The following is a 57,019-nucleotide window of genomic DNA, read 5'->3' as shown; positions in this document are numbered from 1 at the left end:
GGGTCGTTGTCGCGGATTGACGCGATCAACAAACCCTTTGCATCGTAAGGAGTTGATGGAATAACGACTTTTAGACCTGGTGACTGAGCCATTAAACCTTCAAGGCTGTCCGCGTGAAGCTCAGGTGTCTTAACGCCACCACCGAATGGTGAACGGATTGTGATTGGTTGGCTGTAAGCGCCGCCTGAACGGTAACGCATACGTGCCATTTGAGCTGCGATTGAGTCGAAAACTTCGAATACGAATCCGAAGAATTGAACTTCCATGATTGGACGGAATCCAGTAAGACCTAGACCGATTGCAAGACCACCAATCCCTGATTCAGCGAGTGGCGTGTCAAAGACACGGTCTTCGCCGAGCTCGTCTTGGAGACCTTCCGTCGCACGGAATACCCCACCGTTTTTACCAACGTCTTCTCCGAAAAGAAGTACTTTCTCGTCGCGTTTCATTTCAACGCGCATCGCATCAGTAATCGCTTGGATCATTGTCATTTGAGCCATAACTTACTTCGACTCCTTTGCAGTATATTCTTCAAGCTGTTCTTTCAAGTTTGAAGGAAGTTCTTCATACATGTTGTTGATGAAGTCCGAAACTTTTTGTTTTGGTTCTTTGTCAGCTTGGCTGATTGCTTCTTTCACATCTGCCTTCGCTTGCTCGATCACTTCGTTCTCCATATCCTCGTTCCAAAGCTTCTTGTTCTCAAGGAAGAGACGGAAACGAACAAGCGGATCTTTTTCTTGATACTCAGTATCGAGTTCTTTTGTACGGTAACGTGTTGGGTCATCCCCAGCAAGCGTATGTGGTCCGTAACGGTATGTGAGTGACTCGATGAGTGTAGGTGTTCCTTCGAGTGCGTCTACACGAGCTTGTTGTGTCGCTGCAAGCACTGCAAGAATGTCCATTCCGTCTACTTGGATTCCGTTGATTCCAGCTGCAACAGCTTTTTGCGCGATCGTCTTAGCTGCCGTCTGCTTCTCAACTGGCGTCGAAATAGCGAAGCGGTTGTTTTGAACGACAAAGATTGCTGGTGATTTGAATGCACCTGCAAAGTTCAATCCTTCGTAGAAGTCACCTTGTGATGACCCGCCGTCACCGGTGTAAGTAATGGCGACATTTTTGTTGCCGTTGCGTTTGAGACCCATTGCCACACCCGCAGTTTGAACGATTTGTGCACCGATGATGATTTGCGGCATCAATACGTTGACACCTTCAGGGATGCGGTTTCCTGCCACGTGTCCACGTGAGAACAAGAATGCTTGATAGAGCGGAAGTCCGTGGAATACGAGTTGTGGAATATCACGGTATCCTGGAAGAATCCAGTCCTCTTTGTCGAGCGCATATTGCGTCCCGATCATCGTCGCTTCTTGACCTGCCACTGGCGCGTAGAATCCTAGGCGTCCTTGACGGTTAAGTGAGATGGCGCGTTGGTCCCAGATTCGAGTATAGACCATGCGGCGCATGAGCTCCTGAAGTTGCTCGTCCGTTAAGTCAGGCATTGCGTCTTGGTTGACGACCTCACCCTTCTCGTCGAGAATACGGAACGTTTGGAAATTTTCTTCCACGTTTTGAAGTACCTGAACGTTGTTCATTCGTTTCACCTCATCCTTTCAACTATGAGACAATTGTCTTTTTTGTGATCAAACACTATCTCAAATCTTACGTGTATCTGTCCAAAAAAGCAATCTGTATTAACGTGATTCAGGAAAGTTATTCTATCCTGCCGTTTCCTTGTTAGTATAAAACGGGTTGTTACAATAACGCAAAAAATATGCTCACTAAAATAAACCGCTTACATTGAAGGGATATTACGTCTTTTTTACCGCTGTATTATTTTCATTTCACCTTCTGTACCATCCACATTACTTCCTGTTTAAATATGATATAATCAAACGTATACGTTTGATAGAAAGGAAGTTGTGTATGTTAACAATGAAAGATGTGATTCGCGAGGGAGATGAACGGCTTCGCGCTCGCTCAACTGAAGTACCGATTCCGCCAAAAGAAGAAGATTTGGCATTACTCGACGAGATGGAGACGTTCCTCGTCAATAGTCAAGATCCAGAAATGAGCGAAAAATATGAGCTGCGGGGCGGTGTCGGAATCGCTGCTCCACAACTCGGCGTGAACCGTCGTTTCTTCACGATACTGCTTCAAGAAGAGGAAGAGACATTCAAACTCTCCATCTTCAACCCTAAAATCACGAGCCATTCCGTCGAACAAACATTTTTAAATGGTGGGGAAGGCTGCTTATCGGTAGACCGCGTGGTCAAAGGAAATGTACCTCGTTTTCGTCGAATCACTTTAGAAGGGTTCGACCGAGACGGGAAGCCGATTAAGCTTCGCTTACGCGGAATGCGCGCCATCGTCTGTCAGCACGAGCTCGACCATTTGGACGGAATTTTGTTTTATGACCGCATCAATACAGCGAACCCGTTAGAAACTTACGGCGAACCGATTTAACATGTTTAGCTCGAGAAAAAGGGCACTGTTGTTACTATTCCCATTTTTATTTCTTTTAATCGGGGGATGTGTGCGAATCAATTATGATGCGACTGTTCATTATGACCAGTCCGTTTCTCTCGAAACGACATACGCCTTTCGGGAACATCCGGTCATGAAGTTGCTCAATCTCAGGCTCGATTGGGATACATGGAAAGAACAGGCTGAGGATAACGGGTATGAAACGGATGATTACTCGAGTACCGACGACTATGAAGGAATGGTTTTGAGGAAGACATTTAAAAATGTGGATGAGTTGCAACAGATTAAAGAAGAGTGGAAAACGGGTCCAGCTGGAATTTTGGTTCCTCCAGACATTCGATTCGACATCGAACAGCGAGAGGGTATCTGGTTCGATTCTTACACCCTCCAGACGAACCTCGACCTTCGACTTGATCAAGTCGACTTACCAGGAGTTGAACTGACAGGGTCTCCTAAAAAGTTAGCTGAGCGGTATATCCGTCAAGCCGATATCCGTTTCAACTTGAACGTGCCGACCGGCGTGTTTGTCGAGGACGGGACCGGTCTTGATCTCCGTTCTATGAAACATGTTGAGTGGCAAGTATATGGAGGACGCCAAAACAATTTGATGCTCGTCGCCCACGTGCCAAACATCAAAGCGTGGATTGTGACAATCATCGTACTCATTGCGGCGGTAATCTTATCCTATTTTATTTGGCGTAAATATCGTCAAAATGTTGGCAATCCGAGAAAGACCTCGATTCGTTCACGACTGCTAGGACTTTTAATTGTCTCGCTATCGCTATCGCTCATCATTGTCACATTCCGACAAGAGTTAGCGAACGAGCGACAATCTGAGGCGGTTCGTCAAGCTTCACAAACGAATGAATTCATCCCTACTTTTGCAGTGCATGGTCTACTCGGTACAGATCGGACCTTCCTTCGCTTCTCTCAAGCTATGGAACAAAGTGGTCAAGCGACTGATGGCGCACTCTGCACCGTTACTGTAAAAGGAAAAGCCGATTGTGAAATTTATGATTATAGTTCGAATCGCCCTATTGTCCGAATCGAATTCGAAGATGCGGAGGCTTCTTTAAACAACCAGACGAAGTGGTTTAACGCTGCCATCGAAACGTATAAAAAAACAAGAAATCGTTCGTTTGATCGCATGTATATTATCGGTCACAGTATGGGTGGTGTTGCTGCTGCCAACTATATCCTGAATCAAGAGACTTACATCGTGGATAAGTTCGTCACGTTCGATAGTCCGTTCGGCGGCACACGACTTGCGAACTTCGGACTATCTGCAAGTAATTTCGGAATCAATACAGGTAGTCCCGCTATCCGTGACTTATCACCTAACTCGGATGGGTTGCAAGCATTCCAATCAAAACTTGAGACATGGCCACGCTCCGTACAAGTACTCTCATTTTCCGGACGAGGTGGCGAATTTAATCTTATCGAGAAATCCAGTTCTCTGCTACTAGAAGAGTATACGAATAATATTCAAACCGAAACCGTCCCGTATGACCACTTCTCGCTCCATCGAAAGAGCGATGTATTGGAAGAGACGGGGAAATTCTTGTACGAATACACGAATGAATTTAATCCCATTGAGACGAATTAACGTTAAAAACAGCTATCCCTTTGACTGAGGATAGCTGTTTTTTTCAATATGTCATCGTCCACGTGACTTTTTGAAGCCAATAGATTGCGTACTTACCGAGTGGAATGTCTGTTTGTATTTCGTCATATGCTACCGTATATGTCCCGTTCTCGTTATTCCACAAACGATTAAAATACCCGTCCACTTCATCAAAGAATGCTGTATCCCCTTCCCCCTTCACTTCGACATCTGCCTCTAAGTTATAGTCGTTCATATTTCGGGTCGTATAATTCCCAGAGCCTAACACGACCGTTTTCTCATCTCCATCGACATATAGAATTTTCGGGTGATACTGCTCTTTGCCAACGTCATACCAGCGAATCTCGATTCGTTCCGGGTTGACGGTATTTAGTTCGGCTGTCACCGGTAAGTTCGGTAATCCCGACTTTGAACGACCAAACGCATTCGTGTTTGGGTCGAGAATCAAATGAACGGTCACACCTCGTCCCGCGGCGTCCTCGATTGCCTGGATGATATTCCGATCGGCCAGGTAGAACATTCCGATCCAAACGGTATCTCCGTCGTCCGCTCCATTCATCGCGTCGAGCACCGACTCTTGAATCTTCCCTTCCGTGACATAACGAATTTCCATTGTCGCCTCAGACGGTTCGCTCTCAATGCTAGACAACGCCTCGTCATCCGGGAAGCGTCGTGCATCCCCTTTCGAGAACGTCGCAACCGCTTGCTCGCCTTCAATGATTTCTTTTAAAATCGGTCCTTTTAAATGGACACCGACGTTTGAATGATACCCACTGGCGTCATGCGGATTCGCAGATAACACGAACCCTTCATTTTCAGTGACCATGACCTTCCGGTGGTTCGCTTTGATGTTTAACAGCCTCAAATACGCACGAACGGTAATGTCCGGCGCAGATGAGGCCATCGGATTCGGTAACCAACCGTCCTGACTATTTCCGAACCATTGAATCGCCATCCGGTAAAACGAGGAGTATAAAATATTCGGGTCACGAAGTTCGTCAAGATTCGTGTAAACGACTTCTGCCCCTGCTTCCTCTAGTACGTCGAAATGGTCTGACACGTGACCGTTGTATGTTGTATTAATTTCATCTGTGATGAAGACGACTTTCAAGTCTGGATAGCGTTCCATTTGTTCAAGCAACGCGGAAGAGAGTCTTGAAGTAATACTTGGATATTGCCGATCTTCGTTCGAATAAGGATTGAATAAGAAGAAGTCCATGACGATATAATCTTTCGCCTCTCGAATGGCTCGTTCCACTTCATTAAAGATTTCTTGCTCGACAATTTCTGTATCCTCACCCTGATACGTCAGATCATGTAGAAAATCGATTTGGTCATCCGAAATCATATATGGTTCGGACTGACGTGACACCCCTTCTGGTAATGGTTTGATTTGATGATATACGAGCGTGATGAGAAAAATGATCGCAATGATTGCCGTCCCCCACTTCCACCACTTCTTTTTCCCAGTCTTATTAGCCATACTTTCCCCTCCTTAGTTGCGGTGAAAAAAAAAAACAGGCTGTAGTTTTCTACAGCCCGTTGAAATCATACTTCCATAATAATCGGTAGAACCATCGGGTGTCTCCGCGTCTTTTGTGCCAAATATGGTGTGAGCGTCTCAGACACGAGTTGCTTCATCTCCGACCACTTCATCTGCTTATTTGACAATCCTTGCTCGACCGTTTTCTTCAGCAGACGTTCACCATCACGAATCAAGCTACCTGATTCACGCATATAGACAAATCCTCGTGAGATGATATCTGGTCCTGACACGAGTTTACGTGTCTTGCCGTCGATACTGATGACGACGACAACGAGTCCATCTTCAGACAAGATGCGTCGGTCTCTTAATACGATATTTCCGATGTCGCCAATTCCATTTCCATCAATATAAACAGCGTTCGCAGAAATTTTACCGGTGACAGCAGCCGAATCGGCATCGACGGCGAGCACTTCCCCGTTATCCATGACGAAGCTGTTCTCTTTCGGGATGCCAACGGATTCAGCAAGTTCCGCATGTTTCTTCAACATCCGATACTCACCGTGAATCGGCATAAAGAATTTTGGATTGAGTAGACGAATCATCAACAACTGTTCTTGTTGCGAACCGTGTCCTGATGTATGAATGTTCGTCAACTTCCCATAGACAACGTCCGCCCCTGCTTTATACAACTGATCAATCGTCTTCCCGACGGAAATGGCGTTACCAGGAATCGGAGAAGATGAGAAGATGACCGTATCTCCAGGAATAATCGACACTTGACGGTGTGTCCCGTTTGCGATGCGACTGAGCGCGGCCATCGGTTCACCTTGTGAGCCGGTACAAAGGATCGCAATCTCATTCGGGTCGTAATGACGCATTTGATTCGTCTCAATGATCATCCCTTTCGGAACGTTGATGAAACCGAGCTCTTGCCCGATCGTCATGACTTTTTCCATCGAGCGACCAAAAATCATCAGATGGCGTCCAGTCTCGGCACACGCATCGACCACTTGTTGTAATCGATAGATGTTTGATGCAAACGTTGCAAAGATGATACGACCGTCTGCCTTACGGAACGTCTCGCTAATGGTACCTCCGACAACACTTTCACTCATCGTAAACCCTTCGACTTCCGCATTGGTAGAGTCAGATAAAAGACAGAGCACACCTTCTTTTCCGATTTCCGCCATCTTAGCGAGGTCTGCTGGTTCACCGACCGGAGTGAAGTCAAACTTGAAGTCACCCGTATGGACGATATTCCCTTGAGGTGTTTTCACGACGACACCGAGTGAGTTCGGAATCGAGTGAGTCGTACGGAAGAACGAGATGCTCGTTTTTCGGAATTTAACGATTGCATCTTCATCAATTTCATGGAGCTCCGCTTCACGTAACAATCCGTGCTCTTCTAGTTTTACTTTAATTAAACCGAGGGCGAGTTTTGTCGCATAAATCGGTAACTGAACTTGCTTTAGTAAAAATGGAATCCCACCGATATGGTCTTCGTGACCGTGCGTGATAAATACCCCTTTTACTTTGTCCTTATTTTTAATCAAGTACGAGTAATCTGGAATCACATAGTCAATTCCAAGCAAGTCATCCTCTGGGAACATGATTCCCGCATCGATGACGATGATTTCATCTTGGAATTGAACAACGTATGTGTTCTTCCCGATTTCTCCTAGTCCGCCTAATGCGAACACAGCTGTTTGGTGGTTCTTAACAAACTTCATTTAATCTCTCCTTACTTTAATTATTAATACATCTATGTGAAACATAAGTGATTCTCGAATATGCCCGTAAGATTCTTTTTTCATTATAGCTCATATCATGCCAATATTTCACTAACGATGTGATATTCGTGGTAGTTTCCCTAATTCATGTTATCCTTTTAGTGGGTTCGAAAAACATATTTTTAGATAAAGAGAAAGAATGGTGAATCAAATGGAAGACCAAAAAGTTGTTTTTTTCGACATTGACGGAACGCTCTTACATGAAGGAAGTTATATTCCACCTTCAACGATTTCAGCAATTCAAGCTTTGCAGGCAAACGGTGTCGAAACATTTATCGCTACGGGGCGAGGACCAGCCATGCTCTCGGACATCCCGGAACGCGTCGGGATTGACAGCCTTGTATGTTACAACGGTCAAATCGTTGTGCATCAAGGCGAAATCGTGTATCGTAACACGCTCTCAAAAGACGCCTTAACCCGTTTGACGACTCACGCCACATCAAATGACCATACCCTCGTCTATTTAGGACAGGACAGTGGAGGCGCCTCAAAACCGAATGATACCATTGTCAATCAATCCCTCGGAGAGCTTGCCATGCCGATTCCTCGATTTGAACCGAACTTCCACGTGGAAGAGGATGTGTACCAGACACTCCTCTACTGTACGCCAGAAGATGAACATCACTATATCGGTACCTATCAGGAGTTCGATTTCATTCGTTGGCACCCTCATGCGATGGACGTGATCAATAAAGGGGCAAGTAAGGCCGATGGCATCCGTCACTTTATCGAAACGAACGGCTACCGCGTTGAAAATACGTACGCCTTCGGAGATGCTTTGAATGACCTAGCCATGCTCCAATATGTAGGGACAGGTATCGCCATGGGCAATGCTCGTTCTGAAGCGAAGGACGTTGCGGATTTTGTGACAAAATCAATCCTCGAAGATGGTATCGAACACGGTTTGAAGACCATGAAGCTAATCTAAAAAAAGACCTCTTTTGAGTCAAACCGTCGAGTTGGATCAAACGATTCAACAATCACGGTATCGCTCAAGAGGTCTTTTTTATTTCGAACGTAACGTCCGCTCGAGTCTATCTAGATCAGTATCTTTACCAATGATGATCAAAATATCTTCTGATAAAATCATTTCATCCGCCTGCGGAGAAATGAGGACATCATCATCGCGACGAACGGCAACAATGTTCACCCCGTATTTCGCCCGTAAGTCCAAATCAATAAGAGATTTGTTCGACAACTTATCAGACGCTTTGATTTCGACAATCGAGTGTTCATTCGATAACTCAAGATAGTCGAGAATACTTTGGCTCATCAATCCATTTGCAATTCGAACGCCCATATCGCGTTCTGGGTGGACGATGTTGTCTGCCCCAATTCGACGAAGGACTTTTTCATGGTAATCGTTTGTCGCTTTCACCGTGATGATTTGTACACCGAGCTCTTTTAATATTAACGTCGTCAAAATCGAAGCTTGAATGTTTTCTCCGATTGCGACAATGACATGTTCAAAGTTACGAATCCCCAAACTTTTCAATACGTTCTCATCGGTCGTATCGGCAATAACGGCATGAGTGGCCAACCCCATAAACTCGTTGACGCGTTCTTCATCGGAATCGATGGCGAGGACGTCGTATCCGTTTGAAGACAATTCACGGACGATCGACCCACCAAACCGTCCTAATCCGATGACTGCAAATTCACCTGTCATGATGCTACATCCCTTTCCTACACATATTCTCTTCTTGATTCTTCGTTCAGTTTAACTGATTCCACTTCAAAACTCTATACAAAAAACAAAACGGGATTCCCTTCAAATAAAGGAAATCCCGTCTTTGACATTATGCTTTTCCACTCGAGCGTTTCCCTCGTACGTAGTCGTTGTCGAACAAGAACAAACGAAGCAAGAGATAGAGCGCCGGAACGAGAAGGAGCAATCCTAAGATGAATACGATGACGAGCGCCACCGCCATCGACTCGTTGACGACACTTCCATTGATATCGATGTACGGATACAAGATATACGGCAAGTGCGAATATCCGTATCCGAACCAAGCCATGAAAAATTGTCCCATAACCATCAGGAAAGCAATACCGTAGTTCCGTTTCATATAAACGAAGGAGACGGCGATGACGAAGAAGAGGAAGCTCATCGCGAACCACCACCAGTTTCCTCCTAGAATACTTTCATAGTGCCAAGCCGCCTGCGACTTCAAGCCGAAGAAGACAAGCCCTGAAGCAATAATCGTCGGTACACTCCAAAAGAGAGCCCATTTCCTGACGAGTTCGACCGCATCTCGATCACGTGCTTTGTCCGCATAGAACAAAAGGAACATGGCGCTAATATATAGGACCGAGACAATTGCTAAAATGACGACTGTCCACGAGTAGAAGTTGGTAAACAACTTCGCCGCGTCAAAGATGACTCCGTTTTCCGTTTCGGTGATAAAACCACCTTGACTGACCGTCAATACTGTCGACATCGAAGCTGGGATGAGTAACCCGGTCGCCCCGTAAAGGAATACATAAAGCGTACTTTCTTTCGACCCGTAGTTCGCAAACGCATAAAAGCTACCACGAATCGCAAGCAAGATTAAAACTACAGATGCCGGAACGAGTAGTGCCGTCCCATAATAGTAAGCCGTGTCAGGGAAGAATCCAACAATTCCGACAAAGAAGAAGACAAAAAATACGTTCGTGACTTCCCATGTCGGGGACAAATACCGCTTGACGAGTCGGTTCACTAGATGGTCGCGTTTCGTATAGCGGCTATAAAAGGCGAAGAATCCTGCACCGAAGTCAATCGATGCGACGATGAGATAGCCGTACAAGAACGTCCATAAGACGGCAATCCCTAATTCTTGAATTTGCATGTCATACCCTCCGATCACACTTCATCCGCAAACATCGCTTCACCACGATGTTCGGATTGTTTTAGTTCTTTCCCTACTGGGTTCTCTTTGAACAGGCGTGATAGAACGACTACCGTGACTGTTCCAAGTACCGCGTAGAGGATCGCGAAAGCGACAAGCATCCAACCGACATTTGCCGATGTCGTAGCTGCATCACTCGTGCGCATCAACTCGTAAAGCGCCCAAGGTTGGCGACCAAACTCAGCGAAGAACCATCCAAATTCAATCGCTGCCATCGCAAGCGGTCCGCCGGCTGCAATCGCAAAGAGCATCGGTTTACTGAACTGGTTCAATCGCTTAATATAGCGCCCCAGTACGAATAGGAAAGAGATGAGCGCGAGAAGCATCCCGATTCCGACCATCGCATCAAAAAAGTAGTGAACAAAGAGCGGCGGCTGGTCTTCTTTTGCGAATTCATCTAGACCTGTCACCTCATAGTTCGGGACACCACCAGCAAGAATAGAAAGTGCATAAGGAATCTTCAAAGCCCCTCGGACTTCATATCCGCCTTCACCGTCATCTTCTAACCAGCCACCGAGAATCAATTCTGCCTCGGAGGAGGTTTCAAAGTGCCATTCTGCTGCCGCTAATTTATCCGGTTGATATTGAGCCAAATATTTACCTGAGAAATCACCAACAAGCGCTGTCGCAATCGCAAAAATCAGTGCGACTGTCATCGTCAAACGAAGACCTTTTTTGTGGTACTCGATCGACATTTTGTCGAGTTGATTACGACGTTGACGCAACAATTGTACGGCTGCAATCGCTGCTAAGATGAACGCAGATGTTAAAATCGCAGACGTCAGCACGTGTGCCATCTTCGTCGGCATCGCCGGACTGAACATCGCCTCAAGGGGACTAACGTTCGCCAAACGACCGTCGACAATATCAAACCCTACAGGTTGGTTCATAAAACTGTTTACCGTTGTGATGAAAAATCCTGAGAACAATGCACCTACCGCTACCGGAATGCCGAGAAGCATGTGGTGCCACGGATTTTTAAAGCGATCCCACGTGTACAAATAAATCCCGAGGAAAATCGCTTCAAAGAAGAACGCGAACGTCTCCATGAACAGCGGGAGCGCAATCGTTTGACCCGCGACGCGCATCAAATTCGGCCATAATAGAGAAAGCTGTAGACCGATTGCCGTACCCGTCACAACACCGACCGCTACCGTCACGACATAGCCACGTGACCATCGTCGAGCCATGAGCGTGTATTTCGGATCTTTTTTACGAATCCCTAAAAATTCTGCCAATAAGATTAAAAGTGGAACCCCGACGCCGAGTGTGGCAAAAATCACATGAAACCCTAATGTGAGTGCCGTCAATGCCCGGCTCATCAGGACAGGATCTTGAAACATCTATTGATTACCTCCTATCTCTCTCTATCGCTTCGAAACATGTATGAAGCGACAATCACAGATGAATACCCTTCGATACTTTCATCATAATGATTTTGTATTGCGCTGTAATGTCCTAATGCTTGAGTTCGCAAAATGTTCACATTTGAGCAATCGCCACAAAATCGTCGCTTTACATTCATTCACTTTTCCCTTTTCCACCAAGCTTCACTCCTATTTGAACACACTAAAAGCGGTCACAAACGCGACCGCTCCGAGTTATTGAATCATGACTGTACGGAAGTAGTGATCAAATAAATCAATGGCAACTTCTATCGCACGTTCATCCGGATTGAGTGTCGATTGATGGAGACCCGACCCCATGTCGTTTACCCCTAACCAAACCATGAAGCCCGGGACTTGCTTCAGCATATATCCGAAATCTTCGCCCGTCATGGCTGGTACGCAAGTCTTATACGAATAGCCCACCTCTTCGACCGCTTCTTCGAATTGATAGAGATAACGCTCATCGTTGACGACCTCATGGTAGCGATTCCCGAATTCAAGATCAATTTGAACGTTATACGTCATCTCGACCCCAGCGATGACTTGACGAATCCGACTCTCGAGCACGACCATTTCTTTATCAGACAATGCTCGTACCGTCCCATCCAATTTAGCCGTATCAGCAATGATATTCTCTTTCTTCCCGGCCGCGACCTTTCCGATGCTGACGACCGCACTTCCCATCGGGTCGATGTTCCGTGACACGATTGTTTGCAGTTGCATGATGAGCGCAGCTTGAACGATGACAGCATCAATCCCAGCATGAGGAAAGGCGCCATGCCCTCCTTTACCATGAATCGTCATATGGAGCTCTCGCGCGCTTGCAAATAGCACACCGGGTCTTGAAGCTACCATCCCGACCGGATATTCAGGAGCGACATGTAAGCCGAATAACGCATCTGGACGAAAGTGATAGAACAACTCAGATTTCGCCATCGGTTCCGCTCCCCCCGGTCCTTCTTCAGCAGGTTGGAAGAAGATGACGAGATGATGATTAAACGGTACTTCGACGGCACGTTTAATCAATCCGAGCGCGATGGACATATGGACGTCATGACCGCACGCATGCATCATCCCTTCATGAATCGATGCAAATTCTAAATCTGTCTCTTCCGTAATGGGTAACCCATCCATATCAGCCCGATATCCAATCGTCTTTTCACCGACAAGTCCATCTACACGTACAAAGAGCCCCGTCCGCCAATGCGTGATCTGAACACGTGGTGAATCGAGCGAACGAATCAATTGTTCAAGAGTCGCTTGTGTTTTGAACTCTTCATACCCGACCTCTGGAATTAAATGTAGTTGTCTTCTCGCTTCGATTGCCCAATTCATGATTCAGTCTCCTTCGTTACTTCTTCAACAATATTCCAAAATGCTTGAACTTGCGCCAACTCTAACATCGATTCTGTCGAGAGCATCCAAGTGTCTCGAACAAGCGGCACCCCAGCTGATGAGGTCAATGGGATCTTATTCATCTCATTGACATCTTTGATGGTCGACTCCGGCAAAATTGCAAAGCCGATTCCATGTAACGCCATCTGTTTACACGTTTCAATCTGATCTACGACAAGCGTCGTCAATGGCGGACTTGAAAACCGTTCTTGCCACCACTCTAATATTTCCTGGTAATAAGTCGAATCACTCTTAAACTGAATGAACGAGCGTTCGTTATTTTTCAGTTGGGAGAGTTCGGTCATCTTCAAATCGACCAAGTGTAAGGAGTCGGAGAACAACTTCATACGCTCGCCCCGCCAGTCCGGATTCCCTCGTATAATCCCTATATGATAATTTTCTTCAAGCATATAACGCATCATTTCACTCGACCACCCTGTGACCAACTTCACTCGAACGGACGGATATCGTTCCACAAACGTCTTTAATACTTTCGGTAGCCAATATTGCCCCATGATAGAGGCGACGGCGATTTTCAATGTCCCGTATACTTCTCCTTGGCTTGCTGTCAGCTCGCCTCTTAGTTCCTGTTCTTCACTGTACATCTTTTTGGCAAACTCGATGATTTTCTCGCCATCTGGTGTCAATGCGAGCCCTCGGGTCGAACGAACAAAAATCTTCTTTCCCCATTGGTGCTCGATTGTCACGAGCCGCTGACTGAGAGCCGGTTGTGAGACGAACAATCGCTCTGCCGCTTTACGCATATTCAATTCTTCTGCAAGAATAATTAACACTTCTACTTCTGAAACTTGCATCACGTCACCTGTTTCTCTATCGTTTGAAAGATTGTATACTGAATAAGTATTTGTTTCAATGTATCATATCATGTTTATTCAATATTTTGAGTATTAGGAGGAATTCTGATGCAACGCCGTCATTTCGCCTTTATCGTCGCAGCTGTCGCGACACTCGGCAGCCTTTATTATTCTGAAGTTATGCTCTTTTTACCGTGTAAATTATGCTGGTTCCAGCGTGTTTTTATGTATCCGCTGGCCATCTACTATCTGACCACCATGTTGACCGTTCGTGATGTCAACCGCTTGTTTGTCGGAATCATGGCCGGAGCGGGATGGTGTATTAGCCTATACCACGTGATTTTAGAACGCATCCCTAATGGAGAGGCTTTCTGTACGAACGACTGCCTGATTCGCTGGGTCAACTACTTTGGATTCGTCACAATTCCTTTACTCAGTTTCATCGCATTCACATGCATTCTGATTATTCAGTTCGCCCCTTTCAAGAAAGCGTGAAACAAATAAAGGAGAAGCTGTCATCGCGACAGCTTCTCCTTTTTTCATTGCCACCACTCGTCGTACAAAGAGGCAGGCATATGATGCTTGTGACGTGAACGTTTGAAAATCGTCTCGATTCGTCCGGCAATCTCCGGGTCGATGGATTTCCCTTCTAAATAATCATCTAGTTGATCATACGTCATACCAAGCGCCACTTCGTCAGGAAGTCCAGGACGACCATCTTCAAGGTCTGCTGTCGGTACTTTATAAATGATACGTTCGTGGGCCTCCAATTCGTGGAGAAGTGCTTTTCCTTGACGCTTGTTCAAGCCAGTCAAAGGTGTGAGGTCACATGCACCGTCGCCATGTTTCGTATAAAATCCTGTCACATACTCTGCTGCATGGTCGGTACCGACGACGAGGGCTCCGAAAGTAGCAGCGACGTCATATTGAGCTTTCATTCGTTCTCGCGCCTTCGTGTTTCCTTTATGGAAATCACTCAATTCGAGATCAGTCGCTTGTCGGAACGCCTCAAGTGATGCATCGACAGCAGGTTTGATGTTGATGGTCAATGCTTTGTCCGGGCGTATAAACTCAAGAGCAAGTTGCGCATCACCTTCATCATGTTGTTCACCGTATGGTAATCTTATCGCGTAAAACGTATATTCTCCATCCTCTTCCGATCGCAGCTCTTCCATCGCGAGTTGACATAGTTTTCCGGCCAAACTTGAGTCTTGTCCTCCTGAAATACCTAGGACGAGTCCTTTCGCACCAGCTCGTCTCACGTAAGTTTTCAAGAAGTCAATCCGCTGTCGAATCTCCTCTTTCGGATCGATGGTCGGTTTGACATGTGTTGATTCAATGATATGTTGTTGCATGGATGACCCTCCCACTATTCTCTCATTTTGCTTTATTGTCCGATAATCCTTATACCCCGTCAACTAGCACTCTAAAAAAAAGAAAGACGGAAACAATCGTTTCCGTCAAGAAAGTTATTGAATTTTAAATGATGTGACTTCTCCACCAATCGGTGTCATTTCTAAGAACAATTGTTGATCATCCGCTGGCGCTTCGTCGAGCAACACGCCAAACGAGAATCCGCCTCCTGTGACTTCAGCCGCTCCTTGTGCATACAGGTTATGCCCATCTGATACAGACCACTCGAACTCTACCTCGTCCGTGAAACCACTAACTTGAATCATCGTGTCATTCACATCAATTTGTACATCACGGAACGCACCATCTGATTGAGGTTCTGATGCAGATGGTTCTGAAGTATCTTCTTCAGGTTTTTCTGAGGCAGATCGTTCAACTGTGAACGTCGTCTCATCCGTTACAGCAATTTCCGGAGCCCCGTCGACTTGAGCGAGCCCGACCACTTCGACTGAATATTCACCAGCCTCTAATTCATCTAACAGTAAGACCTCATCGAAGATCTTTTGTTCATCCGCTGCCCACTTTTCTTCAATAATCGATTCCGTGAACATAAATTCGCTACCATAATCAAATACGATTTTGTCACCTTGCTTGATAATCAACTGATAGCGCTGTGACGTATTGAATGTCACGTCCACGGCTTCTTCATTTGGGTTCGTCATTTTGATTGTTGCCGACAGTGTATTTGCAGATGAATCGTATGCCACTTCCGTGTCGAGCGTCAATGGAGCCGGTGGTTCAGACGAATCACTGTTCACTTGACTCGGTTTCGCCTCTTCTTTACCACACCCTGCTACGACTAATAAGATTGCCGTCACTACGGCGAGCAACCAAGTTTTCTTCATGGATCCCACTCTCCTCAACAAAATAAAAAAACGTCTATAGCACTAGTGTATACAAAGTGCAGACGTTTGTAATGATTTTCCTTATATTATTTACCTTTTTTACGAAACTTTAGTTTGTTCCATGTATTGCTGCCAGCCGGTCATGAACAATGAATCTGCGATATCGAGATCAGACCGGACTTGAGCCGTGATAGAGAACGTCTCACTGTGCATCGATTCAAACGTGACGACCATCGTTTCTCCTACTACTTCCTTATAAGCTACAAGTTCAGGCGTTTCTGCAAACAATATCATAAGTAAGGCTCCTTTGTTCATCTGTGATAAACCTAGTGTACCAATCTTAAACCGATATATATGTCCTATCGTTCGACAGTGAACCAATGACATTATACCTATTGTCGAAACGCTTACATCAAATGTTAAGCAATTGGGGAAATGTGCATATGATTTTATGAAAAAAGGAGCAATCCGCACTGCAGACGCTCCTCTTTACCTTAAATTGTAAATCAAATTGATTCAACACTTGTCGAACGAAACAAGTTATTTAGAGCGGTTAGAAATTTGTTGCCATACCGTTCCGAGTGCCGTTTCCCCGCTCGTGATCCGCTCTTTCGCAAGTCTTGCTTGTAATGAAACTTCAAATTCACGGTCTTCTTCGGCAATTGATAGGGCTTGGACAGCACGTTCATCTCCACAATCAAACAAGAATCGAGCCGCACGCCAACGGACAAGTTTGTTCTTATCTTTTAGCGCCTCAATCATCGATGGCTGTGATTGAGGTAACGCCCAGTCTGAGACTGTGTCCCCAGCTGTGCGCCTCACAATAGGAGAAGCGTCTACTAAGGCTTGTTCGATATATGTGACATATTCCTCACGTCGCTCTTCAAACATCCCGATCATGACAACAGCCTGTCGACGGATGGCCATCACTGAATCTTCTAGTGCACGACGGAAATATGGCATATTTTCATGATGGATTTCGAGTTCATCTAGGAATGCCATCCGATCTTTCCAGTTCTCCGATTGTAAATGATTCGCGTTCGTCTCAAAATCAGCCTCGCGTCCGAATGCCCGAGCTACAATGCGTTCGACACGTTCTTTTGGATACGCAGCCTCCAACTCTTCTTGAGCGACGGCACTGACTTCATCCAGTTGGCCATAACGTGGGGCTTGTTCCACCCAACGACGGTCTTGGATAACATTTTTCACCTGTGCTTGAACTTCCATCGCTGCATCAACGAATCGTTTCGACAGTCCGATTCGTTTTTCCTCGTCCCCTTTGACGAGTTTTAATTGCATCGGAACATCAAGTACAAACTGAACAGAAACGTGAACCGGTTCATAGTCCGTATCCATTTGGGCGGTCTCGACTTCCTCGACTTGTTCCCCAAAAACTCGACGAATCTCATTCATCACGTCGTGCCAATCATGTTTCGGATGACGTTCGACAGCGATAAAATCAGATACAGCATAGACTGATTTCACCCCTTGAAGTGCGACAATCTCCTGAATGATGACCGGAGCATCGGTACTCGCTTTGTCATACGTGGTGCCTCTTCCTTCAAATGGAGGTTCTACGATAATTTTCAAGTTATTTGGACTTGGTGTTGGTTCAATTGCTACTAGTTTCATTCTCATCACCTCACTCTTCATCGTGACGAAAATGACAAAAAAACGCAAGCGAGTCGCTTGCGTCAATCATTCGTCTATTTATGTTTAGAACAGCGCGATGAACTGTTGGAGCGAATACGTATCACCATCCACAGTAAACGTGTCGTCATCTGCAATCGGTTCAAGGAAGAAACGTTTTTCTCCGTCTTCTTTTACATAACCGAAAATATGATTGGATTGATAGAACAACTCTACAATCGTCATACGTCCAAACGTCATTCCATCGTTCATTACCGCCCGATCACCTAATTCGCCGCCATTGTACAGTTCGATGTAAGTTTCCATTTTGGTGTCGCTCCTCTTGTGTTTGTTTTCACAATTCCTTTCTATCAAACAACAAGAACGACTTCAAGTTATTTTTTTGCGCTACGCTTCCAAAATTCAATCCATTTATAATACTCAAATAACGTTTTTTTAATTTGTCGAATGGATTTTTCATCGTGAAGTCCTGATTCCCCGATTTTGTCTTTACAATGCGTTATAAAGATTTCATTTCCTGGTAAAACATTTGCTCGATTTGTGGCAAATACTTGTCGAAGATGAATTTGGCATCTGGCCGTTCCGAGCATACCTGGAGACGCTCCGGCAATCATGACCGGTTTATCCCGAAGTGGGGTACCCGGTTCGAGCGAGAGCCAGTCAATCGCGTTCTTCAAGACACCTGGGATACTGTGATTATATTCCGGAGTGACGATCAGTAATCCATCCGCTTCCCGAACGGCTTGTTTCAAAGTTGCCACTACTTCCGGTTCATCTGGGTCAATCAAATCATCATTAAATAATGGGAGCTCGATTGAGACGACTTCAATGTCAAAATCGTCTCGAGCAAGTCCGATGATTGAGCGGAGAAGAGCCGTATTGAATGATTGTTTCCGAAGGCTGCCAGAAATCGCAATCAATTTATACTTTTTCATGAGAAGCCTCCTGTAGCCATTGATTAATAATCGCAGCCTCTTCCTGAGGTGCTTCCATCATTCCCATATGACTGTAAGGGACAACGGCGGTCGTGTGACGACTCGCACCTAAAAACGCCCGGTCCTCATTCATGTTCGGATCTTTCTCTCCATAAATGAATAATCCCGTAAGTTCAGTTGCCTCGACAGTGTTCACTTCATCTTCACGATCCCGAATCGCTCGTTGCGCATTCACAATTCCATCGACCGACATATGGTATCCAATCTTAATCGCATTTTCGACGAGCATAGGGTCTGAATCATTCGAGAAGACACTCGGAATCATCCCATCAATAAACGGCTTTACCCCTTCTTCGATGACTTTATTGATCGCCGCATTACGTTTTTCTTTAGCCTCTTCTGAATCTGATGCAGCGGTTGAATGAATCAGTCCAAACCCTGACAACTCGCTCTCATAACGACGAACGAGATTTGTAGTCACATACCCCCCGAATGAATGCCCGAACACGAGTGGTTTGTCAAGATTACGCAGTCGTATCTCTTCAATGACCCAGTCCGCGAACTGATCCATCGTTTCCGGTCCCACTTCCGTGCCTGCATGACCCGGTAATATGAATGCATGAACTTCCGCATCTAGCAAAGGTTCTAACTGTTCAAAGTACTGTGGCGAACCACATAATCCATGTAACAAGACAATTGCTTTCATAAGATTGAATGCTCCTTTTCTTCCCATTCTGTTTTGAGTAATCGATACATCGTCAAATCCATAAAACGACCATGACTGTACGCATAATCTTTCAATAATCCTTCCTCGATAAACCCGAGTTTTTGTACAAGTCGATTTGACCCTTCATTACCTGGTGCGACCAATGCGGAAATCCGGTGGAACTTGAATTCTTCAAACCCATGCTGGATGACAGCCGTAGCCGCTTCAAACGCCACACCTTGTCTCCAATAATGATGAGAGACCTCAAATCCAATCTCAGCACGATAGTATTGGGCGGTCCAATTGTGAAATCCAATCGTTCCGACCAAATCGTTCGTAAATCGATCGCAAATCGCCCAGCGGATGGCTTTCCCTTGCTGAAATTGATCTTTAAAATAAGCGATCACATTCTTCGCTTCATAGACGGCAAGCAACGGGTCCGACCCATAATATCGCATCACTTCTTCCGTGGATAAGATGGTATAAAGCGCTCTTGCATCACGCGGTTCAAGCTCCCGAAGGATAAACCGTGGCGTAGCGAGCTCAGGAAAACTACGTTTCAATCCCCACATATGGAACCCGCCTTTCCTATTCATTTCCTCAATTATACTTATCTTTTCCCAAATGTATCGAACTCAATCCTCAGTAATCGTCTCAAGATGGCAGAAACCAAGTGTTTTTGCTACTATGAATGTAGTATGTCAAACTGAGGGGATACCATATGTCAAAACAACTCTTTTATTTGAAACTAGACCGAGACGTCCAACGATTCACGCTTCATGGTGTAACATTGGCCGATGTAACAGAGGCTTTTTCCGTAAGGAGACCGATGATCATTTGTCGAACCGATATTAAAGGGATGAGGCAATCATCACGGTCACGTTTTCGCTATATCGAAGCGCATGAGCTTTCTTCGTTCTCGTCAAAGTATTTGAATAACCAAACGACATTCACAGCAATCGACTTTCCAGATTACAACACGCTTGAAACGTTGTCTGATCATGAGATTGCAGAGATCCTGTTTTTAAGTCATATGGAACGTGGGATTAAAAAACCGTTTTTGGATTCGCTCGATAATGAGATTGCTTTTTTCAACGAAGCGAACGATCGGCACAGTAGCCTCTACATTCGAGACTGGTCGACCATCAATCGATTTGTTCAAAACATGTTGCAAAGTAAACTCGACCGAGACATTCGCAACATTAGTTTTGTCCCGATCCCACTTCCTGTAATTGATGAATTGCTCGACTTGGCACCTCAAGGGCTAATCATCGACTTCGATCATACAAAACGAAGTTTATTCAATCGACAAATTGTTATTTCTTTCTATGTGGCTGGCCGTTATGAGGACATGTCCGTCCTCGAAGAAGACTTCGACGCCAAGAAAGAGTCCATCGCACTTAAAGGACAGTTGATGTATCGCCGTCGTACTTGGCAAATCGAACGGTTATAAGGTCACACATGTAACTAACGTATCTGAACCTCTGGACAAGAGGTTCTTTTTTGTTATTTTCAGACTGATTATTTCAAGCAATTTCCCTTCATAACCGGGCTTGAACGCTATCCTTAAAAATTGATAACAAATTGTCTTAATTTTTTGTTAAATTAACACTTTTCTTTTCTGAATGAGGCGTTATACTAGGAATAACCTTCTGGAGGAATGGAAGGCAATATAGAGAAAGCGAGGTGAAAATCTATTCATCACGCGGATGGATAGATACACGAAATGGAACAACTGAAAGTACAAGGAGTCTCTTCGTTCACCAAGTTTGCGACGAATGGAAAAATGCTGAAATTAAAAGATGCTCATGCAGGGGAACAACGCATTTCACTACAGGATGCGACCGACATTCAAGTCTCTCTGCTCGACGAGGACCATTCGCGCTTCACTATATTTGGTCATGCTCACCCGCTTGTGGAGCTGACCCTTCCTCACAACTCTTGTGAAGTCCTTTATGCATGGTTACTACACAAGATGAAACGACAAAAAATCAAATTAGCTTCAAACGCTTAAACAAAACAAGGTCTTGTCTCCGTGTGGGAGAAAGACCTTGTTTCTTTATCTTAAATCAGAACTTTCCTTCGTTTCTCTTTATATTATGAAGTCGGCGTGATCGAGTTTTTCCGATAGATGGTTATTCCCCCATGCTTGGCTTCCCCTACAACTTCGAAAAGCCAACCTTTCTCAATTAACATAGTTCGAACAAATAAGAAGTCTTCTTTCGGCACTTTCACTTCCTCTACTTGTCCCTCTAACAATTGCTGAAACGTTGTCTCCCAATCAGTCATGTCCATTCTCCTTACGTGAGTCTTCTTCGCTCATCCACTCAAAAAGGCGACGGCCGGAATCGAGTCGGTTAGTCGCATCCCATAATTCGTTTGGAACGACTCGAGATACGTCAATCGTGCCATTTCCCGCAAACACGACATCTTCGCCTGTCGCCTGTTCAATATAGTGAAACGCGAACGACAAGACGGATTCTTCCGATTCATGCCCACTTTTCTGCAAGGCGAGATCGTAAGTCTCGTCACGTTGGTTGTTCACAAGTAACGTCCGCCCTCCATCGAGTAACGTCATCGGTGGGACGGCATCGACATGAAACACTTCATACGAACGATACGTCCCTTCGTTATAAGATAAAAGCGGGATAAACTGGCGTTGACTCGTCCATTTTTTCAATTGGAACAAAATTCTCATCGAAGTAAACCAAGTTGCCCCCTCAATATCTTTTTCCACTAAAATCGTAGGAATTGATGCTTCATCCGCTTCTTTTTTGTGAACAAACAGCCACTTCTCTACATCTACGACGATGATCAAACTGTCTTCCTCCTTATGAACCATTCAGAGAGTGCAATCATGGTCAGTGCAACGAACCATCCACCGAGCACATCACTAAAGTAATGAACATTTAAGATGACCCGACTTAGTGACACTGCAACCACAAGACAGACGAGTATTGCAATAGCGACCTTCGACTGTCCCTTTTGATACAGTACATACGCCATCAATCCATACAGCGCAAACGAACCGGAAGCGTGTCCGCTCGGAAAACTGTACGTCGTCGCATCAAGAGACGCATCGATGAGGGGTCGGTCAATTCCATAGATGAGTTTTAACACTTGGGTCAACAGAAGTGTCCCGATTCCCACGAGCGCTAGGCGCCATGCCTCGACACGATTCCCTCGCCATAACCAAAACAACAATCCTAAAATCGAGAGTCCAACGATCACTTGAGCACTCCCTAATTCTGTTACGTATGAAAATATACGATTCGGTAATGGTTGTAACCATTCATATACGATTGTGTTCATCGGATCGACCGCCCCTAAAACGACAAACACCGACACGATCACATAAGCGACCGTCCCGGCTATCATCACCTTCTTCGGTGTCCACGCCATCAATATAACCCTTTTCGTTCACGTATCTCTTCTTCTCCGAAATCGACCATATCGCGTAACCGGTGTGCCAAACGCCCTGAAGCGTTTGCCGCAATCGCGCCGACGAGGTCATCCATGAACGTATGCACTTGACCATCGTCCATCTTCGTATCGAGTTGCTTGATGATACCTATTTTTGCCTTGTCTAAGTATCCGAATGTGGTCACGGCAATCGAACCATATGTGTTGACGGCACCAATCGCAATCGTTTCATCCACACCAAATAATCCCTCATCAGATGCGATAATTGATAAGAGTGGTTCTGATAACTGACCTTTCTCTGCCAACATATCAAGCTCTGAGCCGACAAGAATTGCATGTTGTAATTCACGTTTGTCGAGAACCGCCTCGACAGAATCCATGCAATCTTTTAATGAAAGATGCGGTGAGTAAGGTGCTTGCATCTGATAGACAATCTCCGCAATCGATTCAATCGTGACGCCGCGCTCGAATAGACGAGCACGAGCCGCGTCTCGGACGTCTCGTGAGTGTGGTACGTGTTTCATTGTATGCGCAGGATCGGAATCCTGCTTCACATCCCTTCGTTCAGAGAGTTATAATCTCTCTATATGATATAACCATTATACTGAAAAATCGAAAAAAAGACGAACCCTGCTTTGACTTCGCTTATTAAATCGTTCATCATAAACATGTAGTGTAAACGATTAAAGGGGGAAGAGGAATGAAGATTGGGGTAGTCTTATTTCCATCAAAACAAGTGCAAGATTTTGCGAACTCTTATCGAAAACGTTATGACACGAAATATGCGTTAATTTCACCTCATGTGACAATTAAAGCACGTACAGAAGTGTCAGAAGAAGAGTTGCCGAAAGTACTAGAATATTTACAGCAAGTCGCAGATTCGACTAAACCGCTTCATCTAAAAGTCGATGGTGTCCGGTCTTTCGCACCAACAAACAATGTATTGTATTTGAAGGTACTCCCGACACGTGAACTATCCACGCTTCACCAGCGGTTACATGAAGGTCTCCTCAATCAACCGCCGAAATATGAATTTTTGCCGCATATCACCATCGGTCAAGATTTGACCGATGCGGAACTGTTCGATGTACTCGAGCGGTTGCGTATGGAACAAGTTCATTTTGAAGAGACCATCACACGGATGGCCGTCATGTACGAACTCGAAAACGAAACGTGGAACGTCTATGAGACGTTCCGTTTCCGTGGTTAAACTTATATGCTCCGGTCGACATAGCGACCGGGGTTTTTTTCTTGCTCTTCTTCTAGCCATTCTTCCCGCCGAGGCCGGATACGTTGAACACGTTTGATGCGTGTCACCGGTTCGATGCTCGCTCGACCTGATGGCTGGACTTGACGATTGACATATTGCACGACCGTGAAATCAATTTGATAAGGACCCATGATCTGACCTCCTTCATAGGTCCTTACCCGATTCTTTCATATGGTAATACAAAAATGGCGCATCACTGCGCCATTGCCCAAACTTATAAAATATGGTACCCGCTATCCACGTGAATGACTTCACCGGTAACGCCGCTCCCCATTCCCGAAAGAAGAAAGAGTCCTGTCGAAGCCACTTCATCTGCAGATACGTTTCGACGTAACGGTGCCTTCTGTTCAAGTTCAGAAAGGATACTGTTAAAATCACCGACCCCTTTAGCCGACAACGTGCGAATCGGGCCTGCTGAAATTGCATTGACACGAACCCCGTGAGGTCCATACTCGTTCGCCAAGTATTTGACACTTGAGTCAAGTGCCGCTTTTGCAACGCCCATCAAGTTGTAATTCGGGACGACACGCTCTCCACCGAGATACGTGAGCGTGATCACTGAAGCATCAGATGCGAAATATGGTTTCGCTGCTTTCACAACGGCTGTCAAACTGTAAGCTGAAATGTCTAACGCCTGCGCGAATTGACCTCGTGTCATCTCAGAGAACTCACCGCGGAGCGCTTCTTTGTCAGCAAACGCGATCGAATGAGCGATTCCTTGAATCTCCCCTGCTTCTTCGTGGATTGAGCGGAACGTCATTTCAATCGCTTCGTCGTTCGTCACATCGCACTCAAGTAAAATCGCTTCTTGCTTTAACTCACCCGCAAGTGATTCTAATCCTGATTTGAATCGTTCTGCTGCATAAGTCAATACGAGCTTCGCTCCCGCTTCATCAAGCGTTTTGGCGATGGCCCAGGCGATCGAGCGCTTGTTGGCAATCCCCATGACGACATAAGTTTTATCTGTTAACGTTGGAAAAATTGACATCATAAACTCCCCTTTTTAGTACCTGGTGATAATATCTGTTATCAGATTACAGAAAGGTTTCTCTTTTGTCAACCGGCTCGTTTCGTATTGCGATTTTTTTAAGTTGCGGTAAGATAAAATACGTATAGAAAGGGTGACTCGACTCCATTATGAACCGCATTCAATCATATTTTAAAAGTTTAGACACGACGCTGTTGACCATCGTCTTCCTGTTAATGATCATCAGCCTCGGTGCAATCTATACGGCACAGCCGATCTTGCCGACACGCCTTCAGCATATCAACTTCGCTCTCGAGCAAGGCATTCGTTACGTTATTGGCTTTTTTGCGATGTTTGCCATCATGACGATTGAATATGAACAACTACGGAAAATCCATTGGTATTTGTACGCATTCGGCCTGCTCCTTCTCGTAGGGTTAATCCCTCTCCGAGATACAACGCTCGTTCCAAATATTAATGGGGCGTATGGGTGGTATAACGTTCCAGGTTTCAGTTTCCAGCCTGCCGAGTTCATGAAATTGTTCCTACTAATTTCGATGTCGACGATTGTGTATGAACACAACAAACGATATGGCTCATCTCAACTCGATACGTGGCTCTTGGTCAAACTGATTTTAGTCGCCCTCCCTCCACTCGGACTGATCGTAACGCAACCCGATTTGGGAACAGGGCTCGTCTTAATAACGATGCTCGGCGCCGTCATTATCGTCTCGGGAATTGGCTGGAAGTGGTTGCTCGGTCTCTTCAGTGCGGCCGCTCTGACAATCGGAACATTTATGTATTTGTTCTTCTCCCATTTTGAGTTGTTGCAAGCGTTCGTACCGGGCCATGCCCTCAACCGATTTCAAGCATGGATTTATCCATACGAGTATTCAGACGATTTAGCATTCCAGTTAATTAAGTCGTTACAAGCAATCGGGTCCGGACAAATGTTCGGGACAGGATACGGACAAGGTCTCGTCTATTTGCCGGAATCACAGACAGACTTTATTTTCGCAGTGATCGCCGAACATTATGGTTTCATTGGTGCAGCGCTCGTTATCATCGTCTTTTTCCTGTTCCTCTATCGCATGATTCATATTGCATTAGAGTCAAGTAGCGCTTTTGGAAGTTACATCGTCACCGGCGTTATCGCTATGTTCACATTCCAGGTTTTCCAAAACATCGGGATGACGATCGGTGTTTTGCCAATCACGGGTCTCACACTTCCATTCGTCAGTTACGGGGGAACGGGAATCATCATGAACATGATTGCAATCGGTCTCGTGATGAACGTGGCATCCAAATCAAAAACATATATGTTTGATGACGATTGACAAAAGCCCTCAAGGAATTGAACTTGAGGGCTTTGTTCACGTTCGGATAAAATCTTCTGGGATCGGCGCCTCGATAAAGATTTCTTCTCCTGTTAACGGATGAATAAATCGTGCAGACGCGCTGTGAAGGGCATGACGGTCCATTCGATTGACTCCACCATACATAGAGTCCCCAAGGAGAGGATGTCCAATATGGCGCAAATGAACGCGAATCTGGTGGGTTCGTCCTGTCTCAAGACGTATGGTCAATAAAAAGTCACTTCCGAATTTCTGGCAAGCGAGAACATGTGTGACGGCACGTTGCCCATCTTCTGTCACGACCCGTTCCATGATTGAGCCCTCAGCACGCCCAATCGGCGCATCAATTGTTTGGGGCAACACTTCTTCTTCGACGAGTGCCATGTACGAGCGCATCAATTTATTCGCCTTTTGAAGTTCGCTGAATCGATGATGAACAAAACCAAACTTCGCAAATAAAACCACCCCGCTCGTATCGCGGTCGAGTCGGTTGACGACATGAATCGCAGAAGGAAGACCGATTTGCTTATAATATCCGAGTACTGCGTTCGCGAGCGTATCGGTCGGGTGTAATCTTGATGGAATCGTCGCGATTCCTGCAGGTTTGTCAACCGCTAACAAAGCGTCATCTTCGTATAAAATACGAAGGAATCGGTTTGAAGCGACCATTTCTGTTGAAGGAGATTCTTCTGGGAACGTGACCTCCACTTCATCACCCTGTTCGAGATTATGACGCACGGTTCGAGCTACTCCGTTTACTTCAATCTTCCCTTCATACTTCACGAGCGTGAGCATTTTTCGGGAAATGCCCATATCTTGCATTAAAAAATCGCGAAGTGGGCTTTCTTTTTCCACAACGCGACGAATTGTAAATCCTTGCATCCGTTACTTTCCTTCCTCAATGAACGATTCGCGCACCCGGCGCCAAAACGGGAAAGGCCGAAATCGAGCGAACGTCACTTTTTCTTTTGCAACCGCACATCGAATCGAGACGACGTCAGACCAAGACAAAGCTTCTTGATGGTCAAACGCCAATTCGAATTCGGTTTTTGTATGCGGCTTGATTTTCACTTGATGATGTTTCGGTAAAAGAAGCGGCGCCCCGATTGTTCGATAAACCAAGTTGTTAATCGAGGCCATTTCCGTCACTTGAATTGCTTCGATTGACGGATGAACGATTGCCCCGCCGAGCGCTTTATTATAAGCAGTCGAACCGGATGGGGTCGAGATACACAGTCCATCTCCACGAAACGTCTCAAAATAATCATCTCGTATCGATAAATCACAAACGAGAGTTCGCTTGTAATTTTTAATCGTACAATCATTCATCGCTAATTGACGATCGGTCTTTCCGTTCTCGTAGTCGATCAGAACTTCTAATAGTGGGTACGAGACCGGCTCGAACGACTCACTCGTAATCATTTCCGTCAGTTCGTCCAATTCATCCGGTTGCCAATCGGCATAAAAGCCTAAATGTCCAGTATGAATGCCGACGAGAAGCGTTTCATCGAGTCGGTCAATGTATTTATGGAACGCCTGCAACATCGTGCCATCTCCCCCGACCGATACCACGATTCGCGGCTCCTCAGATCGCGTATGCCCGGCAGCTTGAAGTTTACCAGTCAGTTCCTGGGCAATCTCCGCTGATCGCGTATCCCCTCTCGAAACAATCGCAAACTGCATATCAATTCCCCCTAGTCCTCATCCGTTTTCACGTTCATCTCTTTATCCCGAAACACTTGCTGGGCGTCTTGAATTTCGACGCGGAGTTGACTCATTTCTGCATCGAGAAGAAATGCCGCCTCGGCCGCACGTCTCAAACGCTCTTGTACTTCTAAAGGCATATCGTCATCGTATTTATAGTTTAATGAATGCTCAATCGTAGCCCAAAAGTTCATCGCAAGCGTGCGGATTTGTACTTCGACTAGCGTCGGGATTTCTCCATGAATCGTTTGAACCGGGTATTCGATGATGACATGATACGATCGATAACCAGAATCTTTTTGGTGAGTAATGTAATTCCGTTCCTCCACTATTTTAAAATCTGTTCGACGATGAAGCAAATCCAAGACGTGAACGATATCATCGACAAATTGGCACATAATTCGTAATCCAGCAATGTCTTGCATATCTGTCGCCAATTCGTGTTTAGCGATATTTTTTCGTTTCGCTTTTTCAAGTATGCTCCCGATCGGTTTCACTCGACCAGTGACAAACTCTATCGGAGAATGGTCATTTTGAGACTTAAATTGCTTACGAACTGCTTTTAATTTTACTTTCAACTCGTCTACCGCGATTTGGTACGGTACTAAAAACTGATCCCAGTTTATTGATTGCATACGCTGTCACCACTTTCGTTCTTTTCCGGAAAAAAACGTGTCCTTTCCGTATGTATCCGTTTGTATGGTATCATAAACGAACAATTGTTCATAGAATGGAGCGATGATTCATGACCCAAGAAGTGGAAATTGAATTTAAATCAATGTTGACGAAAAAAGAATACGAGACGCTACTTCAAACCTACAAGTTAGAGGATCAAGTTCGCTGGCAAGCGAATGACTATTTTGACACACCATCGTTCCAGTTAAAAGAAAAGGGTGCAGCACTCCGCATTCGCGAGAAGAAACAAGGTCAAGTATTGACACTAAAACAGCCGAATGATGTCGGATTGCTTGAAACACACGCAACCATCACAAAGGCAGAGGCTGAAGATTTATTTAAATACGGCATTATTCACGATGACCAAATGAAACAAGCACTTGCACCATTTCAGTTGAGCGCCCCACTCGAACACCTCGGTCGTCTCGAAACGCACCGGGCAGAACATCAAATGAAAGATGGACTACTCGTCCTAGATGAAAGCCATTATTTGGAGACAACAGACTACGAAATAGAATTTGAAGTAACGAACGAAGAAGCCGGTCGCCGTGCCTTTGAACGACTCTTAGCAGAACACGGACTTCCTTACCGTCCCGCCAAAAATAAAATCGTTCGATTCATGGAGTTAAAAATGAATCCTCTTGAAGGTTGAGCAGATACATTGCCAACCTTTTTTTTTCGTTGCTACAATAAGCTTACAAAGTTAAAAGATTTATTGACGAGAGGAGGCGACACAAATGGAACGTGATCATTGTAATGGGTCATCTTGTTCACTGGAAGAAACTCCCATTCAAGTAACTTATAAACCATTGGAGCTATTCTATTTCATGGACATTTCGAGCCCTGAAAACTTTCATGTGATGACATTAATCAAAAAGTTAGAGATTGAATACGGACATGTCATTCGTTTCCGCATGGTCTCTACTGTTCCTAGCTGTGTTGGCGGATGTCAGGAAGAGGTTCGCCTTCTCACCATGATCAAAGCGCTAGAATTACAAGGAAAGCGTCATGCAATGCGTTTCTTGCGTCATTTGCATGTGAATGATTTATTTTCCAGTAAACAACCCGACCCCATCGATCTATGGGAACTCGCACGATCTTTCGAAGAGTATGGTCTTGATTTAAGTGAACTCGAAGCCGATCTTCAATCGAACCAGCTCTTGAATGCGTTAGCGGTCGACCATCAAGTGTTGAAAGATTGGGAGATTGAGTCATTGCCCGCACTCACTTTTGTGACTCGTGATGAGGCATTGAAGATTGAAGGCGTGTATCCGTACGATGTGTATCAATCGGTCATGACAGAGTTGTTAGGCTATGCCCCTAGCCGTTCAACCGATTGGGACGTAGCCAAAGTATTGGCTCGTTATGATGCATCGACGATTACCGAACTTTCATACATTCTAGACATGGAGAAAACTGTGATTGAACGCGAACTGAAAAAGCTATCTTTGCAGCAACGTTGTCGTCCTGTACCGGGATGTAGCGGGGAAGCATGGGCTCAAACGAAATAAAAAAAGAACCCCACGGCCGGGGAGCCGTGGGGTTTTTGACGTTTCAAGCGGGGACAAGAAACGTCGAACCTTGAGGCCCGGGGAAGGCCTACAAGATGGGAGAAAGTTTACGGTCAATAAAGGGGTTTGTGATTGATTTCACACTTATAATATACCTAGCCCAACTTCATCTGACAACCTCTTTGTGTATATTGTCACATATTGTTCACGAGAACAATAATGATTCCATTTCATCGAGAACCGTTTCGAACTGATTGAGCGCTTTGAGTACCGGCTCTTTCGTTGTCATATCTACACCCGCCGCTTTTAATACTTCAATTGGATAGTCGCTAGAACCCGCCTTTAAGAAGTTGTCGATGTAGCGACGAACGGCCGCCTCTCCTTCTTCCATGATCTGTTGCGACAATGCAGCTGATGCTGAAATACCGGTCGCGTATTGATAGACGTAATAATTGTAGTAAAAGTGTGGGATACGCGCCCATTCATATGAAATCTCTTCATCGATGACAATGCCGTCTCCGAAATAACGTTTATTCAACTCTAAATACGTCTCGTTTAAATATTCTGGCGTGAGCGAGACACCCTCTTGTGCCGCCTTGTGAATCAAATGTTCGAATTCAGCAAACATCGTTTGTCGGAACAATGTCCCACGGAACGTTTCAAGTTGATTGTTCAACAAATAGAGACGTTCTTCTTTTGCCGTTCTCGTCTTCAATAAATGATCATTCAACAAGGCTTCATTTGTCGTTGACGCAACTTCCGCCACAAAAATGGAGTAGTCACCGTATGGATACGGCTGTGACATACGCGTGTAATGACTGTGCACAGAGTGTCCAAACTCGTGTGCGAGCGTGAACAAATTGTTGACATTGTCTTGCCAGTTCATGAGGATGAACGGTTGTGTATCATACGCGCCTGACGAATAAGCGCCACTGCGTTTGCCTCGTGTTTCGCGTACATCTACCCAACGCGAGTCGAGCCCGTCTTTCACAATTTGAACGTACTCTTCACCAAGCGGCGCTAAACCGTCGACCATCAATTGTTTTGCCTCTTCATATGACACTTTCATCTCTACGTCTTTGACGAGCGGCGTGTATAAATCATACATATGCAACTCATCTAAGCCGAGTGCACGTTTACGTAGCGCGACGTAACGATGCAACAAATCAAGACGTTCGTTCACTGCCTCAACGAGACCATCATAGACAGACTCCGGAATCGTATTATTGTGAAGTGCTGATTGTCTTGCACTTTCAAACTTGCGGACAGTCGCATAGAAGTTATCCTTCTTCACGCTTCCTGACAACGTAGAAGCAAACGTATTCAAGTATTGCTCATACGTCCCGTACATCGCTTTAAATGCGCCCTCACGGACGGTTCTGTCAGCCGACTCGAGGAACGTAATGTAACGGCCGTGTGTCAACTCGACCTCTTCCCCGTTTTCATTCTTCACTTTCGGGAATTTTAAATCCGCGTTGTTGAGCATACCGAACGTCGAACTCGATTGTCCGAGTACGTCCCCTGCTTGAGCGAGAATCGCTTCTTCCGCTTCCGTCAACACATGAGGACGTTCTTGCGCTAGTTCATCGAATGCATGACGATATACACGAAGTGAATCGTGTTGATCCATGTAGGCTTCAATCTGAGCTTCATCAATCGATAGAAGTTCAGGCGTCATAAACGCGAGCTGAGCCGAAATTTGAGACGCGAGTGAGCCTGCACGGTCATTCAATGCTTGGTAATGGCTATTTGCCGTATCTTCGTCATAACGCATGTGTGCGTATGTGTACAGCTTATGTAACTTACGAGATAGTTCATCTCGAAGCTGTAATGCCTCGTGTAGAACCTCTGCCGATTCTCCAAGGCGGCCTTTAAATCCAATTAAAGCTGGTACTTGTTCTTTCAGCGCTTGAAAGTCTGCTTCCCAAGCTTGATCGTCGTTGTAGATGGTCTCTAAGTTCCATGTTTCTTCCACTGGAACTTGCTGTCTTGTTAATACCTCTGACATACGTCCACTCCCTTTTCTTATCGATTGGTCGACTGTAACATCAATCGTTGAAATCCTTGAAACAAACGTGTATCGTGATGTCTCGCCTCTTCATATGTAACCGGCAACGACCATGACCTGACATCACAAGATAGACGACATGCATTCAAGAGTTGTTTCCATTGTACATGAAATGACTCGGAAAAGTCGCTTGTCGGTGTTACTCCAAACTGACGACACGTCTTTTCAATACTCCATTCTATCGAATCATTTGGTGACTCGTACCGATTTAAATAAAGGACGGTCTGAAAATCTACCGGATGTACACGTATTCCCCATAGCGATGTGAGCGGAAGATAACAGCCTGTCGGTAAAAGTGCCGGCAATAAACCGAGTGGATAGAGACGATTGAAGATCAATCGGCGATTCTGTGAGGAAGGATAGGGCGGAGCCATTCGCTTCCGACGAATCATTTCCGTCCATTCCATCGCGTTGAACCGATAGTATGCTTCAAACGGCGACGTCTTCGCTGAAGAAGAGGCTTCCCAATTGCCTATTCCATACTTGATCGAAATCGGAAACCCATTGAAACGAACTATAGAACCGTTATTCACCGTCATCAACATATGACGTCTCGAGAGTTCAAAACGCATCCACGGTTGGAAAGATTGGTTCATCCTCAAGTCGAGACCACTTGCGAGCCAAATGACATCAAGATTTGCTTTCTCATAGTCGCTCGTCCGCTCGACATATTCTTCCGGGCGTAATGAAGATGCCTGAATCTCAATAACCGTCGACTTTCCATCGATGTTAGTTAAAATGTCCGCACGTCGCGCTCCAATCGTTACTTCTTGGTCGACAGGATACCCTCTTTCTTGTAACCACTGACTCACCGCCCATTTGTCTTGATGGTGTGGAACCGATTCTGCGCTTCCACACGTATGGATATGAGCAAAATGGAGGCGCCGCTTCACGCCCTGTTTCAGGATGAGCACTTCTTGACAAGTTGGACATCGAAAAGGAGCAAGCTGCTCCGCCTGCATTCGATTTAGGGTAAAAGAATCAACAATGTCCCCTTCCCGACCGATTGCAAATCGCATCTTGCTCCCCCCCTTTTTATAGTAGTGGTGAAAACATTCTAGCCAATGACTCCACGAGTTTGATAAAGAATGAGCGTTTTACAAACTCTTCTAACACTAACTCGTGAGACCCTTCAAAATCATGATATAAGTCTTGTTTCAGTTGGTTGACTGAATTCGTGTTATACAAGAGGGCATTCACTTCAAAGTTTAAGTGGAAGCTACGAAAATCCATATTTGCCGTTCCAATCGTAGCTAGTCCGTCATCAACGACGATAACTTTTGAATGCATGAAGCCCTCCTCATATAAATAGATTTTCACCCCAGCTAGTAGTAGCTCTTCATAATAGGAGCGGCTCGCATAAAATACAATCTTATGGTCGGGATAACTCGGCAGCACAATCCTTACATCAATCCCTGACAAAGATGCCGTCTTCAATGCACTCATAATATCTTCATCGGGAATTAAATAGGGTGAAGAGATATAAACAGACTTTTTCGCGGCATTAATCAGCGAAAAATAAATCGATTTCATCGTTTCATATGGTTCATCTGGTCCACTCGCCACAATTTGGACGCCTCCACTCGCACTTCGAACCGTTTCAAGTGGCTCTAAATAAAACGGAGTGAAAAGACGCTCACCGGTCATGTAATACCAGTCTTGTAGGAAAATCAGCTGTAATTCAGACACTCCTTCTCCTCTGACGTACAGATGCGTGTCTCGCCAAAATCCAAATTTAGAATGTTCACCCAAGTACTCATCCCCAACGTTCAAGCCTCCAGTGAATGCCTCGGTCCCATCGATTACTACAATTTTTCTATGGTTACGATAGTTGGTCTTGCTCGAGACGAGTGGAAGTACGACTGGGAAAAACGCCTGTACTTGAACGCCAGCCTGTTTCATTTCTTCAAAAAAGGTGCCACTCGTATGAATCGAGCCGACCGCATCATATAAAAATCGGACTTCGATCCCCTCTTTCGCTTTCTCGATGAGGATCCGCTGAATTTCCCGAGAAATACGATCATCCCGAAAAATGTAATATTCGAGATGGATGTGTCTTGTCGCCCCTTTCAGAGCAGGTAACAGTTTCGAGAATTTTTCACGACCATTCGTCAAGATTTGTGTGTACGTATTCGAGGAGACCGGAAGCTGATTTAACGAAGAAGTGAGATGCATCAATTTTTCGTAATCATCGTGTGCGAACATGAGTGATGGGGATAACGTCATCGCCTTTTGGCGATAAGCTAAGTAAGTTTCTTCGTCGAGCATCGCTTTTTCTGTAAACATTCGCTTTCGTCGATAGTTCTGACCGAACACAAAGTACGCGAACAGTCCAATGACAGGAAAGCCAATCATGACAATCGCCCAAATCAATGTTCGTTGCGGATTTCGATTTTCGAGCAGAATCACTAGCAAAATGCTGAACGTTGTTAAAAAGACAAGAATCGAGAAGAGTCCAATCACTTGTGAGCTCCAGTAATACGATAATATCGCAATGAGTCCCGCGAGCAAAATAAGGGAAAAGAGTACTTGTATGCGTCGCAACATATTATAACCTGACCTCGTTTCTGTCATGTATTATCATTAATTATACATCGTAACGCTAAATTTTTGAGGGGAGCGAACAAACTATGGGGACTTTTCTAATAACAGGTGCGACTAGCGGAATTGGACGCGCCGTCGCATTGCAGTTAACAACGAATGGACATCGTGTGATCGGGATTGGTCGTGATGAAACAAGGGGGGCTTCCCTTGAATCTGATTCGGACGGACGGGCCACCTTCATTCGTTGTGACCTTCAGTCTGCAGAAGACATCGACCATCTCTTCAGACATTTGAAAGAGCAAGACGTGACGTTAAACGGCTTGTTCAACAACGCGGCGACTTTTGGCAGACCCGGTACGCCAGAACGTCTCACGCATGATGCCTATAACGAAGTATTCGACGTCAACCTATATGCACTTAACACGGTCACACAACGCGCAATCCCGTTATTTGAACAAGGTGCCAGCGTTGTTAACAATGCCGCCATCGTTGGTCACGTCAAATTTCCACCGATGCTCGCACATTATGCTGCTTCAAAAGCGGCCGTCGTCGCCTTGACCAAAACGTTTGCACACCGAATGAAAGGAAAAGTACGATTCAATGCTGTCTGTTTCGGTCCTGTTGATACGCCGCTAAGCCACAAACTGTATGGAGGTGAGGCGAAATTCAAAGATGCCATGAGCCATCATTTCCGAGGACATGCAGCCTTACCTGAAGAAGTTGCTCCTGTTGTCGAATTTTTATTGACTGACGCTTCGACTTATATAAATGGACAAGCCCTTACCGTCGACGGCGGTTATACCCTCTCTTGAACAAAGACCACCTCTTCTTTTGAAAAGGTGGTCTCTGTTCATGCTGTCAGCTTTTTCGCACGGTTCATCTTATTCCGCAAATAGTGTTGCTCTTTTGAATGAAAATGATCCCAATTAATTACGTCTTCAAAGTAATCAACCATACCATCAAACGTTGAATCCAATGTTTCATGGGCTTCGAGACGAGCCATTCGAATCGCTTCAAATACAGAACCCATCACGAAAATATCTTGATTTGCGTATGTTTGCATCGGTGACAACGATTCAAATAAAATCGTGTCTAGTGTCTTACGCTTCACGTGCCAATCGCACTTCCCATTTGAATAGAGGAAATCACCATCCGGCAGTTCACATAATTCCCTTAATATATCTCCGATGTAATGGATCGCGTGGATGGCCGTATTCGGATCATTAACCCCCGGCGAAATCCCGCGTAACGCAATCTCACTCAATTTTTCAATTGCAAAAGACGGGTCTTGCATCGAAGAACGAACTTCTCCGATTTCAAACAACTCGACATCTGGATTTTCTTCACTCTTCCAAAATCCAACGAGGTCCCCTTTTGCAACAAAATCTCCCACGGCTACAACTGATTCAAAGTCCGTTTCATGATTTTCTTGCTTTTCTCTTAAAAACAAACGGACGTATCCCGTTCGTGGTGCCCGGACTGCAGTCCCTTCGAATGAATGAACTGATCTTGACAGAACGAGATTCACCTCTTCCGACTCGATTGCATCTTTTTGCTCACTGATGACCGACAAAGCCTCTTTATGTAATGTTGATAAGAGACGCTCCGCCTGAATCGAGACACTGACTGTTTGAATGAATTTTACGAAAGCCCAAATTGATCCAATCACCAAGATCACACTAATTCCAGATGACAGCACAACACCTTCATCCGCAGTGCGAACGAGGAATAAGTTCGAAATCCCGTAAATTGTGGTCATGATGAAAAGGCCGAGCGTATGCTTAGCCGCAGTATTCGTTAAGAAGTTATTTACTGTCCGTGGAGAAAATTGAGACGAATAGGTCGTCAAAACCACTAAAATGGTGGAAAAGCTGAATGTCATCATCGTCATAAGGCTCGTAAACGTCGAAGATAAAACAGATGCAGCTGAGTCCAAATCTAAATATATGAAATTCGGGAGTAAATCTCGAAAGAATTCACTAAACAGTTGAGTCAAAATCGTTAGTAAAATTCCGCCCGCTCCGTATAAGAAGGGAACAAACCAAGCACTTTCATTGAGTAATAAACGTATTCGTCTCACCATACCAACACCTCTTTGCCATTGATTTGAAAAAATCGCCTGTCCAACTGAACAGGCGATGCACCGTTAAAAGTAGTGACGTACTTTCGCAAAGACGTCCCCTTCGAGAATGGTTTTTCCATACTCTTCAAGCATAGGTTGCGTCTGTGTACTGAATGATAGATATTCTGCTAAGAGACTGAGTGCATTCTCTTCGTCTTCAGGTTCCATTTCATCCGGGAACTCAATCCACAAGTAGTAACGGTCTTGATAATGATATAGTTTCAAATCAAGATCACTGAAAGTGTCACCTGCACGCTTACTCAGTGAAATGATTGCCTCGAAATCATTTGTTTCCATCGCAAGTGGGGCCCAAGCATCTGTTTCAGCTTCAAGTTCATCTAACTCACTCAATTGATCGAGTACTGACTGCTGATCCCGTGCTTCATCAATTGCCGAGCGGAGAAGCGAACCGAGTTCAGAATCATCTTCAGAATCCATTACATTTTTCGCGATTGTCACCGTCACTTCTAGCCCTTTTTCAAAAGCCTGGACTTGAATCCATAGTGGACCATCAAACGAGATATCTTCACGTTCGTTAGCCTCGTCCATCATTTGCCAGAACAGCTGCTCGCCACGTTCTCGGTTGTACCAAATTTCATCACGTGCGAAACCACGCTTTTCAATATCCACATATGTGATGAAAAATTTGACGGTATTATCGTTGATGCGCTCAATTTTCACGATTGTCCACTCCCTTCTCACCTCGCTCCCAATTCACATAAGGAGGAGAGGGGAAATTCTCTTTTTTATCATTGTACCCTTTTTGACATCATTCAATCTGGATGACGGGTTATATCTTTATTTTATAGGAAATAATCAATAATAAAAAGCACACTGCTTAAACAGTATGCTTTCATTCATTCATTCATTCACAAGTCGCTGTGCTTCCTGCAACTGGAACGTCCGAACTTTCCGTGGCAAGAATCGACGAATCTCATCTTCGTTATATCCAACTTGCAAACGTTTCTCATCAATAAGAATCGGACGACGTAATAAACCCGGATATTCTTGAATCAAATCATAAAGTTGTTGAAGTGATAAGGCATCAACAGATACATCGATTTTAGAAAAGACTTTTGAACGTGTCGAAATGATTTCATCTGTCCCATCTTCAGTCATACGTAAAATTTGCTTAATCTCATTAAGTGAGAGCGGTTCTGAAAATATGTTTCTTTCTGTAAAAGGGATATCGTGTTCTTCGAGCCAAGCCCGTGCCTTTCGGCAAGATGTACAGCTTGGAGACGTATATAGTGTGACCATTTTTCTTCCTCCCTGATCGAGTATGCGTCCATCTTTTTAAGTGACTCTATTTGTATACCCAAATTCGCATCCACTTAATTATAATAATTCTTAATTGTTGAAACTTCAATGATATTCTTTATCAGTCGGATAAGAAAAGAGGGCGCATTCGTTGAATGCGACCTTGAATGACCTATATCAAGATGCAGGGATTCGAGAAACCGGTTGAGACACCGTCTCTTTCCCTGGCTTTACTTGTAAGTCTTTCAACTTTTTCTTCAGCACTTCTTTTAAAAGTCTTTTTTTCTCTCGTAAAACTTTATCACGTTCTTTCATGGCCTCTCACCCCCATACAGCGTAAGGAACATGCAGAGCATTACCGATTCTGAAAATCTTAAAGTTGCACTAAATCTACAATTAAATTATAGCACATTTGTTTGTGAATTGTGAATCATTCTTAAAGGTTCATGATTTCTTTACATAGTTGAAATTTGCAACTACCCAATAAAACCTGTATAGTTAATAGAAATAACCTTTTTATTTTTAAGGAGGAGAGCGATGATGAGAATCACATTAGAAACAATTATGAAACATCCCATCACCCAAAAATATTTGACTCGATCAGGCTTAAAGCATGCAATCGACGTATGTGAACGCGCTCTCGAGATGGCAACAAAGCGAGGGCTCGACACCGATTTAGCGACAAAGGCCGCTTTACTTCATGATATCGGTCATTATGAATGGTATACGGAAGGTAAATGGAATTATGATTTGTATCGTCAAAATGATATTCATGCGATCAAAGGTGCTGAACGTGCCCATAAACTATTGATTCGATTAGGGGAAGACCCCGCTCGAGCAAAAGAGATATCTGTGATGATTCTCTTACACACCGATTCATATTTACCACCGAGCCGCATTCAGCGCACACCTCTTCAACAGCTCGTCCATGACGCCGATACATTCGTCGAGCAGCCAGGCGGTCTGCATCATTATGAAACAATGGAAGTCGAAGATGCGTTAGCTCGCGTTCACCAGATTGATGCAATCGTTGAACGACTATCAAACTTGCCTCGCATTTCAAATGGATAACCGGTCACCTAGTTCGATAGGTGATTTTTTTGTGCAAAAAGATCCTGACTCAACGAGTGAGTCAGGATCTTTTTCATTAAACGAGTTGTGCTTTGTACGCTTCGTACTCTTCGTCTGTGAGTGAGACATAGTGTCCTGGCTCAACTTCGCGAAGTGGTGGAATGCTTGAATCCTCATCCGAACGTCCAACTGGACCTTTTGAAGTTGATTCATACACAATCCGCTTACGTGTGCGTTCATGCTCCGGGTCCGGAAGCGGAATCGCTGAAAGAAGCGATTTCGTATACGCATGAATTGGGTTCTCGTAGAGACGATCGGCTGTCGCAAGCTCAACGAGGTGACCTTGATACATAACACCGATGCGGTCAGAGATGTATTTAACCATCGACAAGTCATGGGCGATAAACAAATACGTTAAATCGCGATCGCGTTGCAATTCTTTCATCAAGTTGACGACCTGCGCTTGAATCGATACATCAAGAGCAGAAATCGGCTCATCTGCAATGATGAAGTCTGGTTCAACGGCTAGGGCACGGGCAATCCCGATACGCTGGCGTTGACCACCCGAGAATTCGTGTGGGTAACGGCTCGCGTGCTCTTTCGTCAATCCAACTGTTTCAAGAAGATCATACACACGGTTCATGCGATCTTCTTTCGTCTTCGCAAGACCGTGAATGTCGATCCCTTCCGCAATAATATCTGCAACGGTCATACGCGGGTTAAGAGATGCGTATGGATCTTGGAAAATCATTTGCATTGCACGGTTGAATTTCAACTTGTCTGCTTTTGACTTTTTATCGTGGACGTTTTCGCCTTTGAAGACAACATCACCATCCGTCGCATCATAAAGACCGATGATTGTACGTCCTGTCGTCGACTTTCCACAACCAGACTCACCTACGAGTCCGAGCACTTCACCTTTGTAAATATCAAATGTGATGCCATCGACCGCTTTAACGACACGGCCACGGCCAATTTTAAAGTGCTGCTTCAGGTTTTTTACCTCGAGTAATTTCTCGCGTTCCATTATTCAGCACCACCTTTCGTAAACGATTTAGCGAACGCACTGTCCGGACGATATTTGAGAGCGAGTTCACGAATCGCACGTGGAGGATTCACCACTGGTGCTTGCGGGTGTAATAACCAGCTTGACGCAAAGTGTGTATCACTTACCTGGAACATCGGCGGCTCTTTCTCAAAATCAATCTTCATCGCGTATGGATTACGCGGTGCGAATGCATCTCCTTTCGGAGGATCGAGCAAGTTCGGAGGCGTACCCGGGATTGCCGGTAACGCTTCATTTCGGTCGTCTGTCGGACGCGGCATTGAACCAAGAAGTCCCCATGTATATGGATGACGTGGCTCATAGAAAATTTCATCAACCGTTCCTTTTTCGACGAGACGACCTGCATACATAACAGCAACGCGGTCAGCCATATTCGCGACAACACCTAGGTCGTGCGTGATGAAAATAATTGCTGTACCCGTCTTTTGTTGAATGTCTTTTAACAGTTCAAGAATCTGTGCTTGAATCGTAACGTCAAGTGCCGTTGTCGGTTCATCGGCAATTAACACTTTCGGGTTACATGCGAGTGCAATCGCGATTACAATCCGCTGACGCATCCCACCAGAAAGTTGGTGTGGATATTGCTTCAAACGCGCTTCAGGGTTTGGAATCCCTACAAGTGTCAACAGTTCAAGGGTACGTTTCTTCGCATCCTCACCTGTCAATCCTTGGTGCTGCTTTAGCCCTTCTGCGATCTGTTTGTAAATCGTCATTGTTGGGTTAAGTGATGTCATCGGGTCTTGGAAAATCATTGCGATGTCGCGACCACGAATTTTGAGCATTTCTTTTTCCGATAATTTCGCCAAGTCTTTCCCTTCGAACATGATTTCTCCGTTCGTGATTTCACCTGGAGGGTTCGGAATGAGACGCATGATTGCCTTCGAAGTAACGGATTTACCTGAACCCGATTCTCCTACGATGGCGAGCGTCTCGCCTTTTTTCAAATCAAACGATACACCACGAACAGCTTGAACTGTTCCGGCATATGTGTGGAACGAGACCTCTAAGTCTCGTACTGATAAAATCGTTTCCATGCACGAGTCCCCCTCTTTCTGTATTATTTACGCATTTTCGGATCGAACGCATCACGCAAGCCATCGGCAAGCAAGTTGAAGCTAACCATGAGCAAGACGATGATGACCGATGGGATAACAAGGAGGAACGGGAATGTCCGTAATTCTTTGTATCCATCGTTGATCAACGTACCAAGTGATGCTTGTGGCGGTTGAAGCCCGATTCCGATAAAGCTGAGGAATGCCTCGAAAAAGATGGCAGATGGAATCGTGAACATGAGTGTGATGATAATCGCACCCAACGTGTTAGGAATCAAGTGTTTGAAAATTAAACGGGTACTTGATGCGCCTAATGTACGAGCGGCCAAGACGAACTCTTGGTTCTTCAATTTCAAAATCTGACCTCGAACGAGTCGACTCATCCCAATCCATCCTGTGATCGCCATGGCTAAAATGATAGTGAAGACACCCGGGTCAAAGATCAAGATGAATAGAATGATTAAGATTAAGTTTGGTACACCTGTCAAAATTTCAACGATCCGTTGCATGATATTATCGGTACGTCCACCGAAGTAGGCAGAGATTCCACCGTATGCGACTCCGATGACCGTATCGATAATCGCTGCCATCAAACCGATGAAGAGGGAAATACGTGTCCCTTCCCAAATACGCGACCAAAGATCACGTCCGAGATAGTCCGTACCGAACCAAAAGTTCTCTTCTACACTCTTTTGTTCATAAAAATCGATGTCGCGTCCTCCGAGTGTCGCCATCCCGTCAAAGCCTGCCCATTCGAGACCAGTGACTTTAGGCGGAAGCTTTGCTTGTGAAATGTTTTGTTCGTATGCGTCACGCCCTGAAAGCATAGGACCAAAGAGCGAGAGCAACACGAGAAGTAAAATAATCGAAAGCGATACGATTGCCGCTTTGTTTTTCTTTAGACGCATCCAAGCATCTTGCCAAAAGTTTAAGCTTTTTCCTGCAATTCTTTCACCAAGCTGTTCATTCATTTTTACGGGTGCGAACATGTCTTGGTCGAACTGTTCGAAATTCTTTTTGTTTTCAATCATCAGTTATTCCCCCCAAGACGAATACGTGGGTCAACAACGCCGTATAGCAAGTCGACAAGTAAGATAATTAAAATGAAGACAGCCGAGAAAAATAGTGTCGTCCCCATGATTACGGTATAGTCGTTCAACGTGATTGACGTGACGAACAATTCTCCGAGTCCAGGTACAGCAAAGATTTTCTCAATAACGAATGTACCTGTCAAAAGAGCCGCTGTTAACGGACCTAAAATTGTAATAGCTGGAATCATTGCGTTACGCACCATGTGTTTCCACACAATTGCGTTACCACTAAGTCCTTTAGCCTTGGCAAGCGTGACATAGTCCTGTCCCGTAACCTCAAGCATTTCGGTACGGACAAAACGAGCAATCGATGCCGTGACTCCAAGAGATAATGAAATCGTCGGCAAAATCGTATGTGCTGGCGAATCCCAGAATGCGACTGGGAGCAACTGCAATTTGACCCCAACATAGTACTGAAGAAGGGCTGCGAAGACGAAAGATGGGACAGAAATACCGATTACCGATATGAACATCGCACCATAGTCGATCACCGTGTTGTGACGAATTGCCGCGACAACACCTAACAATATACCTACAAGAGTTCCGAGAACTAATGCTTGGATCCCTAGTTGTGCTGAAGGACCGATTCGTTCCATAATCAATTCAGTTACTGGACGGTTAGCTGTACGGAATGATACACCAAGGTCACCTTGAAGCATGTTTCCGATGTACGTCGCGTAGCGGACCGGCAGCGGATCATTGAGTCCGTAGCGGTCATTCAATAATTGAATTTGTGATTCTGTCAGTTTTTCCTGGTTTTGATACGGAGAACCTGGGAGCAGGTCCATCAGGAAGAACGTAAACGTGGCAATCAAAAAGAACGTAATGACGCCGTAAGTCAGCCGTTGTAGGATATAACGTCCCATGAATAAAAACCCCCTGTGTTTTGTCTAATTCTTTCTACTACTTGCACCAACAGCTTTACTATGACATATGACCCATTTTTCAAATTCACAAAATGAAAGGAATTTTCTGAAAGAATAGATTACACCTCATCTCAAGGCTCTTAGTACAGTGGCTGAAAACAAAGAATATTCTTTTCAAAGATTATTCTGAATTTTCACTGTTACTACATTATACTTTACCAACAAAACATTTGAACAGTATTTTCTCTTACTTCAGTAGAATTTTTTAGAAAATTGGGGACATGCGGTTCGCATGCCCCCTCATTCCATTACTTGATATCAACGTATTTGTACTGGTAATCAGCACCAAATAATTGACGGTTAAAGTTTTCGATGTTGGGACGAATCAAGTATGCCACACCAGCTTGATAAATCGGCATGATTGCTTGATCTTGTTCAATCAAGAGCGCTTCTGCTTCTTTGAACAAGTCGTAACGTGCATCAATGTTGGTTTCAGCAGATGCTTCATTAATCAACTTGTCATATTCAGATGACTTGTACTTGATATCATTTTGGCCGTTATTTGATGTGAAGATACCAAGGTTTGTAAGTGGATCTTGATAGTCAGGTCCCCAAAGTGCGAACGACATTTGGTAGTCCCCGTTTGCTTCACGCTCGAGTTTGTTGTTGAAAGGCTGTTGCGCGATCTCAACCGTTACGTTCGGCAAGTTCGACTCGATTTGACCTTTCATGTACTCAGAGATTTGTTTCGATACTTCGCTATCGAATGAGAGAAGTTCGATCGTTGTCGCTTCTCCGCCTGTTGCATCTTCCCAAAGTGAAGCTGCTTCGTCAGCGTTCGTTTCGAAGTATTTGACGCCTTCAGTATAATCCGTTCCATCTTCATATTTGATGAAGTCTTTCGGGATGAATGAAGTTGTTGCCATTGAACCGTTGTTCAAGAGCTGATCGATGATTCCTGATGGGTCAACTGCACGTGCGATTGCCTTACGTGCATTTACATCAGAGAAAATGTCATCTTCATGATTGAACTTGAAGTAGCCGATTGACGAACGAAGACCTGTGTTGTAGTCTTCATCTTCTTGGAATGCTGCGACTTGTTCAGATGCAAGGCCAGCGTAATCCACATCACCAGCTTCATACAAGTTCACGACTGTAGATGTTTCTTTAACAACTTTTACGTCAACAGAATCAAGTGCGACGTTTTCTTTATCCCAGTACGTGTCATTTTTCGTTAAGACATATCCTTGCTCACGATCCCAATTAGTCCATGTGAACGGTCCATTGTAAAGAAGGTTTTCAGGGTTTGTTGAGAAATCTTCTCCCGCTTCGGTTGCAAATGCTTCATTGATCGGTGTGAACGTACCGAATGAAGTAAGCGAAAGGAATGATGGGTCTGGACGCTCAAGCGTGACTTCGAGTGTCTTCTCGTCAATTGCTTTTACGCCAAGCTCTTCTTTCGGCGTGTCACCTGTGTTGATCGCCTCAGCGTTTTTAATTGTGTTCATGATGTAAGCGTACTGTGAACCTGTCGCAGGATCGACAGCACGTTGCCATGCATAAACGAAGTCATTTGCTGTGACCGGTTCTCCGTTTGACCATTCAGCATCACGAAGTTTGAACGTATAAACAGTTCCGTCTTCGCTTACTTCCGGCTCACTTTCTGCGAGTGCCGGAACGGCATTTCCATCTTTATCAAGACGGTAAAGACCTTCCATCGTGTTTGCGATCAAGTTGAATGCGACCGCATCTGTAGCAAGCGCCGGGTCGGCTGTTGTGATATCTGACGTATCCGTCAAACGAAGAACTTTTTCTCCATTTGAAGAACCGCCGCCATCAGAGTCTCCGCCTGTCGAACAAGCTGCGAGTACTGAACCGAGTGCTAAGATGAGTGTCATCATGAGCAGAATCGATTTCTTCTTCATTGCGATTTCCCCTTTCGATTTGAAAAGCTAGCCGTTCGTCGAATGAACATCTTACTTTTTCTTTAATTTTCTGAATATTTCATAAAGTATTCGACGAAAGAACGTTAGGGCTATTGTAAGAAATTTTTAATCAAACTGTCAACTATGGAATAAAACGCTATCATAAAATCTACCTTTCACACTCGCTTTCCCCCCCATCTTACTAGTATCATAGAAGAAACATAGAATGGCGACTCATACCTTCTACGGTTTGAAAGGAGATTACAGCGTTGAAAAAGTTTCGAAATATATTTTTTGTTTGGGGAATTGTCACAATCGTCTACACCATTTGGTCCTTTTCCGCCTATTATCGAAGTGAATCTTTTCTCTTTCATTTGAGTGGCGGATTATTCGTTTCAGGAATTCTCACGTTTGCGATCGGAATGTTTTCACATATGAGCGCGACCGGTCTGTTTGATGGCTTCATGTATGGTTTCAAACGAAATCGACGGGCGAAACTTAAAGAAATCGATTCAGACTATGAAGAGGACGAGGAAGAAGATCCTGAAGATCGTCTTCTTCGCAAACAATCAGCGTGGAGCTGGGTGTATGTGGGAGTCGGGAGTACCGTACTCTCATTCCTCATTGCGTTGATTTAATTCATCTTTTAGTTAGCCGGATCCTGTGCTAAACTTAATGCAGAATAAGAACACATGGAAGAAGACAAGTAGTTCAAATTTCCTTTTCTCCAGAGAGTCTACGGTGCTGCGAGTAGATGATAAGGCTTTGAACGAATGGACTTTGGAGTGGCTCGCTTGAACTTGAGTATGGCGAGACGGTTCACGCTCGTTATTGCGTTCAAGTGGCATATTTCATGCAAATTTGGGTGGCACCGCGGTTATTCGTCCCGATTTTTTCGGGCGGACGACTGCGGTTTTTTATATTTTACGGAGGTGTATACACATGGCAACTATTTTTTCAGGTATTAAACCGACCGGCGTCGTGACGCTCGGAAACTACCTTGGCGCGATGAAGCAATTCGTCGACCTACAAGACGATCACAATGCATATTATTGTATCGTCGATTTACATTCAATCACAGTTCAACTTGACCGCATCGAGCTCATGAACAACACAAGGAAACTAGCAGCACTTTATCTTGCATCGGGTCTCGATCCAGAGAAAGCAACCATTTTCGTACAGTCTGAAGTAAAAGCGCACGCCCAACTTGGATGGATGTTAACATGTATCGCCGGCATGGGTGAACTCGGACGCATGACGCAATACAAAGATAAGTCGCAAGGCAACGAAAACGTTGGCGCAGGGTTGTTTGTTTATCCGACCCTCATGGCCTCTGATATCTTGTTATACAATACAGAACTCGTTCCTGTCGGGGATGACCAAAAGCAACACATCGAATTAACGCGTGATTTGGCAGAACGTTTCAATAAACGCTACTACGAGACGTTCACGTTGCCAGAACCACTCATTCAAAAAGAAGGCGCACGCATTATGTCTCTTACGAATCCGACGAAGAAGATGTCAAAATCGGATACAAACGCAAAAGGGTATATTTCAATGCTCGATGAACCAAATGTCATTCGTAAGAAGATTAAGAGTGCCGTCACGGACTCGAGCGGTGTCATCTCGTTCGATCGTGAGAACAAACCAGGTATTTCAAACTTATTGGAAATTTATTCACTCTCGACAGGGACATCGATTGATGACCTCGTCAAACAATATGAAAATTCGAATTATGGAACGTTTAAGCAAGATGTGGCGGAAGCGGTCGTCGCTTTACTTGAACCGATTCAAGCGCGTTTCCACGAACTGATCGATTCTCCAGAACTCGATGAAATTCTCGACGCTGGCCGCGCGAAAGCAGAAGCCGTCGCCAATAAAAATCTCGCGAAGATTGAAAAAGCGATGGGTCTTAGTCGCAAACGGGCAAAAGTGAGAAAGTAATTTAACCTGTTAAAAAAACTGCACCCCAATTGTTAGATGTGTCTAACAATTGGGGTGCAGTTCATTTTTTGAGAGTTTTTTTAATACACAAAAAAGAGAGACAGGCGTCCCTGTCTCTCTTAGTAAAGATGATTGATTATTCTTTGCCTTCGATTGAAGCCCACTTGTAAGAGTAGTCCGCACCGAATGCATGCTCGACGATATCCTTAACGTATGGTTTCGTAAGGCGAGCTGAACCACGTTGGTAAACTGGTGAGATTGCGTTCTCTTCAAGAACGATTTTCTCAGCATCTTGCATTTGAGTCCAACGCTCAGCAGAGTCTGTGCTTGATTTCGCATCAGCGATGAGTTTATCGAATTCTTCGTTCGACCATTTACCACGGTTGTATGGTCCGTCAGTGACGAAGAGGTCAACGAATGTCATTGGATCTTGGTAGTCAGGACCCCAACCAGCGAACGTGAACTCGAAGTCTCCATTGTTCTCAAGGTCAAGTTTGTTATTGAACGGCTGTTGCTTGATAGTAACCGTCATACCTGGAAGGTTTTTCTCTAGTTCACCTTTAATGAACTCACCGATTTGCTTCGCAGATTCTGAGTCATAGTTGAGAAGTTCAAGTTCAACTTCTTCTGTTCCGAGCTCAGAAAGCCCTTCTTCCCAAAGTTTTTGAGCTTCTTCAACGTTGTATCCGCCGATATCTCCATTACCTTCACGGAAGTCTTTTCCGTCAGGACCTGATACGAAGTCTTTTGGAACGAAGAAGTTCGCAGGGATTGAACCGTTCGCAAGAAGTGTTTCTGCAATCGCAGATTTGTCGTAAGCGCGGTCAATCGCGTTACGGATTTTTTGGTTGTTAAGCTCTTCCACTTCTGTGTTGAATTGGAGATAGAAAATTGTCGGTTCTACGACTGTTGAGAAGTCTTCGTTATCTTGATATTGAGCTACGAGCTCCGAAGTCAAGCCTGTGCGGTCAACGTCACCATTTTCGTACAAGTTAACACCTGTCGAAACTTCTTTAACGACTTTAACGTTGATTTCTTCAAGTTTAACTGCTTCTGCATCCCAATAGTCTTCGTTCTTGACCATCTTCCAACCTTGTTCGCGCTCCCAGCTATCGAGTTTGAACGGTCCGTTGTAAAGAGTTGTCTCTGCAGATGTACCGAAGTTTTCGCCTTGCTCTGTGTCGAATGATTCAAGTTTTGGCATGAAGACACCAAAGCTTGTCAATCCGAGGAAGTAGTCAGCTGGTGCTGTCAATTTAACTTCAAGTGTTTGATCGTCGATTGCTTTAACGCCTACTGCATCGCGTTCGCCTTCGCCTGTATTGTACGCATCTGCGCCTTCGATGACAGACATAACGTATGCATATTGTGAAGCGTTATCTGGGTTGAGTACTTCTTTCCAAGCGTATTCGAAGTCGTTCGCTGTGACAGGCTCCCCGTTTGACCAAGTCGCGCCTTCACGAAGCTTGAATGTGTAAGTCTTCCCGTCTTCTGAAACTTCGTGAGATTCAGCCATACCCGGAGTTGGCTCATCGTTCTCATCCATACGGTAAAGACCTTCGTTAACGTTGTTCAACACGTTGAACGATACAGCATCCGTTGCGAGTGTAGGGTTAAGTGAAGGAATATCCGAGCTGTCGAGCAAGTTGAGGACTTGCGCTTCATCAGCTGAACCTTCTGAACCTGATCCGTTTGAAGACCCTGTGTCTTCATCCCCTGTCGAACATGCAGCTAGGAATGCACTAGATAAAAGTGTAACCGAAGATGCTAAAGCAAAACCTTTTTTCTTATTCATTGCGATGACCCCCTGATTTTTTCGTTTTAACGAATTGAATGATGGTAGAAAATTCAGTCATTTGTTCTGACAGTATTTGTTACCAAAATCCCGTTGATGCAATAATACAATATTCTGATAATTTTGCAAAGTGTTTATTTTGATTTTTCTAAAAAATTTTCTCTATAGGCTAAAAGCCCGCCTACAGCGGCGGGCTTTTAGCTCAATTTTCATATTTTTTTGTAAACGTTAGGACATACGAAGGACCGATGACCGGATAACCGACATGATCATAACTTTTATCAATCATATATGAACGTCCTGCTTGATAGATTGGCATAACAACTGCTTCTTCTAACAACTGTGCTTCTGCCTGTCGTAAGATCTTGTTTCGTTCATCTAAATTCTCTGTCACGCGCGCCTGATCCAGCAACTCATCATACGACTCACTTGCATATCGACTCGAATTCAACACATTTTTTGTCTCAAATTGAGTCAAATAGGCTGATAACATTGGATAGTCTGGTTGCCAACCCGACAAGGAGAATGCGTAATCACCTGAGACTTCTTTCCTAACTTTATCTCCTAAGGGAAGCTCGATGACTTTGACTGTTAATCCGTCCAACTGTTCTAAATTCTCTTTCAACTTTGTTGAAATTTGGCGTGCTTCCTCATCAACAAAACTAAGCAGTTCAATCTCCACTTCGTCCTTCTTGAGACGTTGTTTTACATCCTCAAGTAATTGACCGGGGTCTCCTTCTAGCTCTTTGACAGCTGACTTTTCGTCCATGACGAGCAATCGTTCCGTTGTTTGCTCCGCTCGTGCGAGAGAATCTTCAATCGCCGTCCGTTCTAATGTCAACGCGAGGGCTTGTCGAAACGCTACATCATTAAACGGTGCTTTTTCAACATTTGGTTTTAAATAAAATACACCACTCCGTGGCACGTCTCGAATCGTCATGACCTCTTCGTTAACAGTAGACATGTCAAAATCATATGGAATCGGATGCATCCCGGATGTTTCGGACAAGTTCGGCTCACTACGGATAGAAACGGTTTCGAGCATGACGCTCTCCGCCTCACGATACGTTTCATTTTTATGTAACGAGACAGTTGTATCATCAATTGAATCGATTTCAAACGGACCGTTTGTTTCTAGTTCATCCCACGCCTTCGCCGATAGTTGTGGTAAAAATGCGGGCATCGCTAGTACCTTCTCGAATCCTTCCATCGGTCGGATGAGGGTCAGCTCGAGCGTTTGATCATCGATCGCCTTAACTCCTAACGTACTGGGCTCTTGTTGCCCCAAACCAATTTCTTTTGCCGATTTGACATCTGCGAGTAAAAAACTGAATGGTGAATTCGTGTCATCGTCGACAAGTTTACGAAAATGGTCGGTGAACGTTTGCGCGGTAATCGCGTTTCCTTCTGTTGTCGTACTCTCTTTTAACGTAAACGTATATACCGTCCCGTCTTCTGAACGCTCCAATTTTTCGACAAGGGCCGGCTCGATGGACCCATCTTCACCAAAGCGATACAGTCCTTCATATAGATGCGACAATATTGTTTGTGATGCCGGATCAATCGCTAACATGACATCGGGTTGTGTTGGAAGTGACTCTCCGTAAATCGTCAAGGTTTGCTCTTCTGGCGGTAATAGTTCACGTGACTGCTCTCGTTGTTCGTTCCAAATAAATAAAAAAAGGATAAGGACTGAACCTAACAAGGCGGTCACGATGAATGATTTCTTTTTCATTCGTTGTGCTCCTTTCTGTTAGACCAACCCTTATACCCTAACCTTTTTTGAATGATATTTCTACCGTCAGTTCGTCACTTTCGCAAATGCGAGTGTCGCATTGTGGCCCCCGAAGCCGAGTGAGTTACTAAGTGCATACTGGATTTCAAGTTCCCGATTTCCTTCTCGTACATAGTCTAAATCACAATCCGCCGCAGGTGATTCGCAGTTAATCGTCGGATGAATTTTACCTTCATGAATCGAAAGCGCTGTGATGACGGCCTCGACGCCACCTGCACCACCAAGGAGGTGTCCAATCATCGATTTCGAGGAGTTCACTGCGAGCTTGTCGGCATGTTCTCCGAACACACGACGAATCGCTTTTGTTTCGAGCATATCGTTGAGCGGCGTGCTCGTTCCATGCGCGTTGATGTATTGAACTTCTTCCGGTTTAATCCCGGCATCACGAATCGCTTCACTCATCGCCTTCGAGCCACCTTCTGCCTCTGGTGACGGTGCTGTGATGTGATAAGCATCTGAACTCATGCCGTATCCGACGACTTCTGCATACATTTTCGCACCTCGTGCTAATGCATGCTCATATTCTTCTAAGACGAGCACACCTGCTCCTTCTCCCATAACAAACCCGTCACGATTCTCGTCAAACGGACGGCACGCCGTACTTGGATCCGGATTCGTTGACAATGCTTTGTTGGAACAGAACCCTGCGAACGAGAGTGGTGTGATCGGTGCTTCCGCCCCACCAGCGAACATCGCAATCGCATCTCCACGTTGAATAACGCGGAACGCTTCCCCGATAGAGTTCGTCCCTGATGCACAAGCTGTCACGGAACAGTTACTCGGTCCTTTTGCGCCAAGATAAATAGACACTTGTCCGCTAGCCATATTCGGAATCATCATTGGAATGAAGAATGGACTGACACGACGTGGTCCACGTTCGTGTAGGATGGCAGATTGTTTATCAATCGTTTCGACGCCACCGATTCCGCTCCCAATCCAAGTACCGACATCATCCGCCATCGCTTTCACATCGAGCCCACTGTCTTTATGCGCAGCATCTGCTGCTAAAAGTGAATATTGAATGAAAGAGTCCATCTTACGTGCTTCTTTCGGTTCAACTAAGTGTTCAATGCTCCATTCTTTCACTTCTGCCCCAACCTTCGCCGGATACTGACTGATGTCAATCTTCGTCAACGTATCAATCGCATTGTCCCCTTTTAAAAGGCGATCCCACATTGTCGACACGTCGTTTCCTAACGGCGATACGACTCCTAACCCTGTTACTACTACTCGTTTCATAGATGATTCCCCTCCGTAATTGTTGCCTGATTCCATGTCAAACAGCTAGCACCCCATGTGAGACCGGCACCGAACCCTGCGATGACTACCGTTTGTCCATCTTGGATTTTACCTGATTTTACCGCTTCGGCTAAAGCGAGCGGAATGGATGCTGCCGATGTGTTTGCATGGTCCTGAATGGTCATGACGACTTTCTCTTCTTCTAAATTCAACCGTTCCATCGCAGCATCGATGATTCTGCGGTTCGCCTGATGCGGTACGAGAACATCGAGGTCATTCAGTGATTTATCCGCTTTATTAAGCGCTTCAAGTACGATTTCCGGCATTTTACGTACCGCAAACTTGAAGACTTCACGACCATTCATGACGATTTTACCCTCTTCATTTTCATATAGGTATTTACCACCAGTACCGTCACTTCCGAGTACGAATGAGTCAATCGAAGCGACCTCATCTTCTCCAAGTACGACGGCACCTGCCCCGTCCCCAAACAAAACGGCGGTCGATCGATCATCCCAATCAATCAGACTTCCCATCTTTTCTGCCCCGATAACGAGCGTCTTTTTAAACCCTTTTGAATCCATCAAGCTCTTCGCAGTGTCCATCGCAAAGATGAATCCGCTACATGCTGCACTCACGTCAAACGCCACAGCCCGCTTTGCACCGAGATTCGCCTGCACGAGGCATGCTGTTGCCGGGAAAGATGGTGCTGTAGCCGTCGCACAAACGATTGCCTCAATCTCATCAATCGTGACTCCTGCGCTCTGTAGAGCACGCTCTGCGGCACGTGTTGCCATATCTGCAACCGACGTCCCTGTTTCTGCTAAATGTCGTGCCTCGATGCCTGTACGCGTACGAATCCATTCATCGCTCGTATCCATTCGCTTTTCTAAATCGATATTTGTCACCCGATTGTCCGGTAAGAACGATCCGATGCCGATGATTCCAATATTCATATCGTCGACCCCTATTCTTAGTATCTGGTACTAATATAAGGGAATAAAAAGAGGATGTCAATGCATCCTCTTCGGTATAACTCGGTTATGCCTGTTCTAGTCGCTTCGTAACAGCCATGACCATCTTCGCAGAATTAATCGAAGCCGTTTCTAAAAACTCATCGAATGACAAGTTCGCCTCTTCATCCGCACTATCCGAGATGGAACGTGTCACGACGAACGGTACGCCGAACTGATAACATGTTTGTGCAATTGGTGCAGCTTCCATCTCGACAGCAGCGACCTCGTCGAAATGTCCAAGAATGTCTGCTACACGTTTCGAGTCATTGATGAATGAATCTCCTGTGACGATCAACCCTTGGTGGACATTCACATCAGGCAAGCTTTCAATCACATCTTTACAGACACTGACGAGTTTGGCATCTGCCTCATACGCCGGCGGCATCCCTGGAACTTGCCCGTATTCATACCCGAAAGCAGTCACGTCGACATCGTGGTGACGGACTTCCGTCGAGACGACGACGTCGCCGACCTTCATTCCTTTTTTAAAGCCGCCGGCAGAGCCTGTATTGATGACAACGTCCGGCTTGAACTTATCAATCAAGAGTGTCGTCCCGATTGCCGCATTGACTTTGCCAATGCCCGACTTCAAGATGACGACTTGCATGTTTCCAAGATAGCCTTCATAAAAATGATAGTTTGCGATTTCCGTATCTTTCCGTTCCGTCAACTCATTCCGAAGCAAATTTACTTCTTCTTCCATCGCGCCGATGATGCCTACTTTCATTCCGGTTCCTCCTCATAAAGAGAGCGACTTCCGAATAGGAGGTCGCTCTTCGCATTATTTGATTTCTTTTATTTCGACGACCATGTCGCCACCCGGTGTTTGAACCGTAACCACGTCTCCGATTGTACGTCCAAGCAATGCCTTGGCAATCGGTGATTCATTCGAGATCTTCCCTGTGAACGGGTCCGCTTCGGCTCCACCAACGATTGTATACGTTTCGTTTTCGTTGTCTTCTTGAATGAAGAACGTCACCGTCTTACCGATAGAGACAACCGAGTTATCCCCTGCGTCATCTTGAATGATGACCGCATTGCGGAGCATCTCTTCTAGTTGTGCGATTCGTCCCTCGACCATCGCTTGTTCTTCTTTTGCCGCGTCATATTCCGCGTTCTCTGACAAATCACCGAAATCACGAGCAATCTTAATATTTTCAACGACTTCTTTACGGCGCACCGTCTTCAGTTCGTTTAATTCATTCTCGATTTTCGCTTTTCCGTCTAACGTCATATAGTGTTGTTTTTCAGCCATTTCTGTCACTCCTTCATTGTCTCCTAGTATATTACAGCTAGGGTTGAATTGAAAACGATTTATTTCCTCACGCGCGATTGCGCTCAGTGAGCACCCAACGGATTTTTGTCACGAGTAAATCAATCGCGACAAAGTTTTCTCCGCCTTCAGGAACGATGATGTCTGCGTACCGCTTCGTCGGTTCACAGAATTGCAAATGCATCGGACGTACGACGTTCGTATACTGTGCCACGACTGAATCAATCGAGCGTCCACGTTCATTAATATCACGTTGCATTCGTCGTAAAATTCGAACGTCCGCATCTGTGTCCACGAAGACTTTAATATCCATTAAATCACGTAAACGGGCATCTTCGAGCGCCAATATGCCTTCTACGATGACGACATCGACCGGCTCGATCAAAATCGTCTCGTCCGACCGTGTATGGGCCGCATAATCATATACTGGCTTCTCGACTGCCTGATGCTGTTGTAACTGTTGGATATGTTCGATTAACAAATCGTTATCAAAGGCGAAGGGGTGGTCGTAGTTCGTTTTGTACCGTTCCTCCATTGTCATCTCTGATTGATCCTTATAATACGCGTCTTGCTCAATCATGACGACCGATTGACCTTGAAACGCATCGACGAGCGCGCGGGCCACGGTCGTTTTTCCAGATCCGGTCCCCCCGGCCACGCCAATAATGACGGGTTTATGTTGCATCAAAGTTAAGTCCTCCTCATCGTAATTTACGACTGATTGCTAGGCCATCACCAAGGGGCAAAATTGCAGTATGATAATCGGTCCGTGCCATCAATTGCTCAGTAAATTGTTTTACAAGACGGACAAGCCGGCGTCTTCGACGATCAAGTACTGATACGTCTTCAAGCAGGACGTCTCCTCTCAAAAACAAATTATCGCTGTAAATCGTACCACCAATTGGTACTAAAGCGCCATACCCATCAAAAAATTTTTGATATTGTCCTTTCGCCGCATCAATAAATACCGCATCGAACTTCCCTTCAATCGAACCGATCAATTCGACAGCATCACCATGAATGAGCGTGATACGATCACGGACATCTGATCGCTTGATGAAGCCCGTCGCTTCTTCAAACCGGCGAGCATTCCGCTCAATTGTGACGATTTCCGCATCCGGCAACAACTCCGCCATGCGAATGGCACTATAGCCGATCGCCGTCCCTACTTCGAGGATTCGAGCCGGTCGTTGCATCGCCAGTAACGAGAGAAGCACTTCAGAACCTGTCAGATCCATAATCGGAACATGGTGAACGCGCGCGAATGCCTCCATCTCCGTCAACAGCGGGGAGCGGTCATTAATCAATTTTTCTACATATCCTTCATAGGATGCATGGTCCACTCGTCCCACCTCTTCACTCTCTTCATTCAAACGACCGGAAGCAGATGCTTCCGGTCGTCCCATCAATTACTGTTTGCTTCTTCAAACGCTTCCCATTCGGAACGGTACTTATTGACGTTTTGTTGGTGGTCCTCATAGTTGACTTCGAACAAGACTTCACCATTCGGGAACCCTTCACGTGGAGGGCGTGCGTAGAAGTAAATGTTCTCTGTATCGTTCGGGTTGAGCACTGCCTCAAAGGCGTCACGGCTCACGGCCGCAATCGGTCCAACTGGAATGCCTTCATAACGATACGTATTATATAAGGAATCGTTCTCCAAGTCAGCGAACGAAGTGAAAATTGATGTTTCTCCTGTACCGTACCAAACGGTCGGGTCAGATTGTAATCTCATTCCGTCGCTTAAACGATTCTCGAAGACACCGGCGATTTCTTTTCTGTCTTCCGTCGACACGGCCTCTTTCTCGACAACGGATGCAAGAGAGAGCGTCTCGTGGAACGTACGTCCTGAATCAGCTAAACGACTTTTGTATTCTTGATACATACTTTCAGTCGGCAATAACATCTCATCGATAATTTCGTTGAGCGTTACCCCTTTATTAAATTCATATGTGGCTGGGAACAGGTATCCTTCAAGCGGATGATAGATGCCGTCCTGCAACACTTCCTCCGTCAACATTTCGTGCTCATTCACGAGAGACTGAATGTATTCACGGTCACTCAATTGTTCTGATATTTCTTCTTTCGGAATCTCGGCGACTTTCGCAAGTCGCGCAATCACCTGGTCGATTGTGAATCCTTCCGGAATGACAAGCTTGATATCAGGGACCACAATGACTTTACCTGTTTGCAACGTTTCAATCAACTCATCGATTGATTGTGACGGAGATAGCGTGTACGTCCCCGCCTGAAACGAAGATTCATTTTTAAAGCGTGTATAGAAACGGAAAATCGTGCTACTCCTTACAAGCCCATTCTCTTCAAGTAATTCACCAATGTATCCCGAACCAGCTCCGAGTGGTACTTCGACCTCGACCGTTTCCGTCGATGTCGGGTCAATCGGTTCGACAGAGCGCTTCACAAATACATATGCGAGAGCAGATCCTGTGGCGATGACGAGAAGGAAGATGGCAAGGATGACAACCGTGATACGACGAACGATTCGGTTGCGGGCACGTTTCTCATCTGACATAGATGGATGATTCATGCATTTCTCCCCTGTTCTTT

61 protein-coding genes and 1 other annotated feature (1 of these 62 only partly in view) are annotated in these 57,019 nt (G+C 45.1%); of the genes, 14 read left to right on the top strand and 47 right to left on the bottom strand.

From position 1 onward, the window contains the following. Positions 1-500, bottom strand: the 5' portion of a protein-coding gene (locus tag KNO98_RS10180) for an alpha-ketoacid dehydrogenase subunit beta (protein ID WP_026826369.1). It extends 478 nt beyond the left edge of the window; only the first 500 of its 978 coding nucleotides appear in the window; the start codon lies at positions 498-500; its stop codon lies off the left edge, out of view. 3 nt (positions 501-503) lie between these two features. Further along, complete coding sequence (pdhA, locus tag KNO98_RS10175; protein WP_026826370.1) at positions 504-1,589, bottom strand: pyruvate dehydrogenase (acetyl-transferring) E1 component subunit alpha; 1,086 nt, start codon at positions 1,587-1,589, stop codon at positions 504-506. A 331-nt stretch (positions 1,590-1,920) separates the two neighbouring features. Here pdhA and def point away from each other — a divergent pair, with 331 nt between their 5' ends. Continuing rightward, positions 1,921-2,460, top strand: a complete 540-nt coding sequence (gene def / locus KNO98_RS10170) for a peptide deformylase (protein ID WP_026826371.1) — start codon at positions 1,921-1,923, stop codon at positions 2,458-2,460. A 1-nt stretch (position 2,461) separates the two neighbouring features. After that, positions 2,462-4,087, top strand: coding sequence for an alpha/beta hydrolase (locus KNO98_RS10165; RefSeq protein WP_214700755.1), 1,626 nt, complete (start codon positions 2,462-2,464; stop codon positions 4,085-4,087). A 43-nt stretch (positions 4,088-4,130) separates the two neighbouring features. Here the strand turns inward: KNO98_RS10165 and KNO98_RS10160 are convergent, their stop codons facing one another. Both KNO98_RS10160 and rnjA read right to left on the bottom strand, forming a co-directional pair. Beyond that, the gene (locus tag KNO98_RS10160; RefSeq protein WP_214700754.1) at positions 4,131-5,588 is read right to left on the bottom strand and encodes a phospholipase D family protein; all 1,458 of its coding nucleotides are present in this window, start codon (positions 5,586-5,588) and stop codon (positions 4,131-4,133) included. A gap of 65 nt (positions 5,589-5,653) precedes the next feature. Further along, positions 5,654-7,321 (bottom strand): ribonuclease J1, encoded by a 1,668-nt coding sequence (gene rnjA / locus KNO98_RS10155; protein WP_026826374.1) that lies wholly within the window; start codon positions 7,319-7,321, stop codon positions 5,654-5,656. Between the two features lie 199 nt (positions 7,322-7,520). Here rnjA and KNO98_RS10150 point away from each other — a divergent pair, with 199 nt between their 5' ends. Continuing rightward, positions 7,521-8,309 carry a Cof-type HAD-IIB family hydrolase gene (locus tag KNO98_RS10150; protein ID WP_200868284.1) on the top strand — a complete coding sequence of 263 codons (789 nt, stop codon included), beginning with the start codon at positions 7,521-7,523 and terminating at the stop codon, positions 8,307-8,309. A gap of 78 nt (positions 8,310-8,387) precedes the next feature. Here KNO98_RS10150 and KNO98_RS10145 read toward each other — a convergent pair whose 3' ends face one another. From KNO98_RS10145 to KNO98_RS10125, 5 genes are all read right to left on the bottom strand, one after another. Continuing rightward, a complete protein-coding gene (locus KNO98_RS10145) occupies positions 8,388-9,050 on the bottom strand; it encodes a potassium channel family protein (protein ID WP_026826376.1) in 663 nt (220 codons plus the stop codon). 130 nt (positions 9,051-9,180) lie between these two features. Next, positions 9,181-10,212, bottom strand: a complete 1,032-nt coding sequence (locus KNO98_RS10140; RefSeq protein WP_026826377.1) for a cytochrome d ubiquinol oxidase subunit II — start codon at positions 10,210-10,212, stop codon at positions 9,181-9,183. Positions 10,213-10,226: 14 nt separating this feature from the next. Beyond that, positions 10,227-11,615, bottom strand: a complete 1,389-nt coding sequence (locus KNO98_RS10135) for a cytochrome ubiquinol oxidase subunit I (RefSeq protein ID WP_214700753.1) — start codon at positions 11,613-11,615, stop codon at positions 10,227-10,229. Between the two features lie 258 nt (positions 11,616-11,873). Then, the gene (locus KNO98_RS10130) at positions 11,874-12,995 is read right to left on the bottom strand and encodes an N-acetyldiaminopimelate deacetylase (protein ID WP_214700752.1); all 1,122 of its coding nucleotides are present in this window, start codon (positions 12,993-12,995) and stop codon (positions 11,874-11,876) included. Then, positions 12,992-13,870 carry a transcriptional regulator CcpC gene (locus tag KNO98_RS10125; protein WP_214700751.1) on the bottom strand — a complete coding sequence of 293 codons (879 nt, stop codon included), beginning with the start codon at positions 13,868-13,870 and terminating at the stop codon, positions 12,992-12,994. The genes KNO98_RS10130 and KNO98_RS10125 overlap by 4 nt, the downstream gene beginning before the upstream one ends. Before the next feature lie 108 nt (positions 13,871-13,978). On the opposite strand from KNO98_RS10125, the gene KNO98_RS10120 reads away from it, so the two are divergent. Continuing rightward, on the top strand, positions 13,979-14,365 hold the full coding sequence (locus tag KNO98_RS10120) for a disulfide bond formation protein B (protein WP_214700750.1): 387 nt from the start codon (positions 13,979-13,981) through the stop codon (positions 14,363-14,365). Positions 14,366-14,409: 44 nt separating this feature from the next. On the opposite strand, the gene nadE is transcribed toward KNO98_RS10120, so the two are convergent. The 8 genes from nadE to KNO98_RS10080 all read right to left on the bottom strand — a co-directional run bounded on the left by nadE (position 14,410) and on the right by KNO98_RS10080 (position 19,991). After that, positions 14,410-15,225 carry an ammonia-dependent NAD(+) synthetase gene (nadE, locus tag KNO98_RS10115; protein ID WP_214700749.1) on the bottom strand — a complete coding sequence of 272 codons (816 nt, stop codon included), beginning with the start codon at positions 15,223-15,225 and terminating at the stop codon, positions 14,410-14,412. A 114-nt stretch (positions 15,226-15,339) separates the two neighbouring features. Then, complete coding sequence (locus KNO98_RS10110; RefSeq protein WP_214700747.1) at positions 15,340-16,128, bottom strand: BsuPI-related putative proteinase inhibitor; 789 nt, start codon at positions 16,126-16,128, stop codon at positions 15,340-15,342. A 99-nt stretch (positions 16,129-16,227) separates the two neighbouring features. Then, positions 16,228-16,422, bottom strand: a complete 195-nt coding sequence (locus KNO98_RS10105) for a hypothetical protein (protein ID WP_015881244.1) — start codon at positions 16,420-16,422, stop codon at positions 16,228-16,230. A gap of 246 nt (positions 16,423-16,668) precedes the next feature. After that, positions 16,669-17,760 (bottom strand): virulence factor, encoded by a 1,092-nt coding sequence (locus KNO98_RS10100; RefSeq protein WP_214700746.1) that lies wholly within the window; start codon positions 17,758-17,760, stop codon positions 16,669-16,671. Positions 17,761-17,844: 84 nt separating this feature from the next. Next, complete coding sequence (locus tag KNO98_RS10095) at positions 17,845-18,084, bottom strand: hypothetical protein (RefSeq protein ID WP_026826385.1); 240 nt, start codon at positions 18,082-18,084, stop codon at positions 17,845-17,847. 68 nt (positions 18,085-18,152) lie between these two features. Then, positions 18,153-18,713: an NADPH-dependent FMN reductase gene (locus KNO98_RS10090; protein WP_214700745.1), complete on the bottom strand. Its 561-nt coding sequence runs from the start codon at positions 18,711-18,713 to the stop codon at positions 18,153-18,155. Then, the gene (locus tag KNO98_RS10085; protein WP_214700744.1) at positions 18,700-19,419 is read right to left on the bottom strand and encodes an alpha/beta fold hydrolase; all 720 of its coding nucleotides are present in this window, start codon (positions 19,417-19,419) and stop codon (positions 18,700-18,702) included. The genes KNO98_RS10090 and KNO98_RS10085 overlap by 14 nt, the downstream gene beginning before the upstream one ends. Then, positions 19,416-19,991: a GNAT family N-acetyltransferase gene (locus KNO98_RS10080; RefSeq protein WP_026826388.1), complete on the bottom strand. Its 576-nt coding sequence runs from the start codon at positions 19,989-19,991 to the stop codon at positions 19,416-19,418. The genes KNO98_RS10085 and KNO98_RS10080 overlap by 4 nt, the downstream gene beginning before the upstream one ends. Before the next feature lie 149 nt (positions 19,992-20,140). Between KNO98_RS10080 and KNO98_RS10075 the strand changes: the two genes are divergently transcribed. Together KNO98_RS10075 and KNO98_RS10070 are read left to right on the top strand one after the other, a co-directional pair. Further along, the gene (locus KNO98_RS10075; RefSeq protein WP_214700743.1) at positions 20,141-20,872 is read left to right on the top strand and encodes a hypothetical protein; all 732 of its coding nucleotides are present in this window, start codon (positions 20,141-20,143) and stop codon (positions 20,870-20,872) included. A gap of 273 nt (positions 20,873-21,145) precedes the next feature. Further along, positions 21,146-21,433 (top strand): hypothetical protein, encoded by a 288-nt coding sequence (locus tag KNO98_RS10070; RefSeq protein WP_015881237.1) that lies wholly within the window; start codon positions 21,146-21,148, stop codon positions 21,431-21,433. Positions 21,434-21,516: 83 nt separating this feature from the next. On the opposite strand, the gene KNO98_RS10065 is transcribed toward KNO98_RS10070, so the two are convergent. The 4 genes from KNO98_RS10065 to KNO98_RS10050 are packed head-to-tail and all read right to left on the bottom strand — an operon-like array spanning position 21,517 to position 23,366. Further along, positions 21,517-21,708 carry a hypothetical protein gene (locus KNO98_RS10065; RefSeq protein ID WP_214700742.1) on the bottom strand — a complete coding sequence of 64 codons (192 nt, stop codon included), beginning with the start codon at positions 21,706-21,708 and terminating at the stop codon, positions 21,517-21,519. After that, positions 21,701-22,237, bottom strand: coding sequence for a hypothetical protein (locus KNO98_RS10060; protein WP_214700740.1), 537 nt, complete (start codon positions 22,235-22,237; stop codon positions 21,701-21,703). The genes KNO98_RS10065 and KNO98_RS10060 overlap by 8 nt, the downstream gene beginning before the upstream one ends. After that, a complete protein-coding gene (locus KNO98_RS10055) occupies positions 22,234-22,821 on the bottom strand; it encodes a phosphatase PAP2 family protein (protein ID WP_214700738.1) in 588 nt (195 codons plus the stop codon). Before KNO98_RS10055 ends, KNO98_RS10060 begins: the two co-directional genes overlap by 4 nt. Further along, complete coding sequence (locus KNO98_RS10050; RefSeq protein ID WP_214700764.1) at positions 22,821-23,366, bottom strand: phosphatidylglycerophosphatase A family protein; 546 nt, start codon at positions 23,364-23,366, stop codon at positions 22,821-22,823. Before KNO98_RS10050 ends, KNO98_RS10055 begins: the two co-directional genes overlap by 1 nt. A 176-nt stretch (positions 23,367-23,542) precedes the next feature. On the opposite strand from KNO98_RS10050, the gene KNO98_RS10045 reads away from it, so the two are divergent. Continuing rightward, the gene (locus KNO98_RS10045) at positions 23,543-24,052 is read left to right on the top strand and encodes a YjcG family protein (protein ID WP_214700736.1); all 510 of its coding nucleotides are present in this window, start codon (positions 23,543-23,545) and stop codon (positions 24,050-24,052) included. A gap of 2 nt (positions 24,053-24,054) precedes the next feature. Here the strand turns inward: KNO98_RS10045 and KNO98_RS10040 are convergent, their stop codons facing one another. Both KNO98_RS10040 and fabI read right to left on the bottom strand, forming a co-directional pair. Continuing rightward, positions 24,055-24,243 (bottom strand): hypothetical protein, encoded by a 189-nt coding sequence (locus tag KNO98_RS10040; RefSeq protein WP_015881231.1) that lies wholly within the window; start codon positions 24,241-24,243, stop codon positions 24,055-24,057. Between the two features lie 83 nt (positions 24,244-24,326). Then, positions 24,327-25,100 carry an enoyl-ACP reductase FabI gene (gene fabI / locus KNO98_RS10035; protein WP_026826395.1) on the bottom strand — a complete coding sequence of 258 codons (774 nt, stop codon included), beginning with the start codon at positions 25,098-25,100 and terminating at the stop codon, positions 24,327-24,329. 149 nt (positions 25,101-25,249) lie between these two features. Between fabI and KNO98_RS10030 the strand changes: the two genes are divergently transcribed. Then, a complete protein-coding gene (locus KNO98_RS10030; protein WP_214700734.1) occupies positions 25,250-26,416 on the top strand; it encodes an FtsW/RodA/SpoVE family cell cycle protein in 1,167 nt (388 codons plus the stop codon). Between the two features lie 36 nt (positions 26,417-26,452). Here KNO98_RS10030 and KNO98_RS10025 read toward each other — a convergent pair whose 3' ends face one another. Genes KNO98_RS10025 through yjbM form a run of 3 tightly spaced genes read right to left on the bottom strand, consistent with a single transcriptional unit; the run spans position 26,453 to position 28,773 of the window. Then, a complete protein-coding gene (locus KNO98_RS10025) occupies positions 26,453-27,316 on the bottom strand; it encodes an RluA family pseudouridine synthase (protein WP_214700732.1) in 864 nt (287 codons plus the stop codon). A gap of 3 nt (positions 27,317-27,319) precedes the next feature. Then, a complete protein-coding gene (locus KNO98_RS10020; RefSeq protein ID WP_026826398.1) occupies positions 27,320-28,117 on the bottom strand; it encodes an NAD kinase in 798 nt (265 codons plus the stop codon). Between the two features lie 11 nt (positions 28,118-28,128). Beyond that, positions 28,129-28,773 (bottom strand): GTP diphosphokinase, encoded by a 645-nt coding sequence (gene yjbM, locus KNO98_RS10015; protein ID WP_026826399.1) that lies wholly within the window; start codon positions 28,771-28,773, stop codon positions 28,129-28,131. A gap of 110 nt (positions 28,774-28,883) precedes the next feature. On the opposite strand from yjbM, the gene KNO98_RS10010 reads away from it, so the two are divergent. Both KNO98_RS10010 and KNO98_RS10005 read left to right on the top strand, forming a co-directional pair. Beyond that, positions 28,884-29,465 carry a CYTH domain-containing protein gene (locus KNO98_RS10010; RefSeq protein WP_214700730.1) on the top strand — a complete coding sequence of 194 codons (582 nt, stop codon included), beginning with the start codon at positions 28,884-28,886 and terminating at the stop codon, positions 29,463-29,465. A gap of 85 nt (positions 29,466-29,550) precedes the next feature. Then, positions 29,551-30,324 carry a DsbA family protein gene (locus tag KNO98_RS10005; RefSeq protein ID WP_026826401.1) on the top strand — a complete coding sequence of 258 codons (774 nt, stop codon included), beginning with the start codon at positions 29,551-29,553 and terminating at the stop codon, positions 30,322-30,324. Positions 30,325-30,529: 205 nt separating this feature from the next. On the opposite strand, the gene pepF is transcribed toward KNO98_RS10005, so the two are convergent. The 3 genes from pepF to cls are packed head-to-tail and all read right to left on the bottom strand — an operon-like array spanning position 30,530 to position 34,939. Next, positions 30,530-32,332, bottom strand: a complete 1,803-nt coding sequence (gene pepF / locus KNO98_RS10000) for an oligoendopeptidase F (protein ID WP_214700729.1) — start codon at positions 32,330-32,332, stop codon at positions 30,530-30,532. Between the two features lie 17 nt (positions 32,333-32,349). Continuing rightward, on the bottom strand, positions 32,350-33,411 hold the full coding sequence (locus KNO98_RS09995) for a competence protein CoiA (RefSeq protein ID WP_214700728.1): 1,062 nt from the start codon (positions 33,409-33,411) through the stop codon (positions 32,350-32,352). Positions 33,412-33,427: 16 nt separating this feature from the next. Continuing rightward, on the bottom strand, positions 33,428-34,939 hold the full coding sequence (gene cls / locus KNO98_RS09990; protein ID WP_214700727.1) for a cardiolipin synthase: 1,512 nt from the start codon (positions 34,937-34,939) through the stop codon (positions 33,428-33,430). Positions 34,940-35,022: 83 nt separating this feature from the next. On the opposite strand from cls, the gene KNO98_RS09985 reads away from it, so the two are divergent. Then, positions 35,023-35,748 (top strand): SDR family NAD(P)-dependent oxidoreductase, encoded by a 726-nt coding sequence (locus KNO98_RS09985; RefSeq protein WP_214700726.1) that lies wholly within the window; start codon positions 35,023-35,025, stop codon positions 35,746-35,748. 38 nt (positions 35,749-35,786) lie between these two features. Here KNO98_RS09985 and KNO98_RS09980 read toward each other — a convergent pair whose 3' ends face one another. The 4 genes from KNO98_RS09980 to KNO98_RS09965 all read right to left on the bottom strand — a co-directional run bounded on the left by KNO98_RS09980 (position 35,787) and on the right by KNO98_RS09965 (position 38,633). Continuing rightward, complete coding sequence (locus tag KNO98_RS09980; protein WP_214700725.1) at positions 35,787-37,019, bottom strand: DUF2254 domain-containing protein; 1,233 nt, start codon at positions 37,017-37,019, stop codon at positions 35,787-35,789. Between the two features lie 63 nt (positions 37,020-37,082). Continuing rightward, on the bottom strand, positions 37,083-37,739 hold the full coding sequence (mecA, locus tag KNO98_RS09975) for an adaptor protein MecA (RefSeq protein WP_026826407.1): 657 nt from the start codon (positions 37,737-37,739) through the stop codon (positions 37,083-37,085). 180 nt (positions 37,740-37,919) lie between these two features. Continuing rightward, positions 37,920-38,318 carry a transcriptional regulator SpxA gene (spxA, locus tag KNO98_RS09970; protein WP_015881217.1) on the bottom strand — a complete coding sequence of 133 codons (399 nt, stop codon included), beginning with the start codon at positions 38,316-38,318 and terminating at the stop codon, positions 37,920-37,922. A 177-nt stretch (positions 38,319-38,495) separates the two neighbouring features. Next, positions 38,496-38,633: a hypothetical protein gene (locus KNO98_RS09965; protein WP_015881216.1), complete on the bottom strand. Its 138-nt coding sequence runs from the start codon at positions 38,631-38,633 to the stop codon at positions 38,496-38,498. A gap of 222 nt (positions 38,634-38,855) precedes the next feature. Here KNO98_RS09965 and KNO98_RS09960 point away from each other — a divergent pair, with 222 nt between their 5' ends. Next, on the top strand, positions 38,856-39,389 hold the full coding sequence (locus KNO98_RS09960) for an HD domain-containing protein (RefSeq protein ID WP_214700723.1): 534 nt from the start codon (positions 38,856-38,858) through the stop codon (positions 39,387-39,389). Positions 39,390-39,465: 76 nt separating this feature from the next. On the opposite strand, the gene KNO98_RS09955 is transcribed toward KNO98_RS09960, so the two are convergent. The 5 genes from KNO98_RS09955 to KNO98_RS09935 all read right to left on the bottom strand — a co-directional run bounded on the left by KNO98_RS09955 (position 39,466) and on the right by KNO98_RS09935 (position 45,389). Next, positions 39,466-40,416 carry an ABC transporter ATP-binding protein gene (locus tag KNO98_RS09955; protein WP_026826409.1) on the bottom strand — a complete coding sequence of 317 codons (951 nt, stop codon included), beginning with the start codon at positions 40,414-40,416 and terminating at the stop codon, positions 39,466-39,468. After that, positions 40,416-41,489 (bottom strand): ABC transporter ATP-binding protein, encoded by a 1,074-nt coding sequence (locus KNO98_RS09950; RefSeq protein ID WP_026826410.1) that lies wholly within the window; start codon positions 41,487-41,489, stop codon positions 40,416-40,418. The genes KNO98_RS09955 and KNO98_RS09950 overlap by 1 nt, the downstream gene beginning before the upstream one ends. 23 nt (positions 41,490-41,512) lie before the next feature. Continuing rightward, positions 41,513-42,538, bottom strand: a complete 1,026-nt coding sequence (opp3C, locus tag KNO98_RS09945) for an oligopeptide ABC transporter permease (protein ID WP_026826411.1) — start codon at positions 42,536-42,538, stop codon at positions 41,513-41,515. Further along, a complete protein-coding gene (gene opp3b, locus KNO98_RS09940; protein WP_214700721.1) occupies positions 42,538-43,464 on the bottom strand; it encodes an oligopeptide ABC transporter permease in 927 nt (308 codons plus the stop codon). Before opp3b ends, opp3C begins: the two co-directional genes overlap by 1 nt. Before the next feature lie 308 nt (positions 43,465-43,772). Next, positions 43,773-45,389, bottom strand: coding sequence for a peptide ABC transporter substrate-binding protein (locus tag KNO98_RS09935; protein WP_214700720.1), 1,617 nt, complete (start codon positions 45,387-45,389; stop codon positions 43,773-43,775). A gap of 269 nt (positions 45,390-45,658) precedes the next feature. Here KNO98_RS09935 and KNO98_RS09930 point away from each other — a divergent pair, with 269 nt between their 5' ends. Then, positions 45,659-46,027 carry a DUF3899 domain-containing protein gene (locus KNO98_RS09930; protein WP_026826414.1) on the top strand — a complete coding sequence of 123 codons (369 nt, stop codon included), beginning with the start codon at positions 45,659-45,661 and terminating at the stop codon, positions 46,025-46,027. 46 nt (positions 46,028-46,073) lie between these two features. Further along, positions 46,074-46,281: a binding site (T-box leader), on the top strand. A 50-nt stretch (positions 46,282-46,331) separates the two neighbouring features. Next, positions 46,332-47,333, top strand: a complete 1,002-nt coding sequence (gene trpS / locus KNO98_RS09925) for a tryptophan--tRNA ligase (RefSeq protein ID WP_214700719.1) — start codon at positions 46,332-46,334, stop codon at positions 47,331-47,333. A 136-nt stretch (positions 47,334-47,469) separates the two neighbouring features. Here trpS and KNO98_RS09920 read toward each other — a convergent pair whose 3' ends face one another. The 9 genes from KNO98_RS09920 to mltG all read right to left on the bottom strand — a co-directional run bounded on the left by KNO98_RS09920 (position 47,470) and on the right by mltG (position 56,999). Continuing rightward, positions 47,470-49,128 (bottom strand): peptide ABC transporter substrate-binding protein, encoded by a 1,659-nt coding sequence (locus tag KNO98_RS09920; protein WP_214700718.1) that lies wholly within the window; start codon positions 49,126-49,128, stop codon positions 47,470-47,472. A gap of 202 nt (positions 49,129-49,330) precedes the next feature. Next, a complete protein-coding gene (locus tag KNO98_RS09915; protein ID WP_214700717.1) occupies positions 49,331-50,863 on the bottom strand; it encodes a peptide ABC transporter substrate-binding protein in 1,533 nt (510 codons plus the stop codon). 66 nt (positions 50,864-50,929) lie between these two features. Beyond that, positions 50,930-52,162, bottom strand: coding sequence for a beta-ketoacyl-ACP synthase II (fabF, locus tag KNO98_RS09910; RefSeq protein ID WP_026826418.1), 1,233 nt, complete (start codon positions 52,160-52,162; stop codon positions 50,930-50,932). Continuing rightward, positions 52,159-53,118: a beta-ketoacyl-ACP synthase III gene (locus KNO98_RS09905; protein WP_214700716.1), complete on the bottom strand. Its 960-nt coding sequence runs from the start codon at positions 53,116-53,118 to the stop codon at positions 52,159-52,161. The genes fabF and KNO98_RS09905 overlap by 4 nt, the downstream gene beginning before the upstream one ends. 85 nt (positions 53,119-53,203) lie before the next feature. Further along, positions 53,204-53,905 (bottom strand): 5'-methylthioadenosine/S-adenosylhomocysteine nucleosidase, encoded by a 702-nt coding sequence (gene mtnN, locus KNO98_RS09900; protein WP_026826420.1) that lies wholly within the window; start codon positions 53,903-53,905, stop codon positions 53,204-53,206. Positions 53,906-53,959: 54 nt separating this feature from the next. Beyond that, the gene (gene greA / locus KNO98_RS09895; protein ID WP_214700714.1) at positions 53,960-54,433 is read right to left on the bottom strand and encodes a transcription elongation factor GreA; all 474 of its coding nucleotides are present in this window, start codon (positions 54,431-54,433) and stop codon (positions 53,960-53,962) included. Positions 54,434-54,500: 67 nt separating this feature from the next. Continuing rightward, on the bottom strand, positions 54,501-55,136 hold the full coding sequence (udk, locus tag KNO98_RS09890) for a uridine kinase (protein ID WP_026826422.1): 636 nt from the start codon (positions 55,134-55,136) through the stop codon (positions 54,501-54,503). Positions 55,137-55,152: 16 nt separating this feature from the next. Beyond that, entirely contained in the window at positions 55,153-55,794 is a 642-nt protein-coding gene (locus tag KNO98_RS09885; RefSeq protein WP_214700763.1) for an O-methyltransferase, read from the bottom strand. Positions 55,795-55,856: 62 nt separating this feature from the next. Further along, positions 55,857-56,999 carry an endolytic transglycosylase MltG gene (gene mltG / locus KNO98_RS09880; protein ID WP_214700713.1) on the bottom strand — a complete coding sequence of 381 codons (1,143 nt, stop codon included), beginning with the start codon at positions 56,997-56,999 and terminating at the stop codon, positions 55,857-55,859. Positions 57,000-57,019 lie beyond the last annotated feature (20 nt).

It is taken from the genome of Exiguobacterium sp. s57 (genome assembly GCF_018617685.1).
Taxonomy (GTDB): domain Bacteria; phylum Bacillota; class Bacilli; order Exiguobacteriales; family Exiguobacteriaceae; genus Exiguobacterium; species Exiguobacterium marinum.
Note: the sequence above shows the minus strand (reverse complement) of the source record. Positions and strands in the feature narration are given on the sequence as shown.

Bases quoted from the DNA above. Each gene is read 5' to 3' on its own strand.
- pdhA (WP_026826370.1), bottom strand. From the start codon at position 1,589: ATGAACAACGTTCAGGTACTTCAAAACGTGGAAGAAAATTTCCAAACG.
- def (WP_026826371.1), top strand. From the start codon at position 1,921: ATGTTAACAATGAAAGATGTGATTCGCGAGGGAGATGAACGGCTTCGC.
- KNO98_RS10165 (WP_214700755.1), top strand. From the start codon at position 2,462: ATGTTTAGCTCGAGAAAAAGGGCACTGTTGTTACTATTCCCATTTTTA.
- KNO98_RS10160 (WP_214700754.1), bottom strand. From the start codon at position 5,588: ATGGCTAATAAGACTGGGAAAAAGAAGTGGTGGAAGTGGGGGACGGCA.
- rnjA (WP_026826374.1), bottom strand. From the start codon at position 7,321: ATGAAGTTTGTTAAGAACCACCAAACAGCTGTGTTCGCATTAGGCGGA.
- KNO98_RS10150 (WP_200868284.1), top strand. From the start codon at position 7,521: ATGGTGAATCAAATGGAAGACCAAAAAGTTGTTTTTTTCGACATTGAC.
- KNO98_RS10145 (WP_026826376.1), bottom strand. From the start codon at position 9,050: ATGACAGGTGAATTTGCAGTCATCGGATTAGGACGGTTTGGTGGGTCG.
- KNO98_RS10140 (WP_026826377.1), bottom strand. From the start codon at position 10,212: ATGCAAATTCAAGAATTAGGGATTGCCGTCTTATGGACGTTCTTGTAC.
- KNO98_RS10135 (WP_214700753.1), bottom strand. From the start codon at position 11,615: ATGTTTCAAGATCCTGTCCTGATGAGCCGGGCATTGACGGCACTCACA.
- KNO98_RS10130 (WP_214700752.1), bottom strand. From the start codon at position 12,995: ATGAATTGGGCAATCGAAGCGAGAAGACAACTACATTTAATTCCAGAG.
- KNO98_RS10125 (WP_214700751.1), bottom strand. From the start codon at position 13,870: ATGCAAGTTTCAGAAGTAGAAGTGTTAATTATTCTTGCAGAAGAATTG.
- KNO98_RS10120 (WP_214700750.1), top strand. From the start codon at position 13,979: ATGCAACGCCGTCATTTCGCCTTTATCGTCGCAGCTGTCGCGACACTC.
- nadE (WP_214700749.1), bottom strand. From the start codon at position 15,225: ATGCAACAACATATCATTGAATCAACACATGTCAAACCGACCATCGAT.
- KNO98_RS10110 (WP_214700747.1), bottom strand. From the start codon at position 16,128: ATGAAGAAAACTTGGTTGCTCGCCGTAGTGACGGCAATCTTATTAGTC.
- KNO98_RS10105 (WP_015881244.1), bottom strand. From the start codon at position 16,422: ATGATATTGTTTGCAGAAACGCCTGAACTTGTAGCTTATAAGGAAGTA.
- KNO98_RS10100 (WP_214700746.1), bottom strand. From the start codon at position 17,760: ATGAAACTAGTAGCAATTGAACCAACACCAAGTCCAAATAACTTGAAA.
- KNO98_RS10095 (WP_026826385.1), bottom strand. From the start codon at position 18,084: ATGGAAACTTACATCGAACTGTACAATGGCGGCGAATTAGGTGATCGG.
- KNO98_RS10090 (WP_214700745.1), bottom strand. From the start codon at position 18,713: ATGAAAAAGTATAAATTGATTGCGATTTCTGGCAGCCTTCGGAAACAA.
- KNO98_RS10085 (WP_214700744.1), bottom strand. From the start codon at position 19,419: ATGAAAGCAATTGTCTTGTTACATGGATTATGTGGTTCGCCACAGTAC.
- KNO98_RS10080 (WP_026826388.1), bottom strand. From the start codon at position 19,991: ATGTGGGGATTGAAACGTAGTTTTCCTGAGCTCGCTACGCCACGGTTT.
- KNO98_RS10075 (WP_214700743.1), top strand. From the start codon at position 20,141: ATGTCAAAACAACTCTTTTATTTGAAACTAGACCGAGACGTCCAACGA.
- KNO98_RS10070 (WP_015881237.1), top strand. From the start codon at position 21,146: ATGGAACAACTGAAAGTACAAGGAGTCTCTTCGTTCACCAAGTTTGCG.
- KNO98_RS10065 (WP_214700742.1), bottom strand. From the start codon at position 21,708: ATGACTGATTGGGAGACAACGTTTCAGCAATTGTTAGAGGGACAAGTA.
- KNO98_RS10055 (WP_214700738.1), bottom strand. From the start codon at position 22,821: ATGGCGTGGACACCGAAGAAGGTGATGATAGCCGGGACGGTCGCTTAT.
- KNO98_RS10050 (WP_214700764.1), bottom strand. From the start codon at position 23,366: ATGAAACACGTACCACACTCACGAGACGTCCGAGACGCGGCTCGTGCT.
- KNO98_RS10045 (WP_214700736.1), top strand. From the start codon at position 23,543: ATGAAGATTGGGGTAGTCTTATTTCCATCAAAACAAGTGCAAGATTTT.
- KNO98_RS10040 (WP_015881231.1), bottom strand. From the start codon at position 24,243: ATGGGTCCTTATCAAATTGATTTCACGGTCGTGCAATATGTCAATCGT.
- fabI (WP_026826395.1), bottom strand. From the start codon at position 25,100: ATGTCAATTTTTCCAACGTTAACAGATAAAACTTATGTCGTCATGGGG.
- KNO98_RS10030 (WP_214700734.1), top strand. From the start codon at position 25,250: ATGAACCGCATTCAATCATATTTTAAAAGTTTAGACACGACGCTGTTG.
- KNO98_RS10025 (WP_214700732.1), bottom strand. From the start codon at position 27,316: ATGCAAGGATTTACAATTCGTCGCGTTGTGGAAAAAGAAAGCCCACTT.
- KNO98_RS10020 (WP_026826398.1), bottom strand. From the start codon at position 28,117: ATGCAGTTTGCGATTGTTTCGAGAGGGGATACGCGATCAGCGGAGATT.
- yjbM (WP_026826399.1), bottom strand. From the start codon at position 28,773: ATGCAATCAATAAACTGGGATCAGTTTTTAGTACCGTACCAAATCGCG.
- KNO98_RS10010 (WP_214700730.1), top strand. From the start codon at position 28,884: ATGACCCAAGAAGTGGAAATTGAATTTAAATCAATGTTGACGAAAAAA.
- KNO98_RS10005 (WP_026826401.1), top strand. From the start codon at position 29,551: ATGGAACGTGATCATTGTAATGGGTCATCTTGTTCACTGGAAGAAACT.
- pepF (WP_214700729.1), bottom strand. From the start codon at position 32,332: ATGTCAGAGGTATTAACAAGACAGCAAGTTCCAGTGGAAGAAACATGG.
- KNO98_RS09995 (WP_214700728.1), bottom strand. From the start codon at position 33,411: ATGCGATTTGCAATCGGTCGGGAAGGGGACATTGTTGATTCTTTTACC.
- cls (WP_214700727.1), bottom strand. From the start codon at position 34,939: ATGTTGCGACGCATACAAGTACTCTTTTCCCTTATTTTGCTCGCGGGA.
- KNO98_RS09985 (WP_214700726.1), top strand. From the start codon at position 35,023: ATGGGGACTTTTCTAATAACAGGTGCGACTAGCGGAATTGGACGCGCC.
- KNO98_RS09980 (WP_214700725.1), bottom strand. From the start codon at position 37,019: ATGGTGAGACGAATACGTTTATTACTCAATGAAAGTGCTTGGTTTGTT.
- spxA (WP_015881217.1), bottom strand. From the start codon at position 38,318: ATGGTCACACTATATACGTCTCCAAGCTGTACATCTTGCCGAAAGGCA.
- KNO98_RS09965 (WP_015881216.1), bottom strand. From the start codon at position 38,633: ATGAAAGAACGTGATAAAGTTTTACGAGAGAAAAAAAGACTTTTAAAA.
- KNO98_RS09960 (WP_214700723.1), top strand. From the start codon at position 38,856: ATGATGAGAATCACATTAGAAACAATTATGAAACATCCCATCACCCAA.
- KNO98_RS09955 (WP_026826409.1), bottom strand. From the start codon at position 40,416: ATGGAACGCGAGAAATTACTCGAGGTAAAAAACCTGAAGCAGCACTTT.
- KNO98_RS09950 (WP_026826410.1), bottom strand. From the start codon at position 41,489: ATGGAAACGATTTTATCAGTACGAGACTTAGAGGTCTCGTTCCACACA.
- opp3C (WP_026826411.1), bottom strand. From the start codon at position 42,538: ATGATTGAAAACAAAAAGAATTTCGAACAGTTCGACCAAGACATGTTC.
- opp3b (WP_214700721.1), bottom strand. From the start codon at position 43,464: ATGGGACGTTATATCCTACAACGGCTGACTTACGGCGTCATTACGTTC.
- KNO98_RS09935 (WP_214700720.1), bottom strand. From the start codon at position 45,389: ATGAAGAAGAAATCGATTCTGCTCATGATGACACTCATCTTAGCACTC.
- trpS (WP_214700719.1), top strand. From the start codon at position 46,332: ATGGCAACTATTTTTTCAGGTATTAAACCGACCGGCGTCGTGACGCTC.
- KNO98_RS09920 (WP_214700718.1), bottom strand. From the start codon at position 49,128: ATGAATAAGAAAAAAGGTTTTGCTTTAGCATCTTCGGTTACACTTTTA.
- KNO98_RS09915 (WP_214700717.1), bottom strand. From the start codon at position 50,863: ATGAAAAAGAAATCATTCATCGTGACCGCCTTGTTAGGTTCAGTCCTT.
- fabF (WP_026826418.1), bottom strand. From the start codon at position 52,162: ATGAAACGAGTAGTAGTAACAGGGTTAGGAGTCGTATCGCCGTTAGGA.
- KNO98_RS09905 (WP_214700716.1), bottom strand. From the start codon at position 53,118: ATGAATATTGGAATCATCGGCATCGGATCGTTCTTACCGGACAATCGG.
- mtnN (WP_026826420.1), bottom strand. From the start codon at position 53,905: ATGAAAGTAGGCATCATCGGCGCGATGGAAGAAGAAGTAAATTTGCTT.
- greA (WP_214700714.1), bottom strand. From the start codon at position 54,433: ATGGCTGAAAAACAACACTATATGACGTTAGACGGAAAAGCGAAAATC.
- udk (WP_026826422.1), bottom strand. From the start codon at position 55,136: ATGCAACATAAACCCGTCATTATTGGCGTGGCCGGGGGGACCGGATCT.
- mltG (WP_214700713.1), bottom strand. From the start codon at position 56,999: ATGAATCATCCATCTATGTCAGATGAGAAACGTGCCCGCAACCGAATC.